Source organism: Arthrobacter sp. UCD-GKA (assembly GCF_001863355.1).
In the GTDB taxonomy this organism is placed as follows: Bacteria; Actinomycetota; Actinomycetes; order Actinomycetales; family Micrococcaceae; genus Paeniglutamicibacter.
The window spans coordinates 399460-449073 of the sequence record NZ_MOLR01000005.1 but is presented as its reverse complement, the minus strand read 5'-3'; the positions used below and the strand labels follow the sequence as shown (position 1 = coordinate 449073).

The 49614-nt window shown below is 66.6% G+C and carries 50 protein-coding genes and 3 tRNA genes (1 of these 53 only partly in view); 23 read left to right on the top strand and 30 right to left on the bottom strand.

Annotated features, from left to right (window positions below):
- Positions 1 to 465: 465 nt before the first annotated feature.
- From BLJ79_RS11595 to BLJ79_RS11575, 5 genes are all read right to left on the bottom strand, one after another.
- Positions 466 to 1221 carry a GlgB N-terminal domain-containing protein gene (locus BLJ79_RS11595; RefSeq protein WP_083411222.1) on the bottom strand — a complete coding sequence of 252 codons (756 nt, stop codon included), beginning with the start codon at positions 1219 to 1221 and terminating at the stop codon, positions 466 to 468.
- Positions 1222 to 1463: 242 nt separating this feature from the next.
- Positions 1464 to 2462, bottom strand: a complete 999-nt coding sequence (gene rlmB, locus BLJ79_RS11590; protein ID WP_071214869.1) for a 23S rRNA (guanosine(2251)-2'-O)-methyltransferase RlmB — start codon at positions 2460 to 2462, stop codon at positions 1464 to 1466.
- A gap of 105 nt (positions 2463 to 2567) precedes the next feature.
- Positions 2568 to 4037 carry a cysteine--tRNA ligase gene (cysS, locus tag BLJ79_RS11585; RefSeq protein ID WP_071214868.1) on the bottom strand — a complete coding sequence of 490 codons (1470 nt, stop codon included), beginning with the start codon at positions 4035 to 4037 and terminating at the stop codon, positions 2568 to 2570.
- Positions 4038 to 4091: 54 nt separating this feature from the next.
- The gene (gene ispD, locus BLJ79_RS11580; protein WP_286135364.1) at positions 4092 to 5366 is read right to left on the bottom strand and encodes a 2-C-methyl-D-erythritol 4-phosphate cytidylyltransferase; all 1275 of its coding nucleotides are present in this window, start codon (positions 5364 to 5366) and stop codon (positions 4092 to 4094) included.
- Positions 5367 to 5503: 137 nt separating this feature from the next.
- A complete protein-coding gene (locus BLJ79_RS11575; RefSeq protein ID WP_071214867.1) occupies positions 5504 to 5986 on the bottom strand; it encodes a CarD family transcriptional regulator in 483 nt (160 codons plus the stop codon).
- 312 nt (positions 5987 to 6298) lie between these two features.
- Between BLJ79_RS11575 and BLJ79_RS11570 the strand changes: the two genes are divergently transcribed.
- Positions 6299 to 6826: a hypothetical protein gene (locus BLJ79_RS11570; protein ID WP_071214866.1), complete on the top strand. Its 528-nt coding sequence runs from the start codon at positions 6299 to 6301 to the stop codon at positions 6824 to 6826.
- Between the two features lie 178 nt (positions 6827 to 7004).
- Here BLJ79_RS11570 and BLJ79_RS11565 read toward each other — a convergent pair whose 3' ends face one another.
- A complete protein-coding gene (locus BLJ79_RS11565) occupies positions 7005 to 7685 on the bottom strand; it encodes a response regulator (RefSeq protein ID WP_071214865.1) in 681 nt (226 codons plus the stop codon).
- Complete coding sequence (locus BLJ79_RS11560) at positions 7682 to 8899, bottom strand: sensor histidine kinase (protein WP_286135363.1); 1218 nt, start codon at positions 8897 to 8899, stop codon at positions 7682 to 7684. The genes BLJ79_RS11565 and BLJ79_RS11560 overlap by 4 nt, the downstream gene beginning before the upstream one ends.
- Before the next feature lie 181 nt (positions 8900 to 9080).
- Between BLJ79_RS11560 and phoU the strand changes: the two genes are divergently transcribed.
- A complete protein-coding gene (gene phoU / locus BLJ79_RS11555; RefSeq protein WP_071214864.1) occupies positions 9081 to 9740 on the top strand; it encodes a phosphate signaling complex protein PhoU in 660 nt (219 codons plus the stop codon).
- 208 nt (positions 9741 to 9948) lie between these two features.
- Here phoU and BLJ79_RS11550 read toward each other — a convergent pair whose 3' ends face one another.
- Positions 9949 to 10251: a DUF4193 domain-containing protein gene (locus BLJ79_RS11550; protein ID WP_071214863.1), complete on the bottom strand. Its 303-nt coding sequence runs from the start codon at positions 10249 to 10251 to the stop codon at positions 9949 to 9951.
- Positions 10252 to 10558: 307 nt separating this feature from the next.
- Positions 10559 to 11302, bottom strand: a complete 744-nt coding sequence (locus BLJ79_RS11545) for a phosphoglyceromutase (protein ID WP_071214918.1) — start codon at positions 11300 to 11302, stop codon at positions 10559 to 10561.
- 86 nt (positions 11303 to 11388) lie between these two features.
- Here BLJ79_RS11545 and BLJ79_RS11540 point away from each other — a divergent pair, with 86 nt between their 5' ends.
- The 3 genes from BLJ79_RS11540 to BLJ79_RS11530 all read left to right on the top strand — a co-directional run bounded on the left by BLJ79_RS11540 (position 11389) and on the right by BLJ79_RS11530 (position 14414).
- Positions 11389 to 12246: an SAM-dependent methyltransferase gene (locus BLJ79_RS11540; protein WP_071214862.1), complete on the top strand. Its 858-nt coding sequence runs from the start codon at positions 11389 to 11391 to the stop codon at positions 12244 to 12246.
- 66 nt (positions 12247 to 12312) lie between these two features.
- Entirely contained in the window at positions 12313 to 12780 is a 468-nt protein-coding gene (locus BLJ79_RS11535; RefSeq protein ID WP_071214861.1) for an LpqB family beta-propeller domain-containing protein, read from the top strand.
- Entirely contained in the window at positions 12777 to 14414 is a 1638-nt protein-coding gene (locus BLJ79_RS11530; protein WP_071214860.1) for a DUF5671 domain-containing protein, read from the top strand. Before BLJ79_RS11535 ends, BLJ79_RS11530 begins: the two co-directional genes overlap by 4 nt.
- Before the next feature lie 105 nt (positions 14415 to 14519).
- Here BLJ79_RS11530 and BLJ79_RS11525 read toward each other — a convergent pair whose 3' ends face one another.
- Together BLJ79_RS11525 and BLJ79_RS11520 are read right to left on the bottom strand one after the other, a co-directional pair.
- A complete protein-coding gene (locus BLJ79_RS11525; RefSeq protein ID WP_071214859.1) occupies positions 14520 to 14825 on the bottom strand; it encodes a DUF2516 family protein in 306 nt (101 codons plus the stop codon).
- Positions 14826 to 14835: 10 nt separating this feature from the next.
- Positions 14836 to 15981 carry a trans-sulfuration enzyme family protein gene (locus BLJ79_RS11520; RefSeq protein WP_071214858.1) on the bottom strand — a complete coding sequence of 382 codons (1146 nt, stop codon included), beginning with the start codon at positions 15979 to 15981 and terminating at the stop codon, positions 14836 to 14838.
- 65 nt (positions 15982 to 16046) lie between these two features.
- Between BLJ79_RS11520 and tmk the strand changes: the two genes are divergently transcribed.
- The 4 genes from tmk (at position 16047) to BLJ79_RS11500 (ending at position 19694) form a co-directional block, all read left to right on the top strand.
- Positions 16047 to 16760 carry a dTMP kinase gene (tmk, locus tag BLJ79_RS11515; RefSeq protein ID WP_083411237.1) on the top strand — a complete coding sequence of 238 codons (714 nt, stop codon included), beginning with the start codon at positions 16047 to 16049 and terminating at the stop codon, positions 16758 to 16760.
- A gap of 1 nt (position 16761) precedes the next feature.
- The gene (locus BLJ79_RS11510) at positions 16762 to 17910 is read left to right on the top strand and encodes a DNA polymerase III subunit delta' (RefSeq protein ID WP_071214856.1); all 1149 of its coding nucleotides are present in this window, start codon (positions 16762 to 16764) and stop codon (positions 17908 to 17910) included.
- 72 nt (positions 17911 to 17982) lie between these two features.
- Positions 17983 to 19539 (top strand): alpha/beta hydrolase, encoded by a 1557-nt coding sequence (locus BLJ79_RS11505; RefSeq protein ID WP_071214855.1) that lies wholly within the window; start codon positions 17983 to 17985, stop codon positions 19537 to 19539.
- Between the two features lie 82 nt (positions 19540 to 19621).
- Positions 19622 to 19694 (top strand) — tRNA-Thr (locus BLJ79_RS11500).
- A gap of 65 nt (positions 19695 to 19759) precedes the next feature.
- On the opposite strand, the gene BLJ79_RS11495 is transcribed toward BLJ79_RS11500, so the two are convergent.
- The 3 genes from BLJ79_RS11495 to BLJ79_RS11485 all read right to left on the bottom strand — a co-directional run bounded on the left by BLJ79_RS11495 (position 19760) and on the right by BLJ79_RS11485 (position 20980).
- Positions 19760 to 20128, bottom strand: coding sequence for a hypothetical protein (locus tag BLJ79_RS11495; protein ID WP_071214854.1), 369 nt, complete (start codon positions 20126 to 20128; stop codon positions 19760 to 19762).
- A complete protein-coding gene (locus BLJ79_RS11490) occupies positions 20125 to 20490 on the bottom strand; it encodes a J domain-containing protein (RefSeq protein WP_286135362.1) in 366 nt (121 codons plus the stop codon). Before BLJ79_RS11490 ends, BLJ79_RS11495 begins: the two co-directional genes overlap by 4 nt.
- Positions 20491 to 20557: 67 nt before the next feature.
- Positions 20558 to 20980, bottom strand: a complete 423-nt coding sequence (locus BLJ79_RS11485; RefSeq protein WP_071214852.1) for an Hsp20/alpha crystallin family protein — start codon at positions 20978 to 20980, stop codon at positions 20558 to 20560.
- A 268-nt stretch (positions 20981 to 21248) separates the two neighbouring features.
- On the opposite strand from BLJ79_RS11485, the gene BLJ79_RS11480 reads away from it, so the two are divergent.
- Entirely contained in the window at positions 21249 to 21602 is a 354-nt protein-coding gene (locus BLJ79_RS11480) for a MepB family protein (protein WP_071214851.1), read from the top strand.
- A 9-nt stretch (positions 21603 to 21611) separates the two neighbouring features.
- On the top strand, positions 21612 to 22175 hold the full coding sequence (locus BLJ79_RS11475; protein WP_071214850.1) for a GNAT family N-acetyltransferase: 564 nt from the start codon (positions 21612 to 21614) through the stop codon (positions 22173 to 22175).
- 104 nt (positions 22176 to 22279) lie between these two features.
- Here the strand turns inward: BLJ79_RS11475 and BLJ79_RS11470 are convergent, their stop codons facing one another.
- Complete coding sequence (locus BLJ79_RS11470; protein WP_502686098.1) at positions 22280 to 23134, bottom strand: aldo/keto reductase; 855 nt, start codon at positions 23132 to 23134, stop codon at positions 22280 to 22282.
- A 127-nt stretch (positions 23135 to 23261) separates the two neighbouring features.
- On the opposite strand from BLJ79_RS11470, the gene BLJ79_RS11465 reads away from it, so the two are divergent.
- Positions 23262 to 23786: an RNA polymerase sigma factor gene (locus tag BLJ79_RS11465; RefSeq protein ID WP_175475466.1), complete on the top strand. Its 525-nt coding sequence runs from the start codon at positions 23262 to 23264 to the stop codon at positions 23784 to 23786.
- On the top strand, positions 23783 to 25015 hold the full coding sequence (locus BLJ79_RS11460; protein ID WP_071214847.1) for a hypothetical protein: 1233 nt from the start codon (positions 23783 to 23785) through the stop codon (positions 25013 to 25015). Before BLJ79_RS11465 ends, BLJ79_RS11460 begins: the two co-directional genes overlap by 4 nt.
- Before the next feature lie 594 nt (positions 25016 to 25609).
- Here the strand turns inward: BLJ79_RS11460 and BLJ79_RS11455 are convergent.
- Together BLJ79_RS11455 and BLJ79_RS11450 are read right to left on the bottom strand one after the other, a co-directional pair.
- Positions 25610 to 26263 carry a response regulator gene (locus BLJ79_RS11455; protein ID WP_071214846.1) on the bottom strand — a complete coding sequence of 218 codons (654 nt, stop codon included), beginning with the start codon at positions 26261 to 26263 and terminating at the stop codon, positions 25610 to 25612.
- The gene (locus BLJ79_RS11450; RefSeq protein WP_071214845.1) at positions 26260 to 27405 is read right to left on the bottom strand and encodes a sensor histidine kinase; all 1146 of its coding nucleotides are present in this window, start codon (positions 27403 to 27405) and stop codon (positions 26260 to 26262) included. The genes BLJ79_RS11455 and BLJ79_RS11450 overlap by 4 nt, the downstream gene beginning before the upstream one ends.
- Before the next feature lie 162 nt (positions 27406 to 27567).
- On the opposite strand from BLJ79_RS11450, the gene BLJ79_RS11445 reads away from it, so the two are divergent.
- Complete coding sequence (locus BLJ79_RS11445; RefSeq protein WP_071214844.1) at positions 27568 to 28059, top strand: DUF6326 family protein; 492 nt, start codon at positions 27568 to 27570, stop codon at positions 28057 to 28059.
- A gap of 263 nt (positions 28060 to 28322) precedes the next feature.
- The gene (locus BLJ79_RS11440; protein ID WP_071214843.1) at positions 28323 to 28952 is read left to right on the top strand and encodes a GNAT family N-acetyltransferase; all 630 of its coding nucleotides are present in this window, start codon (positions 28323 to 28325) and stop codon (positions 28950 to 28952) included.
- Here the strand turns inward: BLJ79_RS11440 and BLJ79_RS11435 are convergent.
- The 5 genes from BLJ79_RS11435 to BLJ79_RS11415 all read right to left on the bottom strand — a co-directional run bounded on the left by BLJ79_RS11435 (position 28949) and on the right by BLJ79_RS11415 (position 33920).
- Positions 28949 to 29419 carry a hypothetical protein gene (locus tag BLJ79_RS11435; RefSeq protein WP_071214842.1) on the bottom strand — a complete coding sequence of 157 codons (471 nt, stop codon included), beginning with the start codon at positions 29417 to 29419 and terminating at the stop codon, positions 28949 to 28951. The two genes, BLJ79_RS11440 and BLJ79_RS11435, sit on opposite strands and share 4 nt — an antisense overlap.
- Before the next feature lie 55 nt (positions 29420 to 29474).
- Positions 29475 to 30182, bottom strand: coding sequence for a proteasome activator (locus BLJ79_RS11430; RefSeq protein ID WP_071214841.1), 708 nt, complete (start codon positions 30180 to 30182; stop codon positions 29475 to 29477).
- 139 nt (positions 30183 to 30321) lie between these two features.
- Complete coding sequence (locus BLJ79_RS11425) at positions 30322 to 30570, bottom strand: YbdD/YjiX family protein (RefSeq protein WP_071214840.1); 249 nt, start codon at positions 30568 to 30570, stop codon at positions 30322 to 30324.
- Positions 30571 to 30572: 2 nt separating this feature from the next.
- Positions 30573 to 32819, bottom strand: coding sequence for a carbon starvation CstA family protein (locus tag BLJ79_RS11420; protein WP_071214839.1), 2247 nt, complete (start codon positions 32817 to 32819; stop codon positions 30573 to 30575).
- Positions 32820 to 32942: 123 nt separating this feature from the next.
- Positions 32943 to 33920 (bottom strand): NAD(P)H-quinone oxidoreductase, encoded by a 978-nt coding sequence (locus tag BLJ79_RS11415; protein WP_071214917.1) that lies wholly within the window; start codon positions 33918 to 33920, stop codon positions 32943 to 32945.
- 197 nt (positions 33921 to 34117) lie between these two features.
- Here BLJ79_RS11415 and BLJ79_RS11410 point away from each other — a divergent pair.
- Positions 34118 to 34205 (top strand) — tRNA-Ser (locus BLJ79_RS11410).
- A gap of 336 nt (positions 34206 to 34541) precedes the next feature.
- Here the strand turns inward: BLJ79_RS11410 and BLJ79_RS11405 are convergent.
- Together BLJ79_RS11405 and BLJ79_RS11400 are read right to left on the bottom strand one after the other, a co-directional pair.
- Entirely contained in the window at positions 34542 to 34973 is a 432-nt protein-coding gene (locus BLJ79_RS11405) for a hypothetical protein (RefSeq protein ID WP_139194834.1), read from the bottom strand.
- Positions 34963 to 35145, bottom strand: coding sequence for a hypothetical protein (locus tag BLJ79_RS11400; protein WP_071214837.1), 183 nt, complete (start codon positions 35143 to 35145; stop codon positions 34963 to 34965). The genes BLJ79_RS11405 and BLJ79_RS11400 overlap by 11 nt, the downstream gene beginning before the upstream one ends.
- Positions 35146 to 35497: 352 nt before the next feature.
- Here BLJ79_RS11400 and BLJ79_RS11395 point away from each other — a divergent pair, with 352 nt between their 5' ends.
- Positions 35498 to 36271, top strand: a complete 774-nt coding sequence (locus BLJ79_RS11395) for a VOC family protein (protein WP_071214836.1) — start codon at positions 35498 to 35500, stop codon at positions 36269 to 36271.
- Between the two features lie 95 nt (positions 36272 to 36366).
- Here the strand turns inward: BLJ79_RS11395 and BLJ79_RS11390 are convergent, their stop codons facing one another.
- A complete protein-coding gene (locus tag BLJ79_RS11390) occupies positions 36367 to 38400 on the bottom strand; it encodes an FAD/NAD(P)-binding protein (RefSeq protein ID WP_286135358.1) in 2034 nt (677 codons plus the stop codon).
- An 82-nt stretch (positions 38401 to 38482) separates the two neighbouring features.
- On the opposite strand from BLJ79_RS11390, the gene BLJ79_RS11385 reads away from it, so the two are divergent.
- Positions 38483 to 40693 carry a prolyl oligopeptidase family serine peptidase gene (locus BLJ79_RS11385; RefSeq protein ID WP_071214835.1) on the top strand — a complete coding sequence of 737 codons (2211 nt, stop codon included), beginning with the start codon at positions 38483 to 38485 and terminating at the stop codon, positions 40691 to 40693.
- Position 40694: 1 nt separating this feature from the next.
- Here the strand turns inward: BLJ79_RS11385 and BLJ79_RS11380 are convergent, their stop codons facing one another.
- Positions 40695 to 41111, bottom strand: coding sequence for a hypothetical protein (locus BLJ79_RS11380; protein WP_071214834.1), 417 nt, complete (start codon positions 41109 to 41111; stop codon positions 40695 to 40697).
- A 138-nt stretch (positions 41112 to 41249) separates the two neighbouring features.
- Here BLJ79_RS11380 and BLJ79_RS11375 point away from each other — a divergent pair.
- Positions 41250 to 41338: transfer RNA gene (locus tag BLJ79_RS11375), tRNA-Ser, on the top strand.
- Positions 41339 to 41501: 163 nt separating this feature from the next.
- Here the strand turns inward: BLJ79_RS11375 and BLJ79_RS11370 are convergent.
- The 3 genes from BLJ79_RS11370 to BLJ79_RS11360 all read right to left on the bottom strand — a co-directional run bounded on the left by BLJ79_RS11370 (position 41502) and on the right by BLJ79_RS11360 (position 45288).
- A complete protein-coding gene (locus tag BLJ79_RS11370) occupies positions 41502 to 42467 on the bottom strand; it encodes a hypothetical protein (protein ID WP_071214833.1) in 966 nt (321 codons plus the stop codon).
- Positions 42468 to 42733: 266 nt separating this feature from the next.
- Positions 42734 to 42982, bottom strand: coding sequence for an SCO4226 family nickel-binding protein (locus tag BLJ79_RS11365; RefSeq protein ID WP_071214832.1), 249 nt, complete (start codon positions 42980 to 42982; stop codon positions 42734 to 42736).
- A gap of 170 nt (positions 42983 to 43152) precedes the next feature.
- Positions 43153 to 45288: a RecQ family ATP-dependent DNA helicase gene (locus tag BLJ79_RS11360; protein ID WP_071214831.1), complete on the bottom strand. Its 2136-nt coding sequence runs from the start codon at positions 45286 to 45288 to the stop codon at positions 43153 to 43155.
- A 121-nt stretch (positions 45289 to 45409) separates the two neighbouring features.
- Between BLJ79_RS11360 and BLJ79_RS11355 the strand changes: the two genes are divergently transcribed.
- From BLJ79_RS11355 to BLJ79_RS11340, 4 genes are all read left to right on the top strand, one after another.
- On the top strand, positions 45410 to 46831 hold the full coding sequence (locus BLJ79_RS11355; protein WP_071214830.1) for a phosphomannomutase/phosphoglucomutase: 1422 nt from the start codon (positions 45410 to 45412) through the stop codon (positions 46829 to 46831).
- Complete coding sequence (locus BLJ79_RS11350) at positions 46828 to 47310, top strand: hypothetical protein (RefSeq protein WP_071214829.1); 483 nt, start codon at positions 46828 to 46830, stop codon at positions 47308 to 47310. Before BLJ79_RS11355 ends, BLJ79_RS11350 begins: the two co-directional genes overlap by 4 nt.
- 265 nt (positions 47311 to 47575) lie before the next feature.
- The gene (locus tag BLJ79_RS11345; RefSeq protein ID WP_175475465.1) at positions 47576 to 48022 is read left to right on the top strand and encodes an RrF2 family transcriptional regulator; all 447 of its coding nucleotides are present in this window, start codon (positions 47576 to 47578) and stop codon (positions 48020 to 48022) included.
- A gap of 210 nt (positions 48023 to 48232) precedes the next feature.
- On the top strand, positions 48233 to 49414 hold the full coding sequence (locus tag BLJ79_RS11340; RefSeq protein ID WP_071214828.1) for a globin domain-containing protein: 1182 nt from the start codon (positions 48233 to 48235) through the stop codon (positions 49412 to 49414).
- 104 nt (positions 49415 to 49518) lie between these two features.
- Here BLJ79_RS11340 and BLJ79_RS11335 read toward each other — a convergent pair whose 3' ends face one another.
- Positions 49519 to 49614, bottom strand: the final stretch of a protein-coding gene (locus BLJ79_RS11335; RefSeq protein WP_083411219.1) for an Lrp/AsnC family transcriptional regulator. It continues 954 nt past the right edge of the window; 96 of the gene's 1050 nt are visible here — the last part of the coding sequence; the start codon falls outside the window, past its right edge; its stop codon occupies positions 49519 to 49521.

The window sequence follows — 49614 nt, the reverse complement described above, 5'->3', positions numbered from 1 at the left end:
ACCCTGAAACCATTCACCAATAAAATAAATAAATTGGTATCAACAAACTTGGCACACTATTGAGTTCTCAAACAACAGACGCTTCCAACTTCCACGACCCGGACTGACGTTTCCTGCCGGCGCTTCGCTCTGGAGCAACTTTTCAAGCTTAGTCCCATTCAAACCCGGAGTCAAATCGACTTCCGAAATTCATTTGGAATTCTTTGCATCCGCCTTCCGCTGCTCTCCCTTTCGGGCTACGCTGCGGGGCTCGGTGCGAGAAACAACTCTACGCGCAACCCGCCCGAATGTCCAAACGCAGGCTTTCTTCGCCCTGCGAAGCGTGCAAACCGCAGAATCACGGGGAATCTCGGTCATATAACGGCCCAAAACCAGCACAAATTGCCAAATTGGATTCCTGTGAACTGGCCCACAGCATTTGCCGGTCCGTGGCGGGTGGTCATTGCATTGAAAATTCCTGCATTCCTAAGCTTCGAATCCCTCGGGTTGGACCACACAGATGGTGTCCGGATCCTCGGTCGAATAATGGCCAACCGGGTCGGCGTACTCGACCCATGTACCGGTGGGTTCCAGGTACTCGAAACGGTATTTGGCCCCGATGGCCACACCGGGGATGAAGATCTCCCAGATCCCGCTGTTTCCAAGCTTGCGCATGGCGTGGGAGGAACCGTTCCAGATATTGAAGTCGCCGCACACACGTACGGCCACGGCTTCGTCCTGCTTGACCACGAAACCGGTGCCTTCCACCTCCCCCATGGGTGATGAGTAGTGCTGGGGGTGTGCACCAAGCAGGAGTTCCTGCACCTGCACTCCCCCGGTCCTGATTCGATGCAGCTCCATCTCGCCAAGGCGAGGTGTGTGCCGGTACGGATCGTCGACCACCCGTACCCCGTCGGGCTCAATGCGTTGGATCCGGTAATCGGGAACCCGCCCGATCTCCTTGGCTTCAAGCAGGCCCACCCAAATGTCTCCGTGTTCGCGTGCCATGGGAACGATCACGGTTTTGGTCAGGATGTTGATGGCCAGGGCATCGCGTTGCAGGGTCCGGACACCCACATGACCCAAGCGGTTCAGGTGCGGGCCGAGGACCGCATGCGGGGATTTGTCTTCGCCTCGTTCAACCGCTTCCAAGACCTCGGGCCGCACGTGCAATGGTGCACCCAAGGATTCCTCAAGCCGTTGCGGAGCATAGTCGTCGGCATCTAGCTGCGTTGGACCCATGGCGTTTCTCCATCCCTTCGCTGCGACGAGAAGTTCCCCCAGCTCCAATCCGGAGCCCGGCGTTCCCTCGTGTTTCACGCTATCGAGAATCGCCGGGCTTGGGAATAGTCCGCTGGGCCGCCACGGGGCACCGGAACCCGCGTTAACGAAGAAAGCGGTCCGACGAATCCTTGCCAGAAACGTCGAACCACTTTCATGAAAGCCTAGCGCCTTCCGGGCAGTGCCCGGTGCACGGTGTTGCTCTACTTGCTGCGCTTGCGCGAAACCTCGTACAGCGTGATGCCAACTGCCATCGATGCGTTCAGCGACTCCATGTTGGAGTTGATCGGGATCGAGACGATCAAGTCGCAGTTCTCGCGCACCAGGCGGGACAGGCCCTTGCCCTCGGAACCCACAACGATGCACAGGGGATCGGTGGCCAGGCCAAGATCCGGAAGCGAAACGTCGCCTTCGCCATCGAGTCCGATGACAAACACGCCGGCTTCCTTGATGCCCTTGAGAGTGGAAGTCAGGTTCGGAGCGCGGGTAACCGGGACACGCACCGCGGCACCGGCGCTGGTCTTCCACGCCGAGGCGGTCATGCCCACCGAGCGGCGCTCGGGAACAATCACCGCGTGGGCGTTGAAGGCCGAGGCCGAACGAATGATGGCACCGAGGTTGCGCGGATCGGTGATTCCGTCCAAGGCAATGAACAGCGGGGCGTTCTTAATATGGCCCTTGTTGTACTTGGAGATGGTGGCCTTGACGGTTTCCAGCGCATCGGCGTAGTTGTACGGCGGTACCTGAAGAACCAGGCCCTGGTGGATGGCCTCGTCGGTCATCCGGTCCAGTTCAGGCTTGCCGGTTTCCATCACCGGGATGCCGCGCTCGGCAGCGATCTTCAAGACTTCGCGGACACGCTCGTCCACGTCGATACGGATGGCAATGTACAGGGCCTTGGTCGGAATGCCGGCGCGGAGTGCCTCGACGACGGAGTTGCGCCCGGTGACCAGCTCTTCGCTGTTCTTCGAACGTCCTCCGGTGCTGCGGCCACGGGGAGCAGCGCCCTTGGCCGGGCCGCGCTTGGCGGCGGAGCGCTCGGCGAGCTCCTTGTTCTTGTACGCCTTGTGGTAGGGGCGGTCCTCGGCCTTGGGCGTGGGGCCCTTGCCCTCGAGTGCCTTGCGGCCATATCCGCCGGTTCCGACGGAGGGGCCCTTCTTGCTCTTGCGTATGGCGCCGGAACGCTTCTGTGCAGCAGACATGATGGTGTATTCCTAGGATCGGGGCGGACGGCACGGCGATTTCACACACCGCCCCGCCCATTTTAGCGACAAAGAACGTCGATTCCTTGCCCTTTGTGGGGCAACTTACGCTTTCAAGCTCCAGCGGGCGCCGTCGGCGGAATCCTCGACCACGATTCCCGCCGCGGCCAGAGTGTCCCGGATGGCATCCGAGCGTGCCCAGTCCTTGGCTTCGCGGGCGGCGGCCCGGTCGGCCAATTGCGCGGCAACCAACACGTCAAGAGCCGAGCTCAGGGCCGAGTCGGCACCGCCGCCGGCCTCGATGGTGTCATCCAGTCCCAGCGCGTAGGTCATGGCCATGACCTGCTGCATTGCCTCGTCCGCGGTATCCATCTCGCCGGCCGCCAGCGCGGTGTTGCCGCGGCGCACGGTCTCGTGCAGGGCGGCAAGCGCCTGGGGCACGTTCAGGTCGTCGTTCATGGCGTTGGCAAACGCCTCGGTGACCTCGAAGTTGTGCATGTCGATGGAGAAGTCGTCGTTCGGACCGACATTGTGGATGCGCAAGAGCGCGTTGGCGACGAAAGTGTCGATGCGCTCGACCGCGGCCGTGGCCTCGGCCAGCGAGTCGGGTCGGTAGTCCAGCTGCGAGCGGTAGTGCGCCTGGCCCAGGAAGTAGCGGACCACGCGCGGGGTGGCCAGTTCCAGCATCTGCGCCGGGGAGATGGTGTTGCCGATCGACTTGGACATCTTCTCGCCCTGGTACGTGACCATGCCGTTGTGCATCCAGAAGTTCGCGAAGTCGTGGCCCGCGGCCATCGACTGGGCCATCTCGTTCTCGTGGTGCGGAAAGCGCAGGTCCAGGCCGCCGCCGTGGATGTCGAAGGCGGTGCCGAGGTACTTGGTGACCATGGCGGAGCATTCCAGGTGCCAGCCCGGGCGGCCGGCGCCCCAGGGGCTCGGCCAGGAGGCAGATTCCGGGTCGGTGTCCTTGTGGCCCTTCCACAGGGCGAAGTCGCGCGGGTCGCGCTTGCCGCGCGGATCGGCGTCCGGGGCACCCTGCATGTCGTCGACGTTCTGGTGCGTCAGCGAGCCATAGGCGGGGAAGGAGCGCACATCGAAGTACACGTCGCCGGAGTCGTCAAGGGCCGGGTACGCGTGGCCGCGCTCGATCAGCGTGGCAATCAGCTGGTGCATCTCGGTGATGTGGCCGGTGGCGCGCGGCTCGTAGGTCGGCCGGCGCACACCCAGGGTGTCGTAGGCGGAGGCGAACTCCTGCTCGAAGCGGTAGGCCAGGGCGAACCAGGCCTCGTTGGCGAAGTAGTCCTCGTCGCCCTCGAAGTCATCGGCGAAGGAGGCCGCGGACTTTTCGAGGATCTTGTCGTCGATGTCGGTGACATTGCGGACCACGGTGACCTCGAAGCCGCGGTTTTCCAGCCAGCGGGTGAGGATGTCAAAGGCGATGGCGCTGCGCACGTGGCCCACGTGCGGCATGCCCTGGACTGTCGCGCCGCAATAGTACAGCCCGACCTTGCCCTCGATCAGGGGAACGAAGTCCCGGGTCGCTGCCTGCTTGGTGTCGTAAAAACGGATGCTCACCAGTACAGGTTATCCGAGGCGGTCAAACCCCCGGTGCGCTGCCGTCGGGGTGTATCAGGGGCGGACCGAGTACACCAGTGCGGTGGCGTAGGCGGTCAATCCCTCGCCCGTCCCTTCGTAGCCCAATCCGTCCGAGGTGGTGGCGGTGACGCTGACGGGGGCGCCGACAGCCTTGCTCAGCACGGCATCGGCCTCCAGCCGGCGTGCGGCGAACTTGGGGCGGCGGCCCACGAACTGGACGGCCACGTTGCCGATCTCGAACCCGGCCTCGCGCACCAGGCGGGCCGCCTCGGCCAGCAGCGTGGCACCCGAGGCACCGGCGTATTCGGGACGGTCGGTGCCGAAGTGCGTGCCCAGGTCACCGATCCCGGCCGCGGAGAAGAGCGCGTCGCAGGCGGCATGTGCCACGGCATCCCCGTCGGAGTGCCCGGACAGGCCCTGGTCCCCGGGGAAGTGCAGCCCGGCCAGCCACATGGGCCGGGACTCGGACGGATCGGCGACGGCATGCACGTCGATCCCGATTCCGGTGCGCGGGATCAACAGCGGGGCCGGGTGGCCGGTGGGCTCGGTCATCGGGGCTTCCTTCTCTGGATGGCGCAGCAGCATGGATTCGGCCAGGACGAGGTCCGGTTTGGTGGTGATCTTCAGCGCCGCGGCTGCTCCCGGCACGGTGTCCACGCGCTCGCCCAGCATCTCCATGAGCATCGCGTCGTCGGTGATCGCCTCGGCTTCGGCCCGGTCCCGGCCGGCAGCGTGTCGGTGGGCGGCCAGCAGCGTGGGGGCGTGGAAGCCCTGCGGGGTTTGGACCGCGCGCAGCGTTTCGCGGGCGGGGGTGCCGGTGATGTGCGGCTGCCCGTGGCCCGGGTCGGTGGCGACCTGCTTGATGGTGTCCACCACCGGCACCACCGGAATCACCGCGCGGGCCCCGGCAACCAGCGCCGTGGCCACCTGGCGGAAGACCTCCGGCGGGGTCAGGGCGCGGGCCGCATCGTGGATCAGGACCCGTTCGGTTCCCGCGTCCAGGGCAGCAAGCCCGGCCCGGACCGAGTCGTTGCGGGTCTCCCCTCCATCGACGCAGCGTGGTTTCAGCGGATGGCCGGCGGCGCGTGCCGCCAGTTCCGTGTCGCCGCCGGGCAGGACGACAATGACCTGGGCTGCGCAGCCTGCCTGCTGGATGCGGTCCAGTGCGTGCTCAAGCAGCGACCGCCCGGCCAATGGAACCAGTGCCTTGGGGATGCCGAAGCCCAGCCTGGTTCCAGAGCCGGCCGCAACCACAATGATCGCCGTTTGTTGGATCTCTGGCCGGCTTAGAGAAATGGGGGAATTCACGCACCCAAGCCTAGCGGTGTTCGTTTCCCCGTCGGCGATGCCCGGCAGATGGCGGGTTAAATGCCGGTGGGGGTCCGGGGCTCCTTGCGGAGTCCGGACCCCCACCGGGGTTCAAATCAAATAGTGCTGGAAAGCTGCTAGGAAGCCAAGACCTCGTCGAGGACGGTTTCTGCCTTTTCTTCGTCGAGCTTCTTGGCCAGCGCAAGTTCGCTGATCAGGATCTGGCGTGCCTTTGCAAGCATGCGCTTTTCGCCTGCGGAAAGACCGCGGTCGTTGTCACGGCGCCACAGGTCACGAACGACCTCTGCCACCTTGATCACGTCGCCGGAAGCCAGCTTTTCCAGGTTCGCCTTGTAACGGCGTGACCAGTTGGTAGGCTCTTCTGTGAACTCGGCACGCAATACCTCGAATACGTGGTCCAAGCCCTCCTGCCCAACTACGTCGCGCACACCAACGAGATCGACATTTTCTGCCGGAACCTCGATGGTCAAATCACCCTGGGCAACCTTAAGCTTGAGATACATCTTCTCTTCGCCCTTGATGGTGCGCATTTTGATCTCTTCGATCATTGCTGCACCGTGGTGCGGGTAGACAACTGTCTCGCCAACCTCAAAAACCATGTGGATAAACCCCTTTCCCGTTAACCAGTTTATCACGATAATTGGTCAAAACGATTCGGGGCCCTCCCCTACTCCCTAGCAATGGCGCGGTTTTGGCCCTTCCCAAGCGGCCGATCTAGTGCTATGTCAAGCGGTCATTTCGGGTCGGTTCAGTGTCTTGATCAGCGCATTGATGACACTTACGCCGGGGGCCGAATCATACATTCGGAACAAAACCCATTAGGCTAGGGGACGAGAGTGGCTCCCTCGGGTGCAACCCGTGTGCCCACGAGCTCACCCGAACTCGAACCTGATTGAGGAGTTTGTGCCGTGATGACCGCACAGAAGAACCGTGGACGCCGCGTCGTTGCAGCAGCCGCACTGGCCATGTTGACCCTTGGTGTTACAAGCTGTGGCGCCATCAACGAACAAGCGACGACGTTCCAGTACGCCGCATCCGATGGAATCGTGCTCAATGTCGGCGAACTTGATGTCCGCAACCTGATGCTCGTCACCAAGAGCGCCACCGACGAGGCCCGCGTACTTGGCTCCCTGGTCAACAACACCGACACCGCCCAGTCCCTGGAACTGAAGCTGTCGACCGGCTCGGTCACCATTGCGGTCCCCGCCAAGAGCGCCGTCCAGCTGGAAAAGACGGAGAACGAAAAGCTCCTGCCTTCCACCGGAGTGGCCCCCGGAGCCCACGCCAAGGCAACGCTGATTGTTGGACCGAACTCCGATGAGGTCGGTGTCCCGGTGATCGACGGCACGCTCGAGGAATACCGCCAGTACGTTCCGGGCGGATTCGACCCGAGCGTCCTCAACCACTTGACCCCGTCCCCGAAGCCAGCCGAACACTAGGCGGCCCGGGCGCCACGGCGCCGACGGTGGAATTCAAGATTCAAAAGCGATGGGCCCGGAGGAATCCTCCGGGCCCATCGTTTTTGTCGTTAACCGTCGTTGGCCCCAGATGCCCGGGCGAAGCATGCGACGGACCCCGGCTTGGCAGCGCCAAGACGGGGTCCGTCGCACCGGCCGACTAGGCCTCGAACTTGTAGCCCAGCCCGCGCACCGTGACCAGGTGCACCGGGGCAGCCGGCTCCGGCTCGATCTTTGTCCGCAGCCGCTTCACGTGCACGTCCAGGGTCTTGGTGTCCCCCACGTAGTCCGATCCCCAGACCCGGTCGATCAGCTGCCCGCGGGTCAGCACCCGGCCGGCGTTGCGCAGCAGCATTTCCAGCAGTTCGAATTCCTTCAGCGGCATCGGAACCTCCGAACTGCGCACCGAGACGACGTGGCGTTCCACGTCCATGCGCACCGGGCCCGCGGCCACGATGTTGGATACCAGCTCGTCGCCCTCGCCCTGGCGCCGCAGCACCGCACGGATGCGGGCCACCAGTTCCCGCGAGGAGTACGGCTTGGTGACGTAGTCGTCGGCGCCCAGCTCCAGGCCGACGACCTTGTCGATTTCCGAGTCCTTGGCGGTCAGCATGATCACCGGCACCTGGGAGGTGATGCGGATCTGGCGAAACACCTCGGTGCCGGGCTGGCCCGGAAGCATCAGGTCAAGCAGCACCAGGTCGGCGCCGTGGCGCTCGAACTCGGTGACGGCATCCAGGCCGTTCTCGGCCACGCGGACCTCGAAGCCCTCCTTTTCCAGCAGGTACGTCAACGGGTCGGAAAGCGATTCCTCGTCCTCAACCAGCAAAATACGGGTCATCCCCGGCCTCCTTCCGGCAGAGCGCCCGAAGGGCGCGCGCCGTGTTGTATGTGATCGTTCCGCGAGGGAAGCGATCTGTCTTGTTCGCTGGATTCCTCGAGCATCGGAAGGCGCACCGTGAAGGTCGAGCCCTGTCCGGGCTGCGACCACAGGGTGATTTCGCCGCCGTGGTTGGCCACCACGTGCTTGACGATGCTCAGCCCCAGCCCGGTGCCCCCGGTGTGTCGGGAGCGTGCCGCGTCAATGCGGTAAAAACGTTCAAAGATCCGTTCCTGCTCGTCCGGGGCTATGCCCGGGCCCTGGTCGGTGACGGAGATCTGGATCAATCCGTCGCGCGCCCGCAGCCCCACGCCCACGGTCGTGTCTTCCGGGGAGTAGCGGATCGCGTTGTCGATGAGGTTGCGCAACGCCGTCATCAGCAGGTCGCGGTCGCCGAAGACCGCCTGTTCCACGGTGCCGCCCACGGAGATCTTGATGCGCTTTTCCTCGGCCGGCAGCTTGTTGCGGTCCACCGCCTCGGCGAGCACGTCGTTGAGGTCGATGGACTCTCCGGCCTGTACCACGTCGGTGCCCTGCAGGCGGGAGAGCTCGATGATGTCCTGGACCAACGCGGCCAGCCGGGCCGATTCCTTGTGCAGCCGGGTGGTGAAGCGGCGCACGGCAACCTCGTCGTCGGCGGCACCGTCGATGGCCTCGGCCAGCAGCGAGATCGCCCCGACGGGGGTCTTCAGCTCGTGGGAGACGTTGGCGACGAAGTCGTTGCGGACCGCGGCGGTGCGGGTGATTTCGGTGCGGTCGTCGGCCAGCAGCAGGATGTATTCATCCCCCAGTGGGGCGACCCGCACGTGCACGAACATGCTGGTGGCACCCATGGTGCCGCGCTGCAGCTCGAATTCGCGCTCGGCGATCACGCCGTCGGCGCGGACCTTGCGGGCCAGGGCGCGCAGCTCCTCATGGATCAGCGTGTGCCCGCGCACCAGTCCATAGGCATAGGAGGCGGGGTTTGCGCGCACCACCCCGTCGACCTCGTCGAGGATCACGAAGGCGCGGCCAATGACCGAGAGCACTTCGGCGGAACCTTCGGGCAGCGTTGGTTCGCCGACCACGGGCAGCCCGCCGCGGGAGAGCATCGAGCCGCGGTACGCCATGATGCCCACAATGCCCAGGGCCAACCCGACGAGGCCCGCAACCACCGATAGCAAGACATCATTCACGCCTCCTAGCCTAGCCGGGGTTCGAAGCCCGACCCGCGCCAAAGCGGGGAAATCGGCGACTCATTCACCAAACGTTCACCTCGTTCCCCCGGATGATTCACCCGGTGCTGTAACAATGGACATGAACAGTTCCGTCGTCCGTGCCGGACGCGGTGCCCCACCGTAGTGAAAGGACGCCCGCGTGCGTAAGGTTTTCCAGGCCGATCTGCAGCAAATCGGAGAAGAACTCATCGAGATGTCTCGTTTGGTGGCCTCGGCCATGGAACGGGCCTATGAGTCGTTTGCGAATGCGGACATCGAGTTGGCCCAGGAAGTCATCGGCGAGGACGCGAAGATCGATTTCCTGCAGAACCAGCTCGATGAGCGCGCCATCGACGTGCTTGCCCTCCAGGGCCCGGTGGCCTCGGACCTGCGCATGATCGTCGGATCCCTGCGCATGAGCGCCTCGCTGGAGCGCATGGGCGATTTGGCCCGCCACGTGGCCCAGTTGGCCCGCCTGCGCTTCCCGCAGCAGGTGGTCCCCGATTCCATCGCCCCCACCTTCAAGGCCATGGCCGAGCTGGACATCGCGATCGCGAAGAAGGTCGGGGAGTTGCTGGACAGCCGCGATCTGGCCGTGGCACGGGAAATCATCGAGCTGAACACCAAGATCGATGAATTGCATGTCTCGATCTTCAAGGCGGTCGCCGCCCCCGAGTGGAACCACTCCGGGCCGATGACCGCCGACGTCACCTTGACTAGCCGCTACCTGGAGCGTTTCGGCGACCACGGCGTCTCGGTGGCACGAAAGGTCTCCTACCTGGTCACCGGGGAATGGGATCCGGACATCACCGGCTTCTAGCCTTCAAGACGCGAAAAACGCGCCGGGATCGACCCCCACGGGGCCGGGCCGGCGCGTTTTTTGTGCTGCGCCTTGTGCGCTTAAACGCCAAACCGCCACAACCATCCCGCACGCGGACACCCTCGGCACCGAGGACCATTGGCCGTCGATGGGCGGGCGCCGTTGCGCGAAAAAGTGCAGCGGCAGAGCTTGGTGGGCGTTGGCTTCCTTAGCCTTCGCAGTCGCGGCAGTATGCCACGCCATTTGCCTCGCGCGCCAGCAGCGTGCGGTGGCGGATCAGGAAGCACGAGCCACAAAGGAACTCGTCTTCCTTCTGCGGAACGACGGTGACCGTCAGTTCCTCGTTCGACAGGTCGGCACCCGCCAGCTCGACACCGTCAGAGGTGTCTTCCTCATCCAGGTCTCGGGAGACGCTGCGTGCGTCGGGAGCGTTTGCGGACTTGACCGCTTCAAGGGAGGCCTTACGGGCCTCGGCTACGTCTGGCCGGACCTCGTCATAATCAGTTGCCACGAAATGCAATCCTTACGTGATTCAGGGGTACGTCGAGACGACACAGTACAGCATGAACCCGTGTGCGCAAGTGCCAATTCTTCTTTTTAAGCCCGTCGCGCACATTTTGTGATCAGACACACATTCGGGGCGCCTTGGCCCGCCGCATCCGCATGGCGCCGGACACAGTGGGCGGCCTTGCTTGCGGGCTCCGCAAACCGCCAAAAACGCACCTTCCGCCCAACGGATCGGGGCCGTGTCCCCCGCCCGCCCGGGCAGGGGACACGGCCCCGAGAATCCCCCTCGGAGGGGAATCTCGTGCTGGACCCTAGCGGCCCTGGTTGGCCACGGCCTTGATGGCGTCGGCCGCTGCGTCCGCATCCAGGTACTGCCCGCCACGGGTGACCGGGGTGAAATCCTCGTTCAATTCGTACACCAGCGGGATCCCGGTGGGGATGTTGAGGCCGGCGATGTCCTCGTCGCTGATGCCGTCCAGGTGCTTGACCAGGGCGCGCAGCGAGTTGCCGTGCGCGGTGACCAAAACGGTCTTGTGCGCGGCCAGGTCCGGCTTGATCTCGTCTTCCCAGTACGGAAGCATCCGCACCAGCACGTCCTTGAGGCACTCGGTGCGCGGTGCGTCGTCGCCCAGGTTGGCGTAGCGCGGATCGTTGATCTGGCTGAATTCCGAGTCGTCGGCCAGGGCCGGCGGCGGGGTGTCGTAGCTGCGGCGCCATTCCATGAACTGCTCCTCGCCGTATTCGGCCAGGGTCTCCGCCTTGTCCTTGCCCTGCAGGGCGCCGTAGTGGCGTTCGTTCAGGCGCCAGCTGCGCTTGACCGGGATCCAGGACAGGTCCGCGGCCTCCAGGGCCAGGTTGGCGGTGATGATGGCGCGCTTGAGCAGCGAGGTGTGCAGCACTGCCGGGGCCAGTCCGGCCTCGGTGAGCAGCTTGCCGCCTCGGGTTGCCTCGGCACGGCCCTGCTCGGTGAGCGTGACGTCGTACCAACCGGTGAACAGGTTCTTTTCGTTCCACTCGCTTTGCCCGTGGCGCAGCAGGATCAGGGTGTAAGTCATGAAACCCATTCTAGGACGCGTGAAGTGCCTTACTTTATTCCGTGACACGCGCGGGTCGCGGCACCGGGCACTTTACGCTTAAGCCAATGGTTCAGAAAGCGACTCGGCTCGGCGGACGGTCGCTGACCGGTCGCCCGCTGGGCAATACGACCCGTGGGACCACCAATCCCAACCGCATGCGCCGCGTGGACCGCTGGATGACCGGGCCCCAGGCCTGGCGCCTGCGCCCCGGAACCACCGGGGCCCCGCCCATTGCGGTGGATCTGGGCTACGGAGCGTCCCCTGCCACGGCCGTCGAGTTCTTCGACCGCGTGCGCTCCGTGTCACCCTTGGCCCAAGTGGTAGGCATCGAGATCGAACCCGAACGCGTGGCCCGCGGAACCGCCCTGCACCTGGAAGGGCTCGACTTCCTGCTGGGCGGCTTCGAGATCCCCATTCCCACGCAGGCCACCGTGATCCGCGCCTTCAACGTGCTGCGGCAATACGACGAGGAAGACGTGGCCGGCATCTGGGAAACCATGGCCGGGCGGCTGACCGAGAACGGCGTGCTCATCGAGGGCACCTGCGATGAGATCGGCCGGCGCAGCTCCTGGGTCGCCGTGACGAAAAACGGCCCGCAGACCCTGAGCATTTCCCTGCGCTTCGGCGCCTTCACCCGCCCCTCCGATGTCGCCGAGCGCCTTCCCAAGGCACTGATCCACCGCAACATCGCCGGCGAACGCATCCACGAATTCCTCGCAGCGGCCGATGCCGCATGGCTTTCCGCCGCACCGCTGGCCTCCTTCGGAAACAAACAGCGCTTCGTGGCCATGTGCCGGGCCCTGCGCGAGAACGGCTGGCCGATCTGCGACTCGGCCTCGCGCTGGCGTCTCGGCGAGCTGACCGTGAAGTGGAAGGCCGTGGCCCCGCGCACCGGCGCCCTGGCCTTGGCGGAACTGAACTAGCCAGCCCCGGATTTCACGATCCCCCGCGGGTGTGCAAAACACCCTCCGTGGCCCCATACTTGTGCCATGGCCAAAGATGTTGGGCGGCCCGGGAAACCTCTTCTGGTCCTGCTGTGCGTGATCGCCGCACTCGTGCTCGTTTCCGTTGTCGTCGTGCTCACTCGGGGAGCACCGAAACCGCTGGATGCCTCCACTCCGGCCGGGGTGGTGCAGGGCTATGTCACCGCCGTCATCGGCGGGGACGAGGCCGCCGCCGCACGCTTCCTCGAGCCCGGTGCGGACAGCCGGTGCAAGGGGTTCGAGTCGGTCACCCCGGAGCGGAACATCCGCGTTGCGCTCATCTCCACGACCCAGCGCGAGACCACCGCCGATGTCGCGGTTTCCATTTCCTACACCAACGTCGGCGGCCCCTTCTCCGGCCCCGAATACGCCAGCGAGGAATCCTTCGGCCTGTCCCGGATCGGTGACAGGTGGCTGATCTCCAACGCCCCGTGGCCCCTGCTCACCTGCCAGGACACGGAAGTCGGGCCGTGAGCGCCCCCGTCGCGGCAACCAGCCGCCCCGGCGCCCCCGCCCTGGGCACGCTGCGCCGCATCATTCTCTTTGCTCTCCTCTTCGTCTTGGTGTCCCTGGCCGCCTCCGGAGTCGGCGGGCTGCTGGGCAGGGTGTTCACCGCGTCCGAGACGATCGCGTTCAATGATTCTTCGTCGCTGGCGCTGTGGCTGGCCCTGGCCCTGGTTGGCGGACCGCTGGGTGCCGTGGCGTTCTGGGCCTCCTGGCGCATGCTGGCGGATCCGGCCGAACGCCGCGCCACGGCCTGGGGCATCTACGTCTCTGCCATGTATGTGACCTCCTTGGTGACCGCGACCAGCTTCGGCATCGGCGCCCTGGCTTCGCTGGCCGGCGGGGACACCGGTTCCTGGAAGTCCTCCCTGGCCCAGGCCCTGCCCTGGGCGGGGGTCTGGGTGTGGCACCGGTGGATCCTGGGGCACCGCAGCCGGGGCCCGGAGGCATTGGCGAAGGTCCCGCTCGTGCTGGGCACCGTCCTGGGCCTGGCAATCGGCCTGGGTGCCGGCACCAACGCGCTGGCCGTGCTCTTCGAGCGTGCGTTGGGGACCGACGGGGAACTGGCGGCCATCGGGGTTCCGTGGTGGCGGCCCGGGCTCGGCCTGTTGGTGTGGGCCGCCGGGGGCATCCTGATCTGGTGGTGGCACTGGGTCCGCGAGGGCGCCCGCGAGCTGCACACCAAGCTGGCCGGCGTGGGGCTGGTGGCAATCGGCGTCGCCGGGTCCGCGCTCCTGGCCCTGGGCGGGGCCGGGGTGCTGCTCTACGTGCTGCTGCGCCTGGGCCTGGATCGCACCGACCCGGTGCCGGCGATCCTGGAACCGGCACCCGAGGCGCTGGCCGCCGCGCTGCTTGGCACGCTGTCCTGGCTGTACCACGCCCGGATCGCGCGGGCTCGGCCCGAGCCGGTCCCGGCCGCGGCGCAGCTGGCGATCTCCGGGATCGCCCTGGCCGCCGCCGCCTCGGGGATCGGGGTCGTCATCAATGCCGCCCTGGCCACGGGCACCACGCGGCTGGGCGGCACCGACGCGACCGCGCTGCTGCTGGCGGGCCTGAGCTCCCTGGCCATCGGAGGGCCACTTTGGTGGTTCACCTGGCGTCCGGCCCGTCCAGCGGAACCGCACGGCCGGCGGATCTACCTGGTGCTGGTCTTCGGGATCAGCGCCGTGGTCGCCCTGGTCACGCTGCTGGTGATCGGCTTCCGGCTCTTCGAGTTCATGCTCGGGGACGCCGGCGGCACGGGCCTGCTCGAACGCGTCCGCGCACCGCTGGGCCTGCTGGTGGCCACCGGGCTGGTGGCCGGGTACCACTTCGCGCTGTGGCGGCACGACCGTGCCGCGGCCCCGGCGCCCGCCAAGGAACAGGCACCGGCAATCGGGGAGGTGCTGCTGGTCGCCGGCGCCAACGCCCGGGACCTGGCCGCGGCCATCGCGGCGCACACCGGCGCCGTGGTCACGGTGCTCCCGCGTGCCGAAGGCGGCACCACGGCCCTCGAGGCGGTGCTGCCGGCACTGGAAGGCCTGGAGGCCGCGCGCGTGCTGCTGCTGGCCGGGCCCGGGGACCGGGTCGAGGCCATCGAGCTGGATGCGGACACGGTGCGCTAGCCGCGAGCACCCAGAACCGGGAAACGCGGCCGGCACGCTCCCGCGAGGGGGCGTGCCGGCCGCGTTCGAGGCACCGGTGCGGCGGGTGCGGAACCCGCCGGATGCTCAGTAGTTGTAGTAGCCGCCCTTGCCGGACACCGCCGGCTTGACGTCCGCCAGGTACACGCAGGCGATGCAGGCGCCGATGAGCTGGAAGATCCCGCCGCCGCCGCCGGAGAGCACCGAGAGCACGCAGACCAGGGTCGCGGCGGCGGTCATGCCCATCCAGAACGGCTTGGTGCGCTTGTTTTCGCGCTGGTAGTTGGCGGCCGGGTGCCGCACGGCGTCAATGAGCGCCAGCAGGGCCAGCACCGCGGCAACGATGCCAAGGGCGAACAGCAGATAGTACTCAAACAAGTGCGCGTAGACCATGGGGTTCAGCTTAGCCGCCAACGCCCAGCGCGGCGACGAGGTCGGCGTGCAAGTCCTCGATGTTTTCGATTCCGACACTCAGGCGCACCAGGTTCTCCGGGACCGTGTCCGGTTCCCCCTGGTGGCGCCGGCGCCGCTCGGCCAGCGACTCGACCCCGCCCAGCGAGGTTGCCGGGGTCCACAATTCCAGCCGTGCGAGCATGGCGTCGGCCGCGGCAGCGCCTCCTTCGACCTCGAGGCACAGGATCGCCCCGAACCCGTCAAGCTGCGCCGCGGCACGCTCGTGCCCGGGATCGGTCGGCAGCCCCGGGTAGCGCACCTTGGACACCGCCGGGTGGGAGGACAGGCGCACGGCCAGTTCCATCGCGTTGGCCTCGGCCCGGTCCAGGCGCAGGGCCATCGTGCGGATGCCGCGCAGCGTCAGCCAGGCCTCGAAGGGCCCGGGGATCGCCCCGTGCAGGGTCCGCATGGTGTGCAGGCGGGTGCGCAGCTCCGGGTTCCCGGTCACCACGGCGCCCAGGACCACGTCCGAGTGCCCGCCCATGTACTTGGTGGCCGAGTGCACCACCACGTCGGCGCCCTGCGCCAGCGGSCGCTGGCGCAGCGGGGTGGAGAAGGTGTTGTCAACCACGGACAGCACGCCCGCGGCGCGGGCGGCGGCCAGCAGCACCGGCAGGTCGGCGACCTCCAGCATCGGGTTGGTGGGCGATTCCAGCCAGGCCATGTCGGCCCCGGCGAAGGCGGCGATCGCGGCCTCGGTGTCGGCCAGGTCCACGTGGCGCACCGTGAGCCCCAGGGTCCCCTGCAGCTCGGCCACCAGGGAGAGCGAGCCGTTGTAGGCGTGGGCCGGGATCACGATGGTGCCGCCGACCGGCAGCAGCGAAAGCGCCGCGGCCACCGCGGCCATGCCCGAGGCGTAGGCCAGCGCCGGCAGCTCGCACCCCTCGAGGGTGGCGATGGTCTCCTCCAGCGGGTCCCAGGTCGGGTTGGTGAAGCGCCCGTAGACCTTCTCCCCGGCTCCCGGGGCCCCCAGCGAGTGGAAGGTCGAGGAAAGCACGATGGGCGGGTTCACGGGCTGGTCGATGGCGTGCGGCGGGCGTCCGGCGGACACCACGACGGTGTCCGGGGCCCACGGAGCGGAAGCGGGGCGAGTCATGTTTTTCAGGTTACTCCCTGGCCCGGCCCGCGCCCCAGATGGTGACGCGCGCCGACGCCCGCTCGATGAGCCGACAGGGGCTCGGTGCGGATAGGCTAGAAGGCGTGAGCAACGCGCAGCCAAACCCCGTCAACGCAGGCCGCTTCATCGTCTTCGAGGGCGGTGACGGTGCCGGAAAATCCACGCAGGCAGCCCTGCTGGTCCAGGACCTGCGCCAAAACGGGCACACCGTGCTGCACACCCGCGAGCCCGGCGGCACCCCGATCGGCGAGAAGCTGCGTTCCCTGGTCCTTGACCACGGGCAGGGCACCGTCGATGCACGCACCGAGGCCCTGATGTATGCCGCGGCCCGTGCCGCCCACGTCGAACAGGTCATCCGCCCCGCCCTGGCCGCGGGCACCATGGTCGTCTGCGACCGCTACGTCGACTCGTCGCTGGCCTACCAGGGCATCGGACGGGAGTTGGGCGAGGACGCGGTGCGCTCCATCAACGACTTCGCCACCGGCGGGCTGGTCCCGGACCTGACGGTGTTGCTGGACGTCACGCCGGCCGACGGCCGCTCCCGGCGCACCGTTGGCGCCGACGGACAGCCGGTGGCCGAGGACCGCCTCGAATCCGAACCCGACGAGTTCCATTCCCGCATCCGCGATGCCTTCGTGCACTTCGCTTCCCGCGAGCCGGGCCGCTACCTGGTCCTGGATGCCGCCACCGGGGTCCAGCCACTGGCCTCCTCCATCGCCGTCGCCGTCGCCGCGCTGCTCGAGCGGCCGGGGGCCTAACGTGGAGGTCTGGGACGATTTGCCGGGGCAGGACAAGGCCATCACCGCGCTGCGCCGCGCGGTCGCCGAGGGCAACCCGGCGCACGCGTGGCTGTTCACCGGTCCCCCGGGCTCGGGGCGCTCGAACGCGGCCCGCGCCTTTGCCGCGGCCCTGCAATGCCTGGTGCCCGATCCGGCACAGCGCGGCTGCGGGCAATGCAAGGCCTGCGTGACCGTGCTGGCCGGAACCCACCCCGATGTCGCGCTGATCGCCACCGAGAAGGTCAACTACCAGATCGAGGACGTCCGGACACTGATCACCAAGGCCCAGGACCGGCCCTCCACCGCACCCTGGCGGGTGATCATCGTGGAGGACGCGGACCGGATGACCGAGCGCACCACCAACGTGCTGCTCAAGTCCATCGAGGAGCCGCCCCCGCACACCATCTGGATCCTCTGTGCCCCGTCCCCGGCCGACGTGCTGGTGACGATCCGCTCGCGCTGCCGCTCGGTCTCCCTGGCGGTGCCCACCCGCCAGGCCGTCGCCGAGCTGCTGGTGCGCCGCGACGGGCTCACCGCCGAACAGGCCGACTTCGCCGCCCGGGTGTCCCAGTCGCACATCGGCATTGCCCGCCGGCTGGCCCGCGACGAGGAGGCCCGCCGCCGCCGGGACCGGACCGTGCGCATGCCGCTGCGCATCCGCTCGGTCTCCGACGCCGTCATGGCCGCGGCCGAGCTGGTGGAACTGTCCACCGCAGAGGCCACCGCTTCGTCCACCGAACGTGCCGAGAGCGAAGCCGCGGCGCTGCGCACCGCCCTGGGCATGGACGCCGATTCGCCCATCCCGGCCCAGCAACGCGGCCAGTTCAAGGCCCTGGAGGAAAACGCCAAGCGCCGCGCCCGGCGCTCCACCCACGATGCGCTGGACCGCTCGCTGATCGACCTGACCACGTTCTTCCGCGACGTGCTGCTGCTGCAGCTCAACAGCGGCACCGAGCTGGTCAACGAGTACCTGAGCGAGAACCTGCACGCCTACGCCAACGCGTCGCGGCCCGAGGCCACGGTGGCGAAGATCGACGCGATCGCAGAGGCCCGCGCGCGCATCGGCGCCAACGTGGCCCCGTTGCTGGCCATGGAAGCCATGATGGTCGCGTTGCGCCCGGCCAAGTAGCGTCGTTTTCATCATTACCCGCCTTTCCCGCCCCGAGATCCCAGATCCGCCACCAAGGAGCCCGAAGCCCGCATGAGAGCACCCCGCCGCCTGTCCGTGATTGCCGTCCTGGGGTCGGTGGCCCTGCTGCTGGGCGCCTGCTCCACGGCCACCGTCGAGGCACCGGCACCGGCACCCGCGCCGGCCACCGCCCCGGCAGCCCAGCCTTCCGCCGGTGCGCCGGCGGACGCGGTCCCCGCCGGACTGGAGAAGTTCTACGCGCAGGAGCTGGACTGGAAGTCCTGCGGCGGGGTGCTGCAATGCACCGAACTGAGCGTTCCGATGGACTACGCGAACCCGGGCGGGGACACCATGACCCTGGCGCTGAACAAGCGCCCCGGCGCCAAGAACGCCGCAGGTTCCCTGCTGGTGAACCCCGGCGGGCCCGGCGCCTCCGGGCTCGAGATCGTCCGCGACGCGGTCCCCACGATGTTCGGACAAAAGCTGCAGCGCGGCTTCGATGTCATCGGCTTCGACCCGCGCGGGGTTGGCTCCTCCACCCCGGTGAAATGCGAGAACCCCGAGGAGCAGGACGCCAGCCGCGCGGAGCAATTCGACGCCACCACCGATGAGGGCCTGGCCGCCATGCGCAAGGCCAGCGCCGGGTATGCCGCGCTCTGCGCCGAGCGCACCGGAGAGGCCCTGGGCTTCGTGGACACCGTCTCCGCGGCCCGCGACATGGACGTGATGCGCGCGGCGCTCGGCGACAAGCAGCTGAACTACCTCGGCTACTCCTACGGCACCTCGCTGGGCGCCCACTACGCCCAGCTCTTCCCGCAGAACGTCGGGCGCCTGGTGCTGGACGGGGCCCTGGACCCCACGCTGGACAACAACGAAATCACCATGGGCCAGGCCGTCGGGTTCGAGCACGAGATCCGCGCCTACATGCAGGACTGCCTGGATTCCGGGGACTGCCCGTTCACCGGCGAGCTCGAGGACGCCCTGGACCAGCTGCGGGAGCTCTTCGATTCCGTCGAGGCCAACCCGATGGTCTCCAGCGACGGTCGCCGCGTCCCGATCATCGACTTCGTCAACGGCTTCATCATCCCGCTCTACGACAATTCCACCTGGCCCATGCTCACCGAGGGGCTGCGCAACGCAATTGCCGGGAACGTCGATGACATCTTGTACTTCGCCGACCTGAGCGCCGGGCGCGAATCGGACGGCAGCTACACCGGCAACGGCACCGCCGCCTTCACCTCCATCAACTGCCTCGACTACCCCACGGATGCCGGCATCCCGGCCATGCGCGCCGAGGCCGAAGCCCTGGTGGAGGCCGCCCCCACCATCGGAAAGTACCTGGCTTATGGCCCGGTGGGCTGCCAGGACTGGAAGTACCCGGCCACCGGCAAGCCCGGGGAGCTGACCGCCAAGGGCGCCGCCCCCATCGTGGTCATCGGCACCACCGGGGACCCCGCCACCCCATACGCCTGGAGCCAGTCGCTGGCCGAACAGCTCGAGTCCGCCTCGCTGGTCACCTTCGAGGGCCACGGGCACACCGCCTACGGCCGGTCCAACGGCTGCATCTCCGACGCCGTGGAATCCTATTTCCTTGACGGCACGGTTCCGGCCGACGGATTGCGCTGTTGAGCCGGGACCTGCGCCGGGCCGTTTTGACCGCTGCCGATAGACTCCTATAAAGTGTTCACTTGTGGTGCTTGCGCACCACGGTGCCTCCTTAGCTCAGTTGGTAGAGCGTTTCACTCGTAATGAAAAGGTCGCCAGTTCGATTCTGGCAGGGGGCTCGTTTTTTGGTTCGAGGGCCCGTCACCACCAGGTGACGGGCCCTCGTGCTTCCAACAACGATTCCCTATGGCTCGGTCCCGTGGATAAACGACCGAGCATGTTCCACGGCCTTCTTGAACGAGTCGTTGCGCAATTTGATTTCCTCCTCGTTGCGGGATTCGACGTAGTCGGTGACGCCCGGACGCAGGATCCAGATCCCACTCACGGGCGGCAGGTAGAGCACGGCGAAACAGCGGCGCCGCTCATCCACGGTCCACATCGGGACCACCGCCAGCGCTGCCCCGGTATCCGCGTTGACCCACTGGGCGCGAGGAACCGGCAGTTCGTGGATCTCGGGATCCAGGAACGGCGCCGTGCCCTTGCCCCATCGCGCCTCGAAACGCTCCAGGAACTCGGGTAGCAGCGGCGCATCATAGCGATGCCAGGCATTCAAGGCGCCCCCCTTTTCCGGGGCGGGACCCAAACAAGCGGCCCGGCCACCACATCCGGCTTGCCGACGCGCACTGCGTGCCGTCGCCGCACCGGCACCGAAGTCCGGTGGGTGGACTCCTGGTGTTCGCGGTCGTACGCCGATCGGGCGGCGGCGTTTCCCAGGACCGCATAGGCATCCATCACTGCCTGCAGCTGCAAGCGTTCCTGCAGGTCATGTTCTTCATTGTCCGGTCCCGCCCTGGTATCGGGGTGGTGCATACGCAATTGGGCGCGGTAGGCACGGGAAATCTCTGCGGCACTGGCCCGGGAATCCAGGCGAAGCACCGCGTAGGGATCGCGGAACTCCACTGCTATGCCTTTCAATTTTCCTGGCCCGGACCGGGCGGGGATGCCCGTTGGCGTCCCCGCCCGGCAGGCGTCTTCGGATTCCTTACGCGCTGATGGAAGGGCGGTCGGATTCCTTGCTGGTGATGGCGATCTTGCGTGCCTTCGCCTGTTCGGCAACAGGGATCCGCAAGGTCAATACGCCCGCGTCATAGCTGGCGTCGATGTTCGCCGTGTCAAGGTTCTCCCCCAGCACCAGCTGGCGGCTGAACACTCCCCGCGGACGCTCAGCGGCAAGGATTTCGAGGTTCTCTCCCAGTGCGCCGCGTTCGGCCTTCACGGTCACGACGTTGTTTTCAACATCCAGGTCGATCGAATCGGGGCTTACCCCCGGGAGATCGAACTCGACCTGGAACGTGTCGCCCTCACGCCAGGCGTCCATGCTCATGGCTGCCGGCCGGGTTGCGGTTCCCCATACCTGCTGGGCGAGCTTGTCGAGCTCACGGAACGGATCTGAGCGCATCAACATTGTTCTCTCCTTCACAGCTTTGACATCTGACGATCCCGCTGCCCCGCTTGGCTGCGGGTATTAATTTTTTAGCATCGCCACGCCACCGGCGCAACACTGAATTTCCTGGGAATCCGGTGAAATTCCGCACCGCACGCCGGCCGCCATTGCCCGTCTAGGCGAAGTCGCTGACGGCCGTGTAAAGCAGAGCCTTCGGATAGCAGGTGCGGGACGTACCGGTGGCAGCCGCGGGTGGATGCGATAGCGCTTTCGGCCGCAGCCGGTGAGGATGGCTTTCGCCCGCGACCTTGGAGTCGAGGTTGATGAAAGGAAACCGACCGATGCGCTCGGCACCCCGGCGGTGTTCAGCTCGGCCAAGGTGACGCCCACGAAGGCGGGCCTCTTCACGGCCCTGTGGCAACGCGACGAGAACGGCGTGACGAGGCCGTACTCGCTCTCCGACGAGGTCGAGAACTTCATCCTTGCGGCCAAGGATCTGCCCGACCACGGCATCCTGGCCTCGGGCGGCAAACCCGGGAAGCGCGGGTTTCGGCTCTACACCCCGTGGGACACCGGGTTGAACAGGAGCGCGAGCGCCACGTGGGCTTGGCAGCGCGCCTTCGTCACCATCGTGAACGGCTAGTCTTTTTCCATGGAAAGACTTTCGCTGGCCACCGCGAACCTGGAGCTTGTTCCTCCCGCACCCGATGATGCCGAGGCGTTTTTTACCGCCTGCCAGGATCCCGAGATCCAGAACTGGGTGCCGATCCCGGTGCCCTACTTGCGCGAGCACGCCCTGGAGTACGTCACCTCGCACACCGAGACGACCTGGGCCGAGGGCACCGAGCACACCTGGACAATCCGTTCGGCGGGCACCCTGGCCGGGGTCGTGGGCCTCTACCGGGTCGCCAACGGCTCCGCCGACCTGGGCTACTGGATGGCACCGGACTTCCGCGGCCGTGGCTTGCTGACCGAGGCCTGCAATGCCGTGCTGGACTTCGCCTTCGCGCCCGAGGGGCTCGGCCTGGCGCGGGTCGGCTGGAACGCGTACGCGGGGAACCTCGGTTCGGCCCGCGTCGCCCAGAAGCTGGGCTTCCGGTTCGAGGGCACCGCGCGCCTGGGAGCGGCGCTGCGCGGCCAATTGCGCGACGACTGGGCAGCCGGACTGCTCGCCGGCGACGACCGTTCAGCCACCCCTTGGGCCGTCCTGGACTGAGCCGGCTCCCTCTTCAACGACCGGTGGCCGTGGAATTCCGCAGGGAACTCCACGGCCACCGGCCATTGGACGTGCTCGGGCCCCGAAGGGGCCCGAATCATGGATCAGGCGAAGTCGCTGACGGCCGGGTCGGCGGCAATGCGGCCGGCGGCGCCCTTGTCCAGCGCGTTGATCGCGGCGATGTCTGCCTCGTCCAGCTTCACGCCCAGGGACGCGTGGTTTTCCACGATGCGCGAGGGGGTCACCGACTTCGGGATCACCACATTGCCCAGCGCCAGGTGCCAGGCGATGACGACCTGCGCGACGGTGGCGTTGTGCTTTTCGGCGATGGCAACCAGGGCCGGATCGGCCAACAGCTCGCTGCCCTGGCCCAGCGGCGACCACGACTGGTGCAGGATCCCCTTGGAGGCCTCGAACTCGCGCAGTTCGGTCTGCGGGAAGTACGGGTGGGTTTCGACCTGGTTGATCACCGGCAGCACCCCGGTGGCTTCCTCGAGCTCGGCGAGCGCCTCGACGGTGAAGTTGCAGACGCCGATGGATTTCACGCGTCCGGACTTCTGCAGCTCGATCATCGCCTTCCAGGTATCCACGTACTTGCCCTGCTTGGGCTGCAGCCAGTGGATCAGGTACAGGTCCAGGTATTCCAGGCCCAGGCGCTCCAGGGAGGCGTCGAAGGCGGCCAGGGTCGAGTCGTAGCCCTGGTCCGCGTTCCAGACCTTGGTGGTGATGAACATGTCCTCGCGAGGGACGTCGGTGGCGGCAATGGCGCGGCCGACACCCTCCTCGTTGTCGTAGATGCGGGCGGTGTCGATGTGGCGGTACCCGGCGGCGAAGGCCTGGACGACCACGTCGGCGGCCACGTCGTCCTCGACCTTCCACACCCCGTAGCCGAGCTGCGGAATGGTGTTGCCGTCATGGAATGAAAGTTCTGGGGATACAAGGTTGGTCATGTTTTCCATCCTGCCACCGTGCATTGACTGGAATTGGCGTCGGCGGGAATGATCAGCGCTGGGCGAAACAAGGAATTTCCTGGGTGCGTGTAACACTGCGCCCACCTGCGGACATAAGTGCAGTATGGAGGGAATGATGACACTACCGCGGCCGGCGCCAAGCGCCGAGGAACGTTTCGCCGCCGTGCATGCGGCCTGCCACGACACCGTGTACAGGTACCTGGCCCGGCGGATCCTTCCGGCGCACCTGGCCGAGGACCTGACCGGCGAGGTTTTCGTGATCGTCTGGGAGAAGGTGCTCGACGGCGCACACCCGCAGGTGCCCTACGTGGTGGCCATTGCCCGGAACCTGCTGCGCAACGCCTACCGGGTATCGGCGAAGGCCACGAAGCTGCGCACGGCCCTTTCCCTGGCGCACCAACGCCCCGCGGTGCAGAACCCTTTGGTGGCCCTGGGCCTGGCGGCCCTGAAAGAAACCGAGCGCGAGCTGCTGCTGCTCACCTACTGGGATTCGTTCACCTCCGAGGAGATCGCCGTGATCCTCGGGGCGAGCCCCGGCGCCGTCCGCGTGCGCCTGCACCGGGCACGCAAGTCCTTTGCGGCGGCCCTCGAATCGGAATCCACCCAGCACGGGCCCACTCGAAAGGCGGTACGGCCATGAACACCCTTCCAGTCCCCCCAGCCAACGACGAGCTTGATCCGTCGCTGGCAGCGCTGCTTCGTGGCTCCGACCCCTGCGGCGCGGAGCATGACAGTGCCCTGGCCCGCAGCCGCGCCCAGACCGCCGCCATCCCCGGCGGCGACTATGCGCCGGTGTTTTCCAAACGTCCCTCCCCAGTGGCACCGGGGACTGCGAGGGGCACCGCACTGGCACGGGAAACCGGACGGCACCCCCGGTCGAGGAACCTCCGGCGGGCGGTGGCCATCCTCGCGGTTGCCGCGGCCGGTGCGGTTGTAGCCGGGGTCGGGGTGCTTGGTCCGTGGGGGGATGCCCCGCAGCCTGCTGCTCCCCCGGCCGTGGCACCCACTCCCACACCCACTCCGTCGGAAAGCTACTTCAACCCGGACGACAACGCGAGGCTGAATGCCTTCTCGGAAGCCGGCGGCGTGCGCATCACCGGATGGTTGCGACCGGCGTTGCCCTCGGACGCGCCCGTGGCACGCAGCACCGGCTGGCTGCTGATGCCCTCCGCCGCCTTGGGCGAGGGCGAGGCGTTGTTCCAGGCCACCGATCCCTGGCTGCCGATCGCGCTGGATGCCTCCGACGCCGCCGCGCTGGGCGATCAGGCAGGGGAAGGGATGCTGGTGGTCGTGGCCAGCACCGATGCGAAGCCGGGCCTCATCACCCCGGTGCCGGGACCCTACGGCGTCTTGGTCTCGGATCCTGCGCGGCTCGCTGCCGACTCCGTGGGCGAGGCCAAGAGCCTGAAGACGCTTGACGGGACCTACCTGCAGCGCCCCGACGTCGAATACAACGGCACGGTGCTTGCCCAGTTCGCGACCTTCAAGATGATCTACGCCTACACCGGCAAACCGTCGGGCACCACCGAGCGATTCAAGGCCAAGGCCTTCCATTCCCACACCGATGCCCAGGCCCGTTCCTGCATCGCGGCCTCCACGCGCCAGGGAGTCAAGATCCTGTCGTTCCCCGAGGGGTCCACCGCGTCGGCGTCGATTGCAGAGTTCGCCGGACAGGAGAGCCCCGTGGCCGGGTACCCGTTGCGGATCATGCCGCGCGACGGGTGGCTCGGCGAGGGAGACGATTCGACGTTCATCTTGGACACCGGGGACACGCCCACTGCCGAATTCACGGGATTCCCCACCGCCACCAACGGAACCTGCGGGGAATACTCCGGGGAGGTCATCCAGTTCGAGGCACCGGCCAAATAGCCTAGTGTCCCGCGCCGGTAGTTCGTTGTAGAAGTCGCCCGAGTGATCCGAGGATGTGTGGACCGATCACGTTGTTGCGCCGGCAGGGAGTAGAGGGTGGCTGAGGCGCTACCTGTCGACGCGCGCGTCAAGCGGACAGTGCCAACAGGGCCGCGGTCGGCGTCCAGATGGCCCGCCCTGGCCAGGAGGGAGAGATGCCGTTCACGACTGCGCCGACGCCCATGAGGCCGGCGACCCCAGTGAGAAGTCGTCGGCGCAGTTGCACCGGCGTCCGCGTGCTCACCACAGCCCACGACAGTCCGGAATAGAGGAGTGTGGCACCGGCGCTGACGACTCGGAGGTGGTCCGGCAGTACTCCGGGATGCGCGCCCCCATAACTGGCGCGACCCCACGGGGCGCCTGTCGCGAGTGCCAGTTGGAAGAAGGCGAGCCCGCGCAGTCCRACAGCGGTGGCTCGACGTCCGACCGAGGGCACGTGTCGTTCTGCAGCTGTTCCATGCGATCGCAGCTCGTTCATGGGTTCATCATCTCAACACTCTCTATGGCCGCCGACCGTGCCTATGGCAGCGCCATCAGCTTTGGCCGTGTTGCTCTTCAACCTTGGATGCGGCCGGTCTCGTGAGCCCACATGGCCACCTCGACGCGGTTGCGGGCGCCGAGCTTGCGCATCAGGCTGGCCAGGTGGGTCTTGACGGTGCTGGGACTGATGTGGAGATCAGCGGCGATCTCGTTGTTGGTCTGGCCCCGGGCCACTTGGACGAGGACTTCCTCTTCGCGGTCGGTGGGCGGTTCGACCGGCTGGGCGGGAGCTCCGGTCGATGAGTCGGCGAAGGCTGCGAGCAGGCGGACGGTGACGCTGGGTGCGATCAGGGCTTCACCGTCGGCTGCAGCGTGGATTGCCTGGGTCAGTAGCGCGGGTCCGGCGTCCTTGAGCAGGAACCCGCGGGCACCGGCCTTGAGCGCCCCGTGGACGTACTCGTCGAGGTCGAACGTGGTGATCACCACGATCGGCATTGGGTCGGCGACGTCGGGGCCAGCGAGCTGACGGGTGGCTTCGATGCCGTCCATCAACGGCATACGGATGTCGAACAGGCACACGTCGGGGCGCAGTTGACGGGCCAGGCTCACTGCTTGGAGCCCATCGGCGGCGGCGCCGATCACCTCGATGTCGGGTTGGGCGTTCAGGAGCATCGTCAGGCCGGAGCGCACGATGGCCTGGTCGTCGGCGATGAGCACCCGAATGCTCATGCTGTGTCTCCGATGCGGGGCAGCATCGCCTCGACCCGCCAGCCGCGGGCGGCGGTCGGGCCGGCCTGGAACGTTCCGCCCAGCAGTGTGGCTCGTTCCCGCATACCGACCAGGCCGTAGCCACCCGTGGTGCCACCGGCCGTGCTGGGGTCCCCATCGTCGTCGACGGTCAGCCGCACCCGCTCGGTGTCACCGTCGACATGCACGGTGACCAGGGTCGCGTGTCGGGCGTGTCGTCGTGCGTTGGTGATCGATTCCTGGGCCAGGCGGTAGAGTGTGGCCCCGACCGCGGGGCTGAGATCGTCGAGCTCACCGGACAGCTCCACGTCGACCTGTGGCCCTCCCTCGGCTTGACCGGCGAGCCGCCCGAGGTCAGCTACGCCCGGGCGTGGCGCGAAGTCCGCCCCCTCGGAGGCGCGCAGGACACCGACCATGGTGCGCAACTCGGTCAGCGTTCGCGAGGCCGCGTCCTCGATGACAGCAAGGACCTCAGTGGCACGCTCGGGGTGCGACGTTGCGACGGCACGCCCGGCCTGGGCCTGGATGACGATGCCGGAGACGTGGTGGGCGACCGTGTCGTGGAGGTCACGCGCCAGCTGCTCGCGCTCCCGGGCCTTGGCCACGTCGATGTCGCGGATGCGCGTCTTCGCGTGGTAGCGGATTGCGGCGCCCAGGGCTGCGGCGAACAGGAAGAAGCTGTAACCGGCAACCTTCTCCGCAGGTGAGGTCGGGTCCACTACGAGGGTGACGGGCAGCCAGATGAGGATGATGCCGAGTCCGAGTGCAGCCTCGCGACCTGCCCCCCAGCGCAGGAGGGCGTAGGGCAGCACGAGCACCCCGGCGATGCTCTGCAGGCCGGTGGCATCGACGGCCACGATCCTCGCTATGTCGAAGGCAAGCAGGGCTCCGAAGGCGACGGCGACCGCGGCCAGCGGACTCGTGCGCCGCCACAGCAGGCACGCTGCCACCACGAGGCTGACGCTGACGACCAAGGGCGCCCAGGCTTTGTCCTCGCGCAGCAGCATCTCGACGAACGAGCCCGAGACGAGAACCGCCACGACAGCCCAGTCTCGCCACACCCGCCGCGGAGGGTTCGCCGGTCGAGTCTCGGCCCACAACGAGCGCAGCGCCTTCGTCACCATCTGTCCAGCATAGCGACAGCGCGGCAGCGGCGGATCAGCCGAAAGTACGAGACAGAGACCGTGCAATCGGCCAGGCGAACGCCGGCCTCCGGGCCGATGTGCCCGCCACCGGGCTCAGCGATAGTGGAACCACCGATCCTCACTACAACAACGGAGCCCACGATGAGAACACGTCAACCCACCACCACCACACTGGAAGACCAGCGGATCCCAGTGCAAGCCAAGCTCGCCGCAGCCTGGACCAGCTTCATGTTCTTCTACATCTACGTCGACTACTTCCACCTCTACAAGGCCGGCGTCATCGACGACATCCTCGCCGGCAACGTCTTTGTGTTCGACATCAGCGGGACATTGTTGACCATTTTCCTCGCGCTCGTAGGGATCCCGGCCCTGATGGTGATGCTCTCCATGACGTTGCCCGCCCGGGTGAACCGCGCCACGAACCTTGTCGTGGCGTCGCTCTACATCCCCGTCACGGTGTTCAACGCGTCAGGGGTGTCCTTGGACTGGGCCTCCTTCTACGGCCTCTCCATCGGACTCGAGGTGCTGCTCCTGGCCTTCATCCTGCGCTCCGCCTGGAGCTGGCCCCGCACCGCACCGTCGGCGACCATGCCGACCCGCCGTGAGGCCGATCGCGCCCAGCAGCAAGCGTGAACTCAAGAGCAGTCCCCGTCCCGTTCGGAGCCATCTGCCTCGGTGCCGCAGTGTGGGCCTCCTGGCGGTTGGACACCAACTACCACTGGGACGCCGGTAGGGGCCTTCCAAGGCCCCTACCGGCAGGTCCCGGTCATCGCATGCGCACACAGGCCCACCGAACCGTCGGCTACGCTGTCATCCCCATCGCGGCGGCCGCCGTCACGCTGCACCGACGCGACGCCTGACGCCCTGCATCCCCCTACCCCAAGGAACTGATCACTGTGACCGCGGAGATCCGGGCCGCCACCGAGCATCTGGTGCTGCGCCGAATGACCAACGACGACGACGCACTGGCGGCGTACCGAAGCGCCCCGGCGCAGGCCCGCTACCAGTCATGGGAGACGCCATACACCCTCGACTGCGCCCGGGTGCTCATCGCCCAGATGCGCAACGTGCGATTCGGCCAACCCGGTGTGTGGCTCCAGACCGGTATCGAGACCGGTGGGCGGCTCATCGGCGACATCGCGGTCCGCGTCGAAGGCGACCAGGCCCGCCAGGCCACCGTCGGGTTCACCCTCGCCGCTGACGCGCAAGGCCGCGTGTTCGCCACGGAGGCCCTGGGCGCGGTCATGTCGCTGTTGTTCACCGAGCACGAGGTGCACCGGATCTCCGCCGCGTGCGACCCCCGCAACGACCGCTCGGTCGCACTGCTCGAACGCATCGGCATGCGCCGCGAGGCCCACCACCACAAGTCAGCCTGGTGGAAAGGTGAATGGACCAACGAGTACGTCTACGCCATCCTCGCCGAGGAATGGGCAGACAAGAAACCACGGAGCAGACCCACGACCGCCGAACACATCCTCGGATCGCTCGGACGACTTCTACAACGAACTACCGGCGCGGGACCCTAGCCGGCCAAGGGCCCCTGGTGCCGGGCCAGCTCGGCCTCGGCCGCGGCGATCCCGTCGGCGACCAGGTCGGCGCGCATCGCGACGTTCTCCAACCCCGCCGACGCGTAGCCCCAGCGCTCGCCATCCATGCGCGACATGGCGGCTACCTGCGCGGTGGTGGCCAGGTCGTTGGCGGCCTTGGACAGCAGCCGGTGCACCTCGTGGAGTTCGTTGGGGATGTTCTGGTCGTCGCTGGGGCATTGGGCCTGGGCGGCCACGCACACCGTGCGCACCCTGGACTGCAGGTCGGCCAGGTGGTTGGCGATCAGGACCAACGCGTTGTGCAGGTCGTCGTCTTCGATGCCCTCGAGGATCTGGTGCACCCGGTCAAGCGAGCGCCCGAACCTGTCGTAGGCCCGGCGCCAGACCCCGTCGCCAAGTTCCTTGTTGTCGCGGCGTGCGCTGCGCGCTGCGGAGAACAAACCCATCTACGTGTGTGCCTTCGTTAATGCCGCGGGAGTTGTTCCCTCGTGCAAATCCAGTCTAGAGGTATTGCCCAAAACCGCCGTCGCCCTCGGTGCCCTGGCCCTGGGTGGGTGACTGCGGGCCCGGTCCGGTGCCGTGGCCGGGTGCACCCATGCGTTCGGGTTCGCCCTGCTCGTTGATGACGATGCCCGGGGCCACCTGCGTGCCCGGGGGGAGCTGGCGCATGGCCATGCGCTGGGCCAGCTGCTGGTTGGCCAGTTGCTGGGCTGCCATCGCGGCCTGCAGCCCGTGGAAGACGCCCTCGAGCCAGCCCACCAGCTGGGCCTGGGCCACGCGCAGCTCCGCGGCCGAGGGGGTCTCCCCGTCGGCGAAGGGCAGCCGGATGCGGTGCAGTTCCTCGGCGAGCTCCGGGGACAGCCCGCTCTCCAGTTCGTGGACGGAGCGTTCGTGGATGTCGGCCATGCGGGCGCGGGCTTCGGCATCCAGCGGCGCCGAGCGCACCTCGTCGAGCAGCTGCTTGATCATCCCGCCGATGCGCATGAGCTTGGCCGGCTCCCCGATGCTCACCACTTGCACCGCGTCCTTGCCCGGGGCGTGCTTGCCCTCGGCGCCGGGTTCGCCGGGCCGGGCCGCGGGGCCCGCCGGCTGGGCGCCGGGACGGGTTCCGGCCGCGGCCGCCGCCAGGTTCGCCCACGACGCGTCGTCGGGCTCGGAAGCGTTGGATGCGGCGTGGGGATCGGGGATCTGTTCACTGTGCTCGCTCATGGCTCCATCTTGCCATGTGATCCCTGCGCCCGGTCCGAAGATTTCTCCGGTGGTTCCGGGCACGTCACACGCCACGGGCCGGCGGACCTGTGGTCCACCGGCCCGTGGCCTTCATCAAGCGGTGCGACCCCCTGGGGGATCAGCAGCACCGACCTTGCGGGTTTTTCTCCTGCCAGTCGGTGTAGTCGCGCCAGAATTCGCGCTCGCCCATGGGTTCGACGCCCGGATGCGTGCGGGCCTGGTGTTCCAGGTAGACCCGGTATTTGTCCGCGCCCAGCACCCCCTCCAGGTAGCGCCCCAGGCCGCGGGCCGCGTTGCCGACGGCGCACAGCCCGCGCACCAACGCGGAGGTTCCGGCACCCTGCGGGGTTGCCCCTGCGGTGTCCATGTTCAGTGTCCTCCTCGTGCGATCCGGTGTTCCGGGGCAACCTGCTTCCAGGCCTTCTCCAGCTCCTTCTCCGCCGGGGAAGAAACCAGGCCGGCCGGTGCGTAGATCCTTGAGGGGATCTCCGGGTCCTCGGTGTTCTTGCCGCCGCCGTTGGGGTAGGCCCGGATGGTGGCGATGATCGCCGCGATGATCACGATCACCGAGAGCACCAGGAAGATCACCGAGAGCCATCCCTGCACGCCGGTGTTGCGCACCACGGCCTCCATGGCCTCGACGTTCTTGGCGGAACCGAAGCTGGTCTCCCCGCGCTCGAGGGCGCCCTTGTGTGCGTTGTGCTGGGCGAAGTAGCCCACGGCCGGGACCGTGGAGAAGATCTTCAGGAACGAGGCGTACACGGTGACCACCGTGGCGAAGGCCAGCGGCAGCACCACGATCCACAGGTACCTGAAGTTCCCGCGCTTGGCCACGATGGCCATGACCACGGCCAGCGCGATGGCGGCCAGCAGCTGGTTGGCGATGCCGAAGAGCGGGAAGAAGGTGTTGATTCCGCCCAGCGGGTCGGTGACGCCCAGGATGAGGATGTATCCCCAGGCCGCGACCATGATGGCGGTGCACGTCCAGGCCCCGGGACGCCACGAGGTGTCCTTGAACCTGGGGATGAAGTTGCCGATGGTGTCCTGCAGCATGAAGCGGGCCACGCGCGTGCCGGCATCCACCGCGGTGAGGATGAACAATGCCTCGAACATGATCGCGAAGTGGTACCAGAAGCCCATCAGGTTCACGCCGCCGAACCACTGGTGCATGATGTGCGCGATGCCCACGGCCAGGGTCGGTGCGCCGCCGGTCCGTGAGACCACCGATTCCTCCCCCACGCCCGCGGCCAGGTCGGTGAGCATGCTCGGGGTCAGGTTCACACCGGTCAGGCCCAACGAGTTCACGAACGCCACGGCGCCCTCCACGGTGCCGCCGGTGGCGGCCGCGGAGGAGTTCATCGCGAAGTAGATGCCGCGGTCGATGGAGATCGCCGCAACCAGCGCCATGATTGCCACGAAGGACTCCATGAGCATGCCGCCGTAGCCCAGGAAGCGGGTCTGTCGTTCCTTTTCCACCATCTTCGGGGTGGTGCCCGAGGCGATCAGTGCGTGGAACCCGGACAGGGCGCCACAGGCGATGGTGACAAACAGGAACGGGAAGAGGTGCCCGGCAACCACGGGGCCCTTGTCGGAGCCCGCGAACTCGGAGATCGCCGGAACGGTGATTTCCGGGCGCACCACGAGGATCGCGATGGCCAGCAGGCCGATGACACCGATCTTCATGAACGTGGAGAGGTAGTCGCGCGGGGCCAGCAGCAGCCACACCGGAAGCACCGCGGCGATGAAGCCGTAGATGATGATGAACCAGGCCAGGGTGGTGCGGTCCATGTGGAAGAGCTCGGCACCCCATGCGGATTCGGCAACCCAGCGTCCGGAGATGATGGCGAACATCAGCAGCGCAAAGCCGATCACGGAGATCTCCAGGACCTTGCCCGGGCGGATGAAGCGCAGGTAGACGCCCATGAACAGGGCGATCGGGATGGTCAGGCCGACCGAGTAGACGCCCCAGGCGGATTCGCCCAGTGCGTTGACCACGACCAGGGCCAGGATGGCAACGATGATGACCATGATGGCCAGGGTCGCGATCAGTGCGGCGGTGCCGCCGATGACGCCGAGTTCCTCGCGGGCCATCTGTCCCAGCGAGCGCCCTCCCCGGCGCATCGAGAAGAACATGACCAGATAGTCCTGGACGGCGCCGGCCAGCACCACGCCGATGATGATCCAGATGGTGCCCGGAAGGTAGCCCATCTGGGCGGCAAGGATCGGGCCGACCAGCGGCCCGGCACCGGCGATCGCGGCGAAGTGGTGCCCGAAGAGCACGCGGCGGTCGGTCGGCATGAAGTCGCGGCCGTTGTTGTTGTATTCGGCCGGGGTCGCCCTGAAGTCATTGGGCTTGGCGATCTTGCGCTCGATGAACTTGGAGTAGAAACGGTAGGCCACCAGATAGGTGCACACCGCGGCGAACACGAACCAGATCGCGTTGATGGTTTCCCCGCGGGAGAACGCGAGGATGGCCCAGGCGACGCCGCCGAGCAGCGAAATCGCCACCCACAGGGCGATCTTGGCCGGCGTCCATTTGCGTTCCTCGGCATCCGCGACCTGCGGATCCACACCTGCCGGGGGAAGCTCGGGAGCAGAAGGTTGAGACGTGCTCATGTTTTCCTCTCAAGTGACTGTTGGATCGGACGATGCGAGTGGTCCTGTGGGCACATGCCGCGGATACTTGTGGTCCGCGACACCACCCCATGTCATACACCGTAGCCCTTGGGAAAAACAGATTCAGGTCTTTACGATGATTTTCCCCGTGTGCTTCCCCGAATCGAAGTATTCATGCGCCGAACGGGCCTGGGTGAAGGGGAAGCAGCGGTCGATGGACAGGGCAAGGCGTCCGTCGGCCAGCATCGGCAGGGCGTGGTCCTTCACCGCCGCGACGATCTCCGCCTTATGTTCCAGCGGCCGGGCACGCAGCGTGGTGCCCACGACACGGGCACGCTTGGCCATCAACACCCCGAGGTTCAGTTCCGCCTTGGCTCCTCCCTGCAGGCCGATGACCAGCAGGGTCCCGTCCTTGGCCAGCGCGCGCACGTTGGCCTCCAGGTACTTCGCACCCACGACGTCAAGGATCACGTCCGCACCGGTGCCGTCCGTGAGATCCTTGGTGCGCGCGGCAAAGTCCTCTTCGCGGTAGTTGATGCCCGCCGTCGCACCAAGCGCCAGGCAGTGGGCGATCTTTTCCTCGCTGGAGGCGGTCACCAGGACCTTGGCCCCGGCGGCCACGGCCAATTGGATGGCCATGGATCCGATGCCTCCGGCTCCGCCGTGCAGCAGCACCGTGTCGCCGCGGGCCAGCCCGGCTTCCAGGAAGAGGTTGGACACCACGGTGCATGCGACCTCCATGAAGCCCGCGGCGTCAACCAGGTCCACGGTCTCGGGAACCGAAAGGACCTGCCCCGCGGCAACCGCCACGTACTGGGCGTAGCCGCCGCCGGCCAACAGGGCGCAGACCCGCTGGCCCACCGCAAGTCCCCCGGTGCCCTCCCCCAGCGACTCGACGGTGCCCGAAACCTCGAGCCCGGGAATGTCGCTGGCACCGGGCGGAGGCGGGTAGACGCCCCGGCGCTGCTGCACGTCGGCACGGTTCAGTCCGAAGGCCGCCACCTTGATCAGCACTTCCCCGGGCCCGGGGACCGGCATGGGCCGATCGACTTCGGTGAGAACCTCGGGGCCGCCGGCACCGCGGTATTCAATGGCACGCATCATCGTCATGGTCGTCTCCCGACTTCGTTGGCTTCGCTTGCGGGCATGGCCCGGAGACCGGTGTTTCAGGGTCCCTGCGCCCGTTTCTTGTCTTGCTGGGGTCACTCTAACCCCCGGGGAATTCCGGCTCCCGTTTGTGACTGCCGGGGCGTGGCGGTCCGGCGGCGCCTCGGGGCTGGCGTATACTTTTTGGGTCTGGATGGTTGTCCGAGCGGCCTAAGGAGCTGGTCTTGAAAACCAGTGTGCGGTAACCCCGTACCAAGAGTTCAAATCTCTTACCATCCGCTCACGGATAAGGCCCCGGCCTCCCTTTGTTTACAAGGGGGCAGGGGCCTTTCTTGTGCCCGAAAACAATCACTTTGGGCAGAAGTCATCTTGGGACGGCGGCATCCAGGGCCATGGCAACGGCGTCCAAGTCGTCATCGAACGGCTCTGCCTAGAGGTCCAGCGTCTGCACGGCAAACACCACGTCCTACAACCTTGACGGAAATGCCGGAATTGGCAGTGGCTGGCCGCAATGCCGGCTCAGCCTTGGATAGCAGGAGTTCTTGGACTACAGCCGCTAAGCGCCAATGCGTCCCGCCGGATCTTACGATCCGGCGGGACGCTCTGGCAGGTGAATTAGTGGAGTCCATTGATGTCAGCGCGCTGGGTGTCCGCCCACATCGAGCCGTCGTGGGAAGTGACGCGGACCAGCTTCAAGCTGTGGTCTGTCCAGCCGGCTTTGCCCATCATGTCGAAGGAGAGAGAACGGAGGTACTTTTCTTCCCAGTTGTTGCTCGACAGCACAACTACCAGGACACCTTCTTCAGGAGAAGACCAAGAGTCGATATTCCGGTGCGGAGTTCCTTCCAGGAATCCCCGGAAGCTTGCCGCGCCGTAGCCGTTCAAGAAGTGGTTGATCTGGGCGTCCGCCCATTTCTGTGAGAGGTCTTCATTCACTGGCGCGACGGAGTGGGTCCGATGAGGCTCAGACGATACTTCCATACCTGAGGTGCATCCGGTCAGTGCGAGGGCCGCAGCGAGCAGCGCAGCAACCTTGTTACGCATCATTCAAGTCCCTGCGGATGGAGACTACCGCGAACCCGAGCGTTACCGCGCAAACAGCCCAGATGATGCCGAACGCTACCGGGTAGGTGGAGCTGGGAACGTAGATTCCGGCCGCTATCACGACGGCGAGTACCGCCAAGCTGATTGTTAGTCGGTGCTTCAGTACGCGTTTCATGCTGGATTCCTAACTTGCGAGCGATTGATTCGAGTGTAGGCAGGCGGGGCGACGAATGGCGAAATGCCCATCATTTGCCCACGTCATGCATCAAATGTTGTTACCTGGAGTGATGCAAATCCAAGTGATTATAGGATTTTTTCGACTTCCCATAGCACTTTAAAGAATTCAAATCTCTTACCATCCGTGCCATTCAAGGAGTCGGTTCCCGTGCCAACGGGAACCGACTCCTTTCGTTAACCCGCAGGCCATGGTCAGCACCGGGTGCGGCACGTAGGATTCATGGCAACCGGGCAGGCAGGATTGCCGGTTCACGAACCAACGGCAACCCCAAGATTGGAAGCGTTCGAAAATGCCCCTGCGTGATACCACCCCCGCCGGAAACCCGGTCTGGACCGACATCATGAGCTCGGATATCGATGCGAGCAAGAAATTCTATTCGGCCCTCTTCGGCTGGGAGTTCGATGAGCCCGTTGCGGAGGAGTACGGCGGATATCTCAGCGCCCGGCGCGACGGGCGGCTGGTGGCGGGAATGTCTCCGCACAATCCGGATTTCGGTGGCATCCCCAACATCTGGTCGCTGTACCTAAAGAGCGATGACATCGCCGCCACCGAGGCCAGCGTCCAAGGCGCGGGCGGCAAGGTCCTGATGCCGCCGATGCATGTGGCCCCGTTCGGGCACATGGGCATCTTCCTTGATGCCGGCGGCGCCGCGTTCGGCGTGTGGCAGCCCCAGGAACACCAGGGCTTCGGTGCCGACTCCGAGCACGGCACCCCGGCGTGGCACGAGCTGTACTCGAAGGACTATCCGGCGGCGGTGGAGTTCTATTCCAAGGCCTTTGGCTGGGACACCCATGTGATGGCCGATTCCCCGGAATTCAAGTACACCACCTACGGGCAGGGCGACGATGCCAAGGCGGGGCTGATGGACGCCTCCGGCTTCCTGCCGGTCGAGGTCCCCGGATTCTGGGTGACCTATTGGGGCGTGGATGACGTGGATGCGGCTTGCGCGACCGTGGTGGCCAATGGCGGCACCGTGACCGAGGGCCCGCAGGATTCCGAGTTCGGCAGGGTTGCTGCGATCACCGATTGTTGCGGGGCCACCTTGAAGCTGGTGGGCGTGTAGCAGGGCTTGGAAATTCCCTGCGCGGGGAGGGAACTGGCCTTGGCGTCCGGCCCCTCCCCTTTGGCCATTTCGTTCCATGGCCCGGGGCCTGTTTCTCAGCGCGGCTGGTTCAGGTCCTGGACCTGGCTCAGGCGCAGCAGTTCCCGGGCAATGTCCTGGGCGTCGCCCAGGGTCCGGGCCGCACCGTCGAGCGCGGCCCCGGCCTGGGCCGCGATGGCGGTGCCCCATTGCGCGGAGGACAGCTGGAGCCCGAGCACGAAGATCGCCCGGTGCGCCACCCCCTGGGCATCAACCATCCGGTAGGGCTCGCCCATGACCTCGAGTCCCGAACCCGGGAACGGTTCTCCTTGGTCGTTGCGCATGTGGAACGCGGTGGCCAAGCCATCGTCGAGCAGCTGCCGCAGCAACGGCGAGGCAGTCTGCAGCACGCGGTTGGCCGGCATCATGGCCTCAATGAGCGTGCGCGCCGTACATGCCGGGGCATCGACCCACGGCGATGAAGCGGTGAACACCCCGGAAGGCCGGTCAATCTCGAATTCCGGGTCCGGGCCGATGAACTCCACGATGTTGGCCCGGGCCAAGGCTGCGAGTTCCTCGATGCGTTGCAGCGGAGGACCGGAGGCCAGACCCTCGACCAGCGGTTCAAACCATCCCTGCACCTCGCTCTGTCGCGACTCGTCCGAGATCAGTCGCTCGGTGATCATCTTCTTGACGACCATGCGCCCGGCGTTCAAGGTGGCAATGGCCATCTTCAACGGGTCTTTCTCGCCTTCCACCGAAGAGATCGCATCGAACTCCAGGTATTCCATGACGGCCTTCTGGTATTCCTTCAAGGAGGAAAATCCGCGTTCGGCGAAGGGGTGGCCCAGCCGAGGGACATCAAGGAACCCCAAGACGGGGGCCTGCTCGTCCACGAGTCGGCGAGCGCCCTCCAACCACACCTGGGAGCCTGCCTGGTGTTCGGCGTCGAGCACCGCAACCAAGTTGTCCACGAATTCATCCGGGTCCACCTCGAAGCGGGACGGGTGTCGCTTGGCCGCGGTGCGGTAGTAGGCCAGCAGGACGTCGCGGTGCAGCAATGGCCAGACGTGCGCGTCAAAGCGGACGGCTGCTTCCGGGTTCAGTGCCCGGGCCTCGGCAACCTTCTGGACGATCACGTCGAAGTCCAGGTAGCGCAGGCTCACGGAGTCCGGGATGAACTCCTCGATGCAGGATTTTGCGCGGTACGGCGTTCCGCGGCGGGAGGCCGCCGCGATCCGTGGTTCCCGGCCCGAGGGCCAGTATTCCAGGGCACGCCCCGGGCCCCCGTTGATTTCATTGAACTGTCCGCCGCGCCCCACGGTCAGGGCGATCATCACGTCAAAGAAGTTCAGTCCCAGGCCGCGGACCAAGACGGTTTCCCCCGCTGGAACCTTGTCCCAGGCGACGTCCCCGGGAACGTTGGGACCCTGGTAGGCCAGACCGGCCTCGTCAGCGGCCTGGGCCATTGCCTGCTGTGCCGGGTTCAGGTGTGCCGGAACGTGGCCCAATGCCAGCACCACGGCGTCGGCACGCAGTTCAAGGGCATCGCCGGAGTGTGGTGTTTGTGCGCCGGTGCCATCGATCCGGTGCCCGGTCAGCAGGTAGTCGGCCGCGCCGCGGTGCAGGGCCGTGATCTCGGCGCGCTCCACACGCACTTCCATCACGGCAGTGTTGGCGCGCAGTGCCGCCACCGACCGGTCAAAGACGTGGCGCAGATACCGTCCGTAGAGGGCCCGTGGCGGGTAGGTTCCCCGGCCCATCCGTTCCAGTTCCTCGGCTTCCACGCTGCTGAGCACCGCGCCGTCGCCGCCGGCCAGGCGCCATTGGTCGAAGCTCAAGCCCGGTTCGCCCGGGGCTTCCCGTTCCGGGGCAACGGTGGGGAATCCTGCCGGGGTGTTCATCAGGAAGAGCCTGGACTGGGACGTACTCCAGACATGCCCGGCACCCGGGTCGTGGACATCGAAGACGACCACGGTGATCGCGCGCGAATGGTTCAGGGTGCGCCCCAGTTCGGATGCCAAGCGCTCAAGAACCGAGGTGCCACGCGGTCCGGCTCCCACAACGGCAATGACATACGGTTCTCGACCGGGATTCTGCTGCTCACTCACGGTTTCAGCCTAGTCGCCCTGGCAGCGGGATCGCTGCCCGACGCCGAAGTGGTTTCCCGGTGCTGCATGAGAGACTGTGCCCATGAGCACTTCTTATCCTTCTCAGTCCGTTCCAAACGCCCCTGAATCGGTCGAAGCGGCCGTCCTGGGCTCCGGCATCCCAGCGGCTCCCGCCCCGATTCAGGCCATTGGTTCCCCTGCCGAGAACACACCCGAGGACCCATTCCTGTGGCTCGAGGAATTGGACTCGGAACGCGCCATGGACTGGGTGGTCGGCCAGAACGACCGCACCGAGGAAGAACTCTTCGACGCGGATTTCGCCGCCACCAAGGGTGCCATCCTCACGGTGCTGGACGCCGCCGACAGGATCCCCATGGTCACCAAGCGCGGGGATCACTACTACAACTTCTGGCGCGATTCGCAGCACCCCAAGGGATTGTGGCGGCGTACCAGCTGGGAGTCGTACCAGCAACAGGAGCCGGAGTGGGAAATACTGCTGGATGTGGATGCACTGGCAGCGGCCGAGGGAATCGACTGGGTCTACTCCGGGGCGCAGATGCTCCGCCCGGCAGCTGGCACGGAGTACACCCGGGCGCTGGTCAAGCTCTCCCCCGACGGCGGGGACCAGGTGCGCGTGCGGGAATTCGACCTGCCAACGCTGGCCTTTGTCGCCGGAGGCTTCGACTTGCCGGTCGCCAAGACCAACGTCTCCTGGGCGGATGAGGACACCTTGTTTGTCGCCACCGATGTCGGGGAAGGATCGCTCACGCTGTCCTCGTATGCCCGCACCGTGCGCCGCCTGTCGCGCGGCCAGGCGCTGGCCGAGGCCGAGGAAATCTTCGCCATCGACCAGTCACACGTCCTGGCCTATGTCTCCCATGATTCGACCCCGGGGTTCGAACGCGACGTGGCCCACGACGTCATCGATTTCTACAATTCCAAGACCTACGTGCGCAGCGGCGATGAATGGGTGCACCTTGACGTCCCCACCGACGTCGGGGTCTCGCTGCACCGCGACTGGGTGATCTTCTCCCCGCAAACCCCCTGGACCCGCAACGGGGTCACCCACATTCCCGGATCACTGGTACTGGCGGAGCTCGAGGGGTTCATGGCCGGCACCGGGGCCCTGCGCGAGATCTTCGTCCCCACGGACTCCGCCTCCCTGCAATCCATTGACTTCACCGCCAGCCACATCCTGCTCAACGTCCTGCAAGACGTCTCCTCCCAGATACTTATCTGCGATCCCGCCCGCGACTTCGCGCTTCGCACCCTGAACGTCGGTGCCCCGTTGCACAGCTTCAGCATTTCGGCCGTGGACGACGAGGATCCCGAATGCGGCGAGGATTTTTGGCTGACCCTCACCGGGTTCCTCACGCCCACCACCCTGGCACGCGGTACCGTCGGCCCGGACGCGGCCAACGACCCAACCCCGCTGCCGGTGAAGAGCGCACCGGCTCGTTTCGATGCCGAAGACTTCGAGGTCACGCAGCACTTTGTCGTTTCCGATGACGGAACCCGCATCCCCTACTTCCAGGTGTCACCGCACGAGCTTCCGCTGGACGGGAAGAACCCGGTGCTGATGAACGGCTATGGCGGGTTCCAGGCCAGCCTGACCCCGAGCTACCTCGGTGCGTTGGGTCCCGGCTGGCTGGTTCGCCGCACGGAACAGGGCAGGCGCGGCAGCTACGTGGTGGCCAACATCCGCGGCGGCGGCGAGTACGGGCCGCGCTGGCACCGGGCTGCGCTGCGGGAAAACAGGCACCGCGCCTACGAGGACTTCGCGGCCATTGCCCGCGACCTCATCAACCGCGGGGTCACCTCGCGCGAACACCTGGCCGCGACGGGTCGTTCCAACGGCGGGCTGCTGATGGGCAACATGATCACCGGCTACCCGGAGCTTTTTGGGGCCATCTCCTGCGGTGTCCCGTTGCTGGACATGCGCAGGTACACGCGTCTGGCCGCCGGGCATTCCTGGATTGCCGAGTACGGCGACCCGGAGGTGCCCGCTGACTGGGAATTTGTTCGCACGTTCTCCCCGTACCACCGGCTCGACGATGCACTCCCGGAGGGGACCGCCTACCCGGCCTCGCTGATTTGGAGCGCCACCAGCGACGACCGGGTCGGACCGGTGCAGGCCCGGAAGATGGCGGCGAAGATGATGGACATGGGTGTCGGCAATGTCCGTTACCACGAGTCCCTTGACGGCGGGCATGCCGGGGCCAGCGACAACGGCGCAACCGCAACCATGCTGGCGACCAGCTACGAGTTCCTCTGGCGGCACGTCGCCGACTGATTCATCTTCCGGTGCGCGTGCCGCCCAGGTCGTTGAGTGCGGCATCGAGGCGCTTGAGCAGACGGTGGCTCAGTCGGACTTCGTGGGGCAGCTCGCGAAGTTCGGCGGGGCCGATGTCGAGATCCAGTTGTTCCAGGATTTCACTCAGGGATTCCCAATACTCCGTGGCCATCCCTTCCTTGTCTTGGTCCTCAGTCGGGGCATCGGGTCCCATGAGATCGAATGCTCTCTTTTCGATGTCGCCAACCGATGCGTCCGCCCAGTGCTGGCTGGTCGACCACCCGCGGTTGTCGAGCAGCAGAACGCTGCCGCCGTCCTCCAGCAGCAGCCCAAGCCGGGCCGCGACCGAAACACGGGTTTTGTCGGGCGAGCTGAAGTCGAGGTCAGCCACGGTGACCAATTTGGAAGCACTTGCCATGCGGCCAACGTTAGCGCGTCGGGCCTCCGATTGGCGGCGGCAGTCGGTCGTTCCCGCGCGGTTGTTGCGGCCCTTTCGGGCTCGTTTTGTGCGGCGCGCCAGCTTTGGGTAGTCTAGGGGAGCTGGAAACAGCAATATGGACACGTGCCAGAGCGGCCGAATGGGCTTCACTGCTAATGAAGTGTCGGGGTTATACTCGACCGGGGGTTCAAATCCCCCCGTGTCCGCTGAAACAGCCTCGATTTTTCGGGGCTGTTTTCGTTTAACCTGCAGGAACCGCCGCTACGGGAAATTTGCCTCGGCAAAGACAAAACCGCGCATACCCGACCCCTTCGGGGCTCCAGGTGCACGCGGCCTCAAGCGGTCCCCTTGGGGATCCCGCTAGGGGATCTACTTGTCGCCGTCCCCGAATGCGTTGAGCAGGGTTCGCACCATCTCATCGGGCAGGCCCGTGTGGCGGACGACAATGGTGGTTGCTTCGTCCAGCTCGCCCAAGCGCAAGTGGTCCAGCAACTCCGAACGTTCGGGTTCCACCAGGTCGTTGATGCTGAACTTCACGGCGCCGTCCGGTCCCTGCCCCTCGAAGCTGAAGTCGGCAATGTTCGCGGTGGAGGCTTGGCCTCCACCCAGCGGGGAAGCCGCAAGCATCTTCAGGATCTCGGCCTGTTCCAGGCCCGAATGCTTGGCGATCAGTCCCGCGGCCCCGGGCAGGTCGTTGTCCCGCACCAGCGACAGGAACTGGTCGTATTCGGCAGGCGGAAGGTCCTCGCTGGCGAACTCCCGGGATTCCCCGTCCACCAGGTAGGAGACCTTGAACTGCGTGGAGGTCCGTTCCGCGTCGCTTCCAAATTCCTCGGCCCATTCACTGGGCACCACCCATGCGTCCTCGAGGTTCTGCTCATTCGCGGAAGCCGGAGTGGAGTCATGGGGCGGGACGGGCTCGCTCGGGATGCCGGTCGCCGCGCTGGGCTCCTGCACCTGCGGGACCTGGGGCTCCGCGGCCTTGGCCGCCTCGCGTTCCGCGTCGAGCTGCTGGGCAATGGTGGGTCCGAGGTCTGGTTCCTTGCGGACCTGCGGGAAACGTTCCAGGCTTCGCACCGCGATGATGCTGGCCTTGTAGCCTTCCCCGGTCATGGCCTTGTAGTTTTGCACCGCTGCCATGAAATCGCCCTGGGCCAAGGACTTGTAGACGGCTCGGTGTCCTTCCCCGGTCAGCTGCGTGGCTGCGGCCTGCGCCGATTCCGGGGTGATTGCAGCAGAAACCTCGGCCGAGTTCTTGATACGCAGCTTCTTCAGTCCCATCCACGCAAGTCCGAGAATGAGCAGCGGGACGACGACCCAAAGCAGAATTTCCATATCTCTAGCGTACGGCCCGGCGAGACCCAGCGCTAAGTTGCACGGACCAAAGATTGTCCCTGCCCGGACCCGCAGGCCATGTTCCATCGGCCGCTTCCACTCAAATACGAGAGCGCTCCGAGGCGGGCGTCCGCCTCCAGGTCTGTTCAAGTGACAATCGGGTCGCGTTGCCGCTGCCAAGCCCGCGGCAACGCGACCGATTCCCCCCCTATTCACTTTTGCCGGTGGACCGGTACTCCTTGTGGTCCTTGTGGCCGCATCAGGGTTCAGACCACCAGCGGCACTGCGTAGATCTCGTCGGCCAGGTGGCCGGCCCGCTCGTGGACCCGTTGGACCGCCTCCGCGGAGGGGCCTTCGGAGAGGCAGAAGATCTTCCCGCTGACCGGGTCGGCCCACGCCTTCTTGAATTCCACGCCTTCCTCGCCTTGGAGGGCGAGATCAGCCTCGTGCGCAGCCTTGAGGTCCGCTGCGGACAAGCCCTGCATGTGGTTGTGGACATCCATGAATTCAGCCATAGCGACACTTCCTTGGATTGTGGCAAACGCATTCATGACTCTGCGTTGGCCCCATTCTAGGAGCAGCTCGGACGCATAAACATAGCTGCCGGCCACGAATCTTGCCGCGGGCCGCCACCCTGCCGGCACGGCCCGAAACCTTCGGCAAGCGTGCCGCCTTGCGAACGCCGTTAGCCGGCCACGCCCAGCACAAACGGAAGCACCCCGGGGGCCCCGGCCTCGCGCAGGATCCTGGCCGCCTCGGTCATCGACCACCGGCTGTCCGCCAGGTCGTCGAGGAGCAGGATCGGACCCGGGGCGCCGGCCAACTTCTCGGCCATTTCGGCGGGAACCACGAACTGGTCCCAGACCGCAGCGAGCCTGAAGGCCGAGTTACCGCCCGAGCCGCCGCGCGGCCCATGGTCCCGGTATTCCAACTGCCCCAGGTAAGGCAGCCGGCCGATGGTGGAAATGCCTTGGGCGAACGATCCGACCAGTTGCGGGCGGGAGCGCGAGGGCATGGAGACCACCGCGACTGGCCTGGTCGACCATTTCCACTCGCTGAGCACCTTCACGCAGGCATCGAGCATGGCCTGGGGCATCGGTGCATCCGGCTCGTCCGTGCTTTCGAGCAGGGCACGCAACCGGCCGCCCCAGCCCAGGTCGGTCAGCCGGGCCAGGGCCCGTCCGTCCTCGGCCTGGAACTCGGGCTTGATCTTGCCCTTGAGCGGAACACCCAGTTTTTCCATGCCGCCGGGATACATCCGACGTGCCTCAACCAGGGCCCCGACCCTGCCCAGGGCAGTTTGCGCCGAGTCCTTGGCGGAGGCCTGGATGTCATCGCTGAACCAGACGCCCGCGCAGTTGTCGCAGCGACCGCACGGGGCAGCGGCCGGGTCGTCAAGGGCCCGGGACAGGAATTCCATGCGGCAGGTCTTCAGGTTTTCGTAATCGAGCATCGCGTTCTGCTCGGCCACGCGGGCGGCAGCCACCCGGGTGTAGCGTTCGGCATCGTAGAACCACTGGGCGCCCGAACCGATCCACCCTCCGGAGACCCGTTCCACGGCGCCGTCCACGGCCAGCACCTTCAGCAGCAGCTCAAGCGGCGTGCGCTTGATGTTGACCCGGGCCTCGAGCGCGGGCACCGACAGCGGCCCGGACGTGGCGGCGAGTTCCTGCAGCACGGCGTTGGCCTTCTGCTGGTCCGGCATGGAACTTGTGGCGAAGTATCGCCAGATCTCGCGGTCCTCCGGGCCCGGAAGCAGCAGGACGTCTGCGTTGATGCTGCCGCGGCCGGCGCGGCCCACCTGCTGGTAGTAGGCCACCGGGGAACTGGGCGCCCCGACGTGGATGACGAAGCCCAGGTCCGGCTTGTCAAAGCCCATGCCCAGCGCGCTGGTGGCCACCAGCGCCTTGACCTCGTTGTTCTTCAGCGCGGTTTCGGCACGGTGGCGTTCCTCGGTGTCGGTGCGACCCGAGTACGCGAGCACCTTGTGCCCGGCCTCGGCCAGGAGCCGGGTGATGTCCTCGGCCGCGGAGACGGTCAGCGTGTAGATGATGCCCGAGCCGTGGAAGTCGTTCAGGTGCGTCAGCAGCCAGGCGAACTGCGAGCGCGGCGAGGCCAGGCGCAGCACGCCCAGGCGCAGGGACTCGCGGGCCAGCGAGCCGCGCAGCGTGAAGACCTCGGCGCCTCCCACGGCCAGTTGCTCCTGCACGTCGTGGACCACCCGCTCGTTGGCCGTGGCGGTGGTGGCCAGCACCGGGACGTTGCCCGGCAACGCCTGGATGAGGTCCTTGATGCGGCGGTAGTCGGGACGGAAGTCATGGCCCCAGTCGGAGATGCAGTGCGCCTCGTCAATGACCAGCAGGCCCATCCGCGCCACCAGCGCCGGCAGCTGGGTATCGCGGAAGACCGGGTTATTCAGCCGCTCCGGGGACACCAGCAGCACGTCCAGCTCGTCGTTGTCGAGCTTCTGGGCAATCGACTGCCAGTCCAGGGCGTTGGCGGAGTTGATGGCCTCGGCCCGCACCCCGGCCCGGGAGGCGGCGGCGACCTGGTCGCGCATCAACGCCAGCAGCGGGGAGACGATCAGCGTGGGACCAGCTCCCCGGGCCCGCAGCAGCAGCGAGGCCACGAAGTACACCGCGGATTTTCCCCAGCCGGTGCGCTGCACCACCAGTGCCCGGCGGCCACCGGCCACCAGGGCCTCAATGGCCTCGAACTGGCCGTCGTGGAACTGCGCATCGTCCCGGCCGACCAGGGAACGCAGGATGGAAGTGGCAGCGGAGCGCAAGTCCGAATCAATGCTGGGTGTATAGGCGTCCATGGCCCCCAGTATTCCAGTGTCCACCGACACTTGCCCCCACCGGCGGCAAACGCCGCCCCTATGTCGCTACTCACCTTCATTGCGCCAATTTCCCGGCGGGACGGACCAACCGGATAAGCTCATGGGTGTGAGTGTGGAAATCGATCTTTCAGAGTCCTTCAAGGCCTACGACGTGCGCGGCATCGTCGGGGCCACCATTACCGCAGAGGCGGTCGAGGCCATTGGCGCCGCATTCGTCGACGTGTTGGGCCTGGCCGGACAGGACGTCCTGGTCGGCGGGGACATGCGCCCCTCCTCCCCCGAATTTTCCGCTGCCTTCGCGCGCGGTGCCGCCTACCGCGGCGCCAACCCGAAGATGCTCGGGTTGATCTCCACCGACGAGCTGTACTTCGCCGCCGGTTCGCTGGGCTGCGCCGGGGTGGTGTTCACCGCCAGCCACAACCCCGCCGCATACAACGGCATCAAGATGGCCAAGGCCGGTGCCGTCCCGGTCTCCTCCGACACCGGGCTCTTCGACATCCGCGACCTGGCCCAGTCCTACCTGGACGAGGGCCTGCCGGTGTCCACCGAGGCCCCCGAGGGCACCGTCACCGAGGCCGACGTGCTGGCGGACTACGCCGCCTACCTGCGCGAACTGGTCGACCTCTCAAGCATCCGCCCGCTGAAGGTCGTGGTCGACGCGGCCAACGGCATGGGCGGGCTCACCACCCCCGCGGTGCTCGGCGACACCTTGCTGCCGGGGCTGCCGCTGGAAATCATCGAGATGTACTTCGAACTCGACGGCACCTTCCCCAACCACCCGGCCAACCCGCTGGAGCCGGAAAACCTACGCGATCTGCAGGCGGCGGTCATCGAGCACGGCGCCGACATCGGGCTTGCCTTCGACGGGGACGCGGACCGCTGCTTCGTGATCGACGAAAAGGGCGCGCCGGTCTCCCCCTCGGCGMTCACCGCCCTGGTCGCGGTGCGCGAAATCGCCCGGGCCCGCGCCGCGGGCGAGGACACCCCGGTCATCATCCACAACCTGGTCACCTCCCGCGCCGTGCCCGAGGCCGTCACCGCCGCCGGCGGCCGCCCGGTGGTCACCCGCGTGGGGCACTCCTTCATCAAGGCCGTCATGGCCGAGCAGGGCGCGGTCTTCGGCGGGGAGCACTCCGCCCACTACTACTTCCGCGACTTCTACAACGCTGACACCGGCATGCTCGCGGCGATGCACGTGCTGGCGGCCCTCGGCCACCAGGACACCCCGCTGAGCGAGTTCGCCGCCGAGTACGAGCCCTACGTTTCCTCCGGCGAGATCAACTCCGAGGTCCAGGACAAGGCCGGGGCCGTGGCCCGCGTACTGGCGGAATTCGCCGACGGTCCGGTCACCGTCACCCGCATGGACGGCACCACCGTGGCCGCCGTCGATGGGTCGTACTGGTTCAACCTGCGCCCCTCGAACACCGAACCCTTCCTCCGCTACAACGGGGAAGCAATAGACACCGCGACCATGGAATCCATCCGCAACCAGGTCCTCTCAATCGTCAGGAGCAACGCATGAGCACCCCCGAAAACAAGATCGCCGAACTCGACGAGGCCGCCCAGGCCGAGCTGAACAAGGTCCTGGGCACCGCCCTGGGCGTGGCCCGCGAACAGCTGGAGGAACAGGGCGTCTTCCTGCCCTTCGCCATCGCCGTGGAACCGGCCACCGAGGAAAATGCCGAGCCGGAATTGCGCCTGCTGGCCGTCCAGCCCACCGAGGACCTCGACGACCCGGAAGCCGACATCGACGCCGAGGTCATGATGGCCGATCTCGTCCAGCTGCTGCAGGACCAACGCGAATCGTTCAATGCCGTGGCCTTCGTCTCGGATGTCACCTTGCTGGATGACGCCACGGACGCCGTGCACGTRCTGGCCGAGCACCGCAACGGCGGTTCGGTCGCCATCGTGCAGCCCTACACCGCACCGGATCCGGAAACCGGGATCTGGGAGTTCTCCGAGCCCAGCGCCGAGGGCGGCCAGATCCAGGTCTGGGCCTAACCCCCCGTTTGCCTTTCGGCCTGTGGCCCGGAACCGGTTCCCCGGATCCGGGCCACAGGTCTTTGAACGGCTGCCAGGTTTCCGCCCCGAGCGGGAGGTTTCCGGTATTCGGCTCCACGGCGTGAACCGGGGCCGCCCGAAGCCGAAGGCGGGGCAGGATCACCGGGGGCCGGGAAAACGATCGAAGCGGTTGCGGGAGCAATACCGGGCGGGCGCCGGCTGCCGGAGGCATGGATCACTGCGCAGGATTCCAACACCTGCGAGAATGGAACACGTGAAACTCAGCGCCTATGCAGACGTGTGCCTGCGCACCTTGATGTTTCTCGGCTCCCGTCGCGACCAGCAGGTCACCACCAAGGACATCGCCGAGCAGATCGGCGTGCCCTACAACCACGTGGCCAAGGCCGTCGTGGAACTGCGCAACCGCGGCGCCCTGGACGTGGCGCGCGGGCGCTACGGCGGATCGCAGATCACCGGCCGCGGCCTGGAGCTGCGCGTGGGCACCCTGATGCGCGATCTCGATCTCCGCGAGGATGTTGTCGACTGCATCTCCGAGGCCGGTGTTCCATGCCCGCTGCTTGCCGGATGCAAGCTGCGCAGTGCCCTGCGCCGGGCGCGCGAAGCCTTCTACGCAGAGCTGGACCTGCTCAGTATCGAGGATCTCACCCCTGTTTCCACCAAGGCACCGCTGTCTTTCCCCTCCATGCCCTGACCATCAGGGCCCCGAACTCAGGGCCCGGTAACGGCCTCAGGGGCATTGCGCGGGCGCCGAGGCCCAGGGGTTTGATGCCCCAAAAAGACTTCCTCCTTCACGAACCCAGCGGGCCGATTTGCATCAACCTTCTACGCCCTGTAGAAATGAAGTATCAATCTTGCATGAAAGATGCAAGATAAGAGCCACCCTTCGTCAAGGAGCCACAAGATGCTTTCCGACAAGTCCCGCCCGGTCATCGAAGCCACGCTGCCAATCATTGGCGAGCGGATCTCCCACATCACCCCGAAGTTCTACGACCGGATGTTCGCGGCCCGCCCGGAACTCCTTGACGGACTCTTCTCCCGCGCCAACCAGAAGAACGGTGCACAGCAGCAGGCCCTGGCCGGATCCATCGCCGCCTTCGCCACCCACCTGGTCAACAACCCCGGAACCCTGCCCGAGGCGGTGCTTTCCCGCATCGCCCACAAGCACACCTCGCTGGGCATCGTCGAGGAACAGTATGCCATCGTCTACGAGCACCTTTTCGCCGCCATCGTCGACGACCTGGGCGAGGCGGTGACCCCCGAGGTCGCGGAGGCCTGGTCCGAGGTTTACTGGCTCATGGCCGACGCCTTGGTCAAGATCGAAAAGGGCCTCTACGCGCAGCAGGCCAACGACAAGATCTGGACCGACTGGAAGCTCGTTGCCAAGGAAGCCGCCGGGACCGGTTCGGTCACCTTCCGCTTCGTCCCGGCGGACGACACCCCGGTGACGGTGGCCAAGGCCGGCCAGTTCGTCTCGGTGCGGGTCCCGCTGCTGGACGGACTGCGCCAGTGCCGCCAGTACACCCTCAGCGATTCGGTCACCTCCACGACCGAGCGCGTGATCACCACCAAGTTCGACGGCGGCGGCGAGGTCTCCCCGTTCATGCACCAGCACCTGAACGTCGGGGACGTCATCGAGCTTTCCAACCCGTACGGCGACCTGGTCATCGACACCACCGGCGCCCCGATCATCCTGGCCACCGCGGGCATCGGCTGCACCCCGAGCGCCTCCGCGCTGGCCACCCTGGCCGCGGCGGGCTCGGACCGCCAGGTCATGGTGCTGCACGCGGAGGCCAACGAAGCTGCCTGGGCGCTCAAGGAGCAGATGCTCGAATCGGTCGATTCCCTGCCCAACGCCGAGCTGACGCTGTGGCTCGAGGACATCAACGCCAAGGCCGAAGGCACCGAAGCCACCGAGGGCTACATGTCCTTGGCCAACCTGGAGCTGCCGGCCGATGCCCGCCTGTACCTGTGCGGCCCGCTGCCGTTCATGCGCGCGGTCCGTTCGCAGGCCATCGAGGCCGGCATCCCGGCCACCAACATCCACTACGAGGTCTTCGGACCCGACCTGTGGCTCGCAGCCTAACGGCCCGGAAGCCGCGGGTCCCGCGACGGTAGGCATCTCAGCGGAACCCGCTTGGGGGGCGAAGGCCGCCACCGATCACTCGGTGGCGGCCTTCGCGTTTAATTTCAGTACCCCACGGGAACCACGTCGCCAAAGACCTCGGACTCGGTGATCCTTGCACCGTTGTATTTGAATGTCCTTAGAACGATCCGCCGGTCATC

Bases quoted from the DNA above. Each gene is read 5' to 3' on its own strand.
- BLJ79_RS11445 (WP_071214844.1), top strand. From the start codon at position 27,568: ATGAGAACACGTCAACCCACCACCACCACACTGGAAGACCAGCGGATC.
- BLJ79_RS11370 (WP_071214833.1), bottom strand. From the start codon at position 42,467: ATGGAAATTCTGCTTTGGGTCGTCGTCCCGCTGCTCATTCTCGGACTT.
- BLJ79_RS11545 (WP_071214918.1), bottom strand. From the start codon at position 11,302: ATGACTTACACCCTGATCCTGCTGCGCCACGGGCAAAGCGAGTGGAAC.
- BLJ79_RS11565 (WP_071214865.1), bottom strand. From the start codon at position 7,685: ATGACCCGTATTTTGCTGGTTGAGGACGAGGAATCGCTTTCCGACCCG.
- BLJ79_RS11420 (WP_071214839.1), bottom strand. From the start codon at position 32,819: ATGAGCACGTCTCAACCTTCTGCTCCCGAGCTTCCCCCGGCAGGTGTG.
- BLJ79_RS11570 (WP_071214866.1), top strand. From the start codon at position 6,299: ATGACCGCACAGAAGAACCGTGGACGCCGCGTCGTTGCAGCAGCCGCA.
- BLJ79_RS11380 (WP_071214834.1), bottom strand. From the start codon at position 41,111: ATGGCAAGTGCTTCCAAATTGGTCACCGTGGCTGACCTCGACTTCAGC.
- BLJ79_RS11575 (WP_071214867.1), bottom strand. From the start codon at position 5,986: ATGGTTTTTGAGGTTGGCGAGACAGTTGTCTACCCGCACCACGGTGCA.
- BLJ79_RS11485 (WP_071214852.1), bottom strand. From the start codon at position 20,980: ATGTTGATGCGCTCAGATCCGTTCCGTGAGCTCGACAAGCTCGCCCAG.
- BLJ79_RS11405 (WP_139194834.1), bottom strand. From the start codon at position 34,973: ATGATGCGTAACAAGGTTGCTGCGCTGCTCGCTGCGGCCCTCGCACTG.
- BLJ79_RS11345 (WP_175475465.1), top strand. From the start codon at position 47,576: ATGGAACACGTGAAACTCAGCGCCTATGCAGACGTGTGCCTGCGCACC.
- BLJ79_RS11395 (WP_071214836.1), top strand. From the start codon at position 35,498: ATGCCCCTGCGTGATACCACCCCCGCCGGAAACCCGGTCTGGACCGAC.
- BLJ79_RS11360 (WP_071214831.1), bottom strand. From the start codon at position 45,288: ATGGACGCCTATACACCCAGCATTGATTCGGACTTGCGCTCCGCTGCC.
- BLJ79_RS11525 (WP_071214859.1), bottom strand. From the start codon at position 14,825: ATGGTCTACGCGCACTTGTTTGAGTACTATCTGCTGTTCGCCCTTGGC.
- BLJ79_RS11595 (WP_083411222.1), bottom strand. From the start codon at position 1,221: ATGGGTCCAACGCAGCTAGATGCCGACGACTATGCTCCGCAACGGCTT.
- rlmB (WP_071214869.1), bottom strand. From the start codon at position 2,462: ATGTCTGCTGCACAGAAGCGTTCCGGCGCCATACGCAAGAGCAAGAAG.
- BLJ79_RS11415 (WP_071214917.1), bottom strand. From the start codon at position 33,920: ATGCGTGCCATTGAATACCGCGGTGCCGGCGGCCCCGAGGTTCTCACC.
- BLJ79_RS11435 (WP_071214842.1), bottom strand. From the start codon at position 29,419: ATGGGTTTGTTCTCCGCAGCGCGCAGCGCACGCCGCGACAACAAGGAA.
- BLJ79_RS11480 (WP_071214851.1), top strand. From the start codon at position 21,249: ATGGCTTTCGCCCGCGACCTTGGAGTCGAGGTTGATGAAAGGAAACCG.
- BLJ79_RS11400 (WP_071214837.1), bottom strand. From the start codon at position 35,145: ATGAAACGCGTACTGAAGCACCGACTAACAATCAGCTTGGCGGTACTC.
- BLJ79_RS11425 (WP_071214840.1), bottom strand. From the start codon at position 30,570: ATGGACACCGCAGGGGCAACCCCGCAGGGTGCCGGAACCTCCGCGTTG.
- BLJ79_RS11540 (WP_071214862.1), top strand. From the start codon at position 11,389: ATGGTTCAGAAAGCGACTCGGCTCGGCGGACGGTCGCTGACCGGTCGC.
- BLJ79_RS11455 (WP_071214846.1), bottom strand. From the start codon at position 26,263: ATGAGCATTCGGGTGCTCATCGCCGACGACCAGGCCATCGTGCGCTCC.
- BLJ79_RS11460 (WP_071214847.1), top strand. From the start codon at position 23,783: ATGAACACCCTTCCAGTCCCCCCAGCCAACGACGAGCTTGATCCGTCG.
- BLJ79_RS11430 (WP_071214841.1), bottom strand. From the start codon at position 30,182: ATGAGCGAGCACAGTGAACAGATCCCCGATCCCCACGCCGCATCCAAC.
- BLJ79_RS11505 (WP_071214855.1), top strand. From the start codon at position 17,983: ATGAGAGCACCCCGCCGCCTGTCCGTGATTGCCGTCCTGGGGTCGGTG.
- BLJ79_RS11385 (WP_071214835.1), top strand. From the start codon at position 38,483: ATGAGCACTTCTTATCCTTCTCAGTCCGTTCCAAACGCCCCTGAATCG.
- tmk (WP_083411237.1), top strand. From the start codon at position 16,047: ATGAGCCGACAGGGGCTCGGTGCGGATAGGCTAGAAGGCGTGAGCAAC.
- BLJ79_RS11465 (WP_175475466.1), top strand. From the start codon at position 23,262: ATGACACTACCGCGGCCGGCGCCAAGCGCCGAGGAACGTTTCGCCGCC.
- BLJ79_RS11535 (WP_071214861.1), top strand. From the start codon at position 12,313: ATGGCCAAAGATGTTGGGCGGCCCGGGAAACCTCTTCTGGTCCTGCTG.
- BLJ79_RS11450 (WP_071214845.1), bottom strand. From the start codon at position 27,405: ATGGTGACGAAGGCGCTGCGCTCGTTGTGGGCCGAGACTCGACCGGCG.
- BLJ79_RS11340 (WP_071214828.1), top strand. From the start codon at position 48,233: ATGCTTTCCGACAAGTCCCGCCCGGTCATCGAAGCCACGCTGCCAATC.
- BLJ79_RS11475 (WP_071214850.1), top strand. From the start codon at position 21,612: ATGGAAAGACTTTCGCTGGCCACCGCGAACCTGGAGCTTGTTCCTCCC.
- BLJ79_RS11365 (WP_071214832.1), bottom strand. From the start codon at position 42,982: ATGGCTGAATTCATGGATGTCCACAACCACATGCAGGGCTTGTCCGCA.
- BLJ79_RS11470 (WP_502686098.1), bottom strand. From the start codon at position 23,134: ATGGAAAACATGACCAACCTTGTATCCCCAGAACTTTCATTCCATGAC.